The following is a 57,671-nucleotide window of genomic DNA, read 5'->3' on the forward strand; positions in this document are numbered from 1 at the left end:
GTGGGAGGTGGCTTTCTCCCGATCACGGTGTGTCAGCTAATAGTTGATTGGCTGATCCACCGCTATCGGGGGCGAGCCCCCTCGCACAGGTTGATCGGACCCACGCAGGGCTATTGTTGTGTCAACTGGGTCCACAGCGCCGGCGCGCCCGCCGACTTGGCAATCGCTTCCAGGCGTTGCGCATGCTCGACCATGTCCTGCTCGCTGGCGCGGAGAATGGTGGTCGGCTTGCGATCTGCCGGCAGGCGCCGGATTTCCGAAGGACGATTGCCCGAACCTTCCGCAGAGCCGCTGCCATCGGAAGCATTGCCGGCCAGGGACAGGCTGGTCTGCCCGCCGGTCATGGTCAGGTAGACGTCGGCGAGAATCTCGGAGTCGAGCAAGGCGCCGTGGAGTTCTCGGCCGGAGTTGTCGACGCCGTACCGCTTGCACAACGCATCCAGGCTGTTGCGCTGGCCAGGGTGACGCTCCCTGGCCATCATCAAGGTGTCGAGGATCGAGCAGTGCTGGGAAATATCCGCGCGATCCGTCTGCCCCATGAGGGCAAATTCGTTGTTGATGAAGCCGACGTCGAACGCCGCGTTATGGATGATCAACTGGGCGCCGTTGATGAATTCGAAGAACTCATCGGCCACCTCGGCAAAACGCGGTTTGCCCTTGAGGAACTCGTCGGTGATGCCGTGGACGCCGATGGCGCCTTCGTCACTGTCGCGATCCGGTTGCAGGTAGACGTGGAAGTGACGCCCGGTGAGGCGCCGACCCATGAGTTCGACACAGCCGATTTCAATGATCCGGTGGCCGTCAGTCACCGGCATGCCGGTGGTTTCGGTATCGAGTACAACAGATCGGATGGCCATCAGGGTTCAGCTCTCAACGGGGTGGTGGTGTGCGTCAAAGGGCGGGATGTTAACACGTCAGACGGCATCAGCTTTGCTTGTAGCCCCGCACTTCATCCACGCCACGGTTGGCCAACTGGTCGGCACGCTCGTTGCCGGGGTGGCCGATGTGACCACGTACCCACTTCCAAGTGATGTCATGGCGATTGCATTGCTCATCGAGCAGTTGCCATAGGTCGGCATTCTTGACCGGTTCTTTGGCGGCGGTCTTCCAACCGCGCTTTTTCCAGTTGACCATCCACTCGTTGATGCCCTTCATCACGTACTGCGAGTCGGTCACCAGCAGTACGTTGCAACGGCGCTTGAGTTCTTCAAGGCCGCGAATCGCGCCCATCAATTCCATGCGGTTGTTGGTGGTGTTGGCTTCGCCGCCCCACAGTTCCTTCTCGACGCCCTTGCACACCAGCAACGCGCCCCAGCCGCCGGGGCCTGGGTTGCCCTTGCAGGCGCCATCGGTGAAGAGTTCTACGGTATCGGTCATCGGTTACATCCATCAAAACAGGCGGGATCTGAAATCAAAAAGGTTTTACGGTTCGCTTTGCTTGCGATTGACCTTGGCCATGGGCATCGGCACCAGCTTGCCCATGGGCTGGCGGGGCACCTGGCGCACTGGCCGCAGCCCGACCACAATCTTGCGCGCTACTAATAAATAGAAGCCGCCGCCCGACAGTTGCCAGGCACCCGCGCGGCGTTCCCAGCCGGCCAGGCGCGCCTGCCACTTGGTCGAGGCAAGCGGCGGACGATAGCACCCGAAGCGGCGTTTCTCCAGCGCGAAGCCCAGCAGGTTCAACCAGTCCGCCACCCGCGACGGCGAGATGCAGCGCGCCTGGCGAAGGCCATCATGAGCGAACACATGGCGCAGCCCCCAACTGCTCCAGGGGTTGATACCAACAATCAGCAAATGGCCACCAGGGCGCACGCTGCTCGCCGCCTCGCGCAGCAACCCGTGAGGCGACAGGCAGAAATCCAGGCCATGCTGCAACACCACCACATCGGCAGCGTGCTCGCTCAACGGCCAGGCCTGTTCCTCACAAACGATCTCCACGCCCGGCAACGGCGCACCCAGGCGCACATTGCGCTGCACCTGCGGCGCAGACGGCGGCGTCTGTGCCGAGGGACCGTAATGCACGAGGTAGCCACCAAAGAAACGACCCAACTCGTCTTCGAGCATGCGCCGTTCTTCATCCAGCAAAAATTGCCCGATGGGCCCGGACAGCCATTCGCGGGCCGCGCCGATCAGGGCCAGCCACTCAGGATCGGCCTGGGCGAACGCTTTATCAGTCATTGCATTCTCCAACTCGCCTAGACGTTCTAAGATGCACCAATGTGTTCAGCTTGGCGAATCGAAGAATGATACAGATCAGTGCTCTGCCCGCCTTCACCGATAACTACATATGGTTGCTACAGGACCCGCATACCCAACGTTGCGCGGTGGTCGATCCCGGCGATGCCGCGCCGGTACTGGCCTGGCTTACGCAACATCCGGAGTGGACCCTGAGCGACATCCTGATCACCCACCATCACCATGATCACGTGGGTGGCGTCGAGCAACTCAAGCGAGTGACCGATGCCAAGGTCTACGGACCGGCCAACGAGCAGATCCCGGCGCGGGACGTCGCCCTGCAGGATAACGATCGCATCAACGTGCTCGGCTGGGACTTTGACATCTATACCGTGCCAGGCCACACCCTCGGCCACATCGCCTTCTATCACCAGGGCGCGCTGTTCTGTGGCGACACCCTGTTCGCCGCTGGCTGCGGCCGCCTGTTCGAAGGCACGCCGGAGCAGATGCACACTTCCCTTGAGCGCCTGGCCGCACTGCCCGCCGACACGCTGGTGTACTGCACCCACGAATACACACAAAGTAACCTCAAGTTCGCCCAGGCAGTGGAACCGGACAACGCCGATATCGCCGAACGGGTGGAAATCGTCCGCCAACTCCGGGCCCGTGGTGAGATAACACTGCCCTCCAACCTGGCATTGGAAAAACGCACCAACCCTTTTCTGCGTACTTCTGAAACATCCGTTAAACAAAAAGCGGACGAACGGAATGGCCGCGACAACCGCTCTGGGGCCGAGGTGTTTGCTAGCTTGAGGGCTTGGAAAGATAAGTTCTAAGACGATGCAATCTGATACGTAATTTCTGAATGGTTGACCGGAACCAAAGTGCTTTCTAGAATCGCCCGACATTTTTGCCCGGAACTTACTTCCAGCCAATGTCGTCATCTATTCGTAAATCCAACCATTCAGACGCATTGACCCGCCTGGCTCAAGCTGTGGCGGTGGCTGTGTCCGCAACGCTGGCGGGCTGCCAATCGACCAATTTCACTGCACAATCCACCGTGCAACCCAAGCCCAACCTTACCGCCAAAATCAAACAGAAACCCGTCATCTGGCTTTCAGAAAAGCCTGCTCCCGAAGTACCGCAGGATGTCTGGGAACGCATGCGACGGGGCTTTCAATTGCAGGACAACGTTGGCGTCAACCCGCGCATCGAGCAACAGCGCCTGTGGTTCGCCAGCAACCCGTCCTTCCTGGAGAACGCCGGCGAACGCGGCAGTCTCTACATTCATTACATCGTCGAACGCCTTGAAGAACGCAACATGCCCCTGGAGCTGGCGCTGCTGCCAGTGATCGAAAGTGCCTACAACCCAATGGCCTATTCGCGCAGCGATGCCGTCGGCTTGTGGCAGTTCATCCCCTCCACCGGGCGCTACTTCAACCTGCGCCAGACCCGCGCCTATGATGGCCGCCGCGACATTACCGCCTCCACCACTGCCGCCCTGGACTACCTGACCCGTCTGCACGACATGTTCAACGGCGACTGGCTGCTGGCGCTGGCAGCCTATAACGCCGGCGAAGGCACGGTGAGCCGGGCGATCGAGCGCAACGAGAAGCTCGGTCTGCCCACCGACTACTGGAACCTGCCCCTGCCCCAGGAAACCAAGGATTACGTGCCCAAGTTCCTGGCGCTGTCCCAGGTGGTGCTGGCCCCTGAGGCCTACGGCGTAAACCTGAACCCGATTGCCAACACGCCTTACTTCGAAGTGGTAGAAGTCAAACAGAGCATGGACCTGTCACGGGTCGCTGCGCTGGCTGAAATCGATGAAGACGAGCTGTTCCAGCTCAACCCGGCCCTCAAACAACGCACCACCCTGGATGGCCCACAGCATCTGTTGGTACCGAGTTCCAAGGCGCAGTTGCTGACCAGCACCCTTTCGACGATGAAGCCTGAAGAATTACTGGCGATGCGCCCGAAGAAACAGGTCTTCGACGAAGTTGAGACCGCACGGGTTGCCGGCCGCAGCCGAAGCTACAAGGTGCGCAGCGGCGACAACCTCACGCTGATCGCCAAGGCCAACAAGGTCGATGTGCATGACCTGCAACGCTGGAACAAGCTTAACGGCCAGGCCCTCAAGGTTGGTCAGACCCTGGTGATGCAGGACACCCGCCGCGCAGTAGCCAGCAGCAAGAAGCCGGTGCAGTACAAGGTCAAGAAAGGCGACTCGCTGTACATCGTCGCCAAGCGTTTCAACGTCGAGATGCAACATCTCAAGCGTTGGAACCCGCGTACTGGCCAGGCGTTGAAGCCGGGGCAGATGCTGGTAGTTTCCGGGCCGCGCTAAGGCTTTCAGAACACTGTAGAACCAATGTAGGAGGGGGCTTGCCCCCGATATCGGTGGATCAGCCAATGAATCTGGTGGCTGACAAACTGCTATCGGGGGCAAGCCCCCTCCTACACTGAATCTCCAGTGTTCCCAACCGGCTTTTTCCAACCGGAACAAGCTGTTACTGTACCGACCATAAAGCCCAAGCCGCCTGGATCGGATCTCTGACTTGAAGCGTCCCCTCCTTCTACTAATAAGTCTGGCCTTGAGCTTTGGTGCGAACGCGACGATTACCGAGAGCCACGGGTATACGCAGTTCGGCAGGCTCAAATACCCAGCCAAATTCACCCACTTCGATTGGGTAAATCCTGCAGCGCCGAAAGGCGGGACCTTGCGGGTCATGGCGTTTGGCACCTTCGATACGCTCAACCCCTACACGTTCAAAGGCTCAAGCCCGGTTTCAACCCCCAACTTCCTGCAATACGGCGTCAATGAGCTCAACGAACCATTGATGGTCGGCACCGGCCAGTACGCGCCATCTGGCGATGAGCCCACCTCAAGTTACGGATTGATTGCCCAATCGTTGGAGTACAGCGAGGACCGCAGTTGGGTAGTGTTCAACCTGCGCCCGGAAGCACGTTTTCACGATGGCAAGCCGATCACCGCGTATGACGTGGCGTTTTCCTATCGCACTCTGCTGACCGAAGGCCACCCGCAGTACCGCACCAACCTGCAGGAAGTGGCTCGGGTGGACATCCTCAACCGTCACCGCATTCGCTTTGTGTTCAAGCGCGCCGGCAACCCACTGCTGATCCTGCGCTTGGGCGAGTTACCGGTGCTGCCCCAACACTATTGGAAAAACCGCGATTTCAAGGCGACCACCTTCGAAGCGCCGCTGGGCAGTGGGCCTTACCGTATCAGCAAGGTCACGCCTGGGCGCCAATTGGTGTTCGAACGGGTCAAGGATTACTGGGGCAAGGACCTGCCGGTCAACCAGGGTTTCTATAACTACGACAAGGTCGAGGTGGAGTTCTACCGCGACAGCGACGTGGCCTTCGAAGCCTTCAAGGCCGGCGAGTTCGACATCTATATCGAGCACCAGGCCAAGAATTGGGCGAATGGTTACAACTTCCCGGCGGTGAACCGGGGTGACGTGATCAAGGCGCAGATCGCTCACCAGATCCCCACCCAGAGCCAGGGCCTGTTCATGAACACCCGCCGGCCGACCTTCAGCCAGACCAAGGTGCGCGAAGCCCTGGGGCTGATGTTCGACTTCGAATGGACCAACCGCACGCTGTTCAGCAACGCCTACAAACGCACTTTGAGCTACTACCCCAACAGCGAGTTCGCGGCGACCGGCGTACCCGTGGGCCACGAATGGCTGATGCTCTCGCCGTACCGCGAGCAATTGCCGGCGAACCTGTTTACCCAAGCCTTCAGCCTGCCGCAGACCGACGGGCGCGGCATCCCCCGTGAAAACATGCGCCGCGCCCTGTCGCTGCTGGGCGAAGCCGGGTGGAAGCTGTCGGGCCAACGCCTGCTCAACAAGGACGGGCAACCGCTGCGCTTCGAGATTCTGCTGGTCAATCCGAACCTGGAGCGCATCCTGCAGCCCTATGTCGAGAACCTGATCAGCATCGGCATCGACGCGCGGCTGCGCACCGTTGACCGCGCGCAGTACAAGCAGCGCCTGGATCAGTTCGACTTCGACATGATCCTGATCACCCTCAATCAGACCCTGAGCCCCGGCCTTGAGCAGTGGCAGTACTTCCACTCCAGCCAGGCCGCAATCAAGGGCAGCAAGAACTACGCGGGCATCGCCAACCCCATTGTCGATCACCTGCTGGAACAACTGCTGGCCGCCCAGACCCGCGAAGAACAACTGGCCGCCGGCCGCGCCCTGGACCGAGTGCTCCTGTGGCAGCACTACAGCATTCCCAACTGGTACCTCAACTATCATCGCCTGGCGTACCGTAACCGGTTCGCCTTTGTCACCACGCCGCCCTACAGCCTGGGCCTGAGCGCGTGGTGGCTGAAAGCGTCGGAGAAAGCCCAATGATGTCTTTGCGTACTTCACTGTTTGCCGGCCTGTTGCTGTGCTCCGCAGCCCACGCGGCGCCGCAACATGCGCTGACGCTCTACAACGAGCCGCCGAAATACCCCGCCGACTTCAAGCACTTCGACTATGTGAACCCGGATGCCCCCAAGGGCGGCACCTTCCGCGAATCGAGCATGGGCGGCTTCGACAGCCTCAACCCGTTTATCAGCAAGGGCGTGCCGGCCGACAACATCAGTCTGATCTACGACACCCTGGCCATGCAGAGCCTGGACGAACCCATCACCGAATACGGCCTGGTCGCCGGCAAGATCGAAAAAGCCCCGGACAACAGCTGGGTGCGTTTCTACCTGCGCCCCGAAGCGCGGTTCCACGACGGCCACCCGATCCGCGCCGAAGACGTGGTGTTCACGTTCCAGGAACTGATGAAGGAAGGCTCGCCGATCTACCGCACCTACTACGCCGATGTCGATGAAGTGGTCGCCGAAGACCCGCTGCGGGTGTTGTTCAAATTCAAGCGCACCAACAACCGCGAGTTGCCACTGATCCTCGGCCAACTGCCGGTACTGCCCAAGCATTGGTGGGCCACGCGGGACTTCGCCAAGGGCAACCTGGAGGTGCCGCTGGGCAGCGGGCCGTACAAGGTGGCCGAGGTCAAGGCCGGGCGCATGATCCGCTACGAGCGGGTCAAAGACTACTGGGCCAAGGACCTGCCGATCACCAAGGGTTTCTACAATTTCGATAACCGCATCACGGACTACTACCGCGACAGCACCGTGTCCCTGGAAGCGTTGAAGGCCGGGCAGTTCGACTACTGGCTGGAATTCAGCGCCAAGAACTGGGCCAACGCCTACAACATTCCGGCAGTGACCCAGGGGCGGTTGATCAAGGAAGAGATCCCCAACGGCAACCCCACGGGCATGCAAGGTTTTGTGTTCAATACGCGCAAGGCGATGTTCCAGGACGTGCGCGTGCGCAAGGCCATCAGCCTGTTGCTGGACTTCGAGTGGAGCAACAAACAGCTGTTCAACGGCGCCTACACCCGCACCCGCAGTTACTTCGAAAATTCTGAAATGGCCGCCACCGGCCTCCCCGGCCCGGATGAGCTGAAAATCCTCGAGCCCCTGCGCGACAAAATCCCTGCCGAAGTCTTCACCCAGGCCTTCGAGCCGGCCAGAACCGACGGCAGCGGCATGATCCGCGCCCAGCAACGCGAGGCCTACCAACTGCTGCAGGAGGCCGGCTGGCGCATCGTTGATGACAAGATGGTCGACACCACGGGTAAACCTGTGACCATCGAGTTCCTGCTGGCACAGACCGAGTTCGAACGCATCCTGCTGCCCTTCAAGCGCAACCTGGCGGACCTGGGCATCGACCTGGTAATCCGTCGGGTGGACGTCTCGCAGTTCGTCAACCGTGTCCGCTCTCGGGACTTCGACATGATGGTGGGCAGCTTCCCGCAGTCCACTTCGCCAGGTAACGAACAACGGGAGTTCTGGAAGTCTTCCAGCGCCGACAAGCCTGGCAGCCGCAACTACATGGGCCTCAAGGACCCAGCGGTGGACCAGTTGGTGGAAGAACTGATCGACGCCGATTCGCGCAAAAGCCTGGTAGCCCATGCCAAAGCACTGGATCGCGTGCTGCAGTTTGGCTACTACGTGATCCCCAACTGGCACATCAAGACGTTCCGCGTGGCGTATTGGGACCACCTGGGGCACCCCAAAGTCCCGCCGCGCTACGACGTGGGCACAGCCACCTGGTGGAGCAAACCCAATGTCAAACCTGCCGTCACTTTGGACACCGACACGAACGCCGATTCGGCGAGCGGAGGCGATTAAATGCTGGCCTATATTGTTCGCCGCCTGTTGCTGATCATCCCCACGCTGTTCGGGATCCTGCTGATCAACTTCATCATTATCCAGGCCGCCCCCGGTGGTCCGGTGGAACAGATGATCGCCAAGCTTGAGGGATTTGAAGGCGCCACCAGCCGCATTGCCGGCGGCGGCGCCGAAGTCTCGGTGGCCGGTTCCAGCAGCTATCGCGGCGCCCAAGGGCTGGACCCGGCGCTGATCAAGGAAATCGAAAAGATGTACGGCTTCGACAAGTCGGCGCCGGAACGCTTGTGGATCATGGTCAAGAACTACGCCCAGCTGGATTTTGGCGACAGCTTCTTCCGTGACGCCAAGGTCATCGACCTGATCAAGGAAAAGATGCCGGTGTCCATCTCCCTTGGGTTATGGAGCACGCTGATCATGTACCTGGTGTCGATCCCCCTGGGGATCGCCAAGGCCACGCGGCATGGCAGCCATTTCGACGTGTGGACCAGTTCGGCGATCATCGTCGGCTACGCGATCCCGGCGTTTTTGTTCGCCATCCTGCTGATCGTGGTATTTGCCGGCGGCAGTTACTTCGACTGGTTCCCGTTGCGCGGGCTCACCTCCAACAACTTCGACGAGTTGAGCTGGGGCGGCAAGATCCTTGACTACTTCTGGCACCTGGCATTGCCCATCACTGCGCTGGTCATCGGCAACTTCGCAACCATGACGCTGCTCACCAAAAACAGCTTTCTCGACGAGATCAACAAGCAGTACGTGGTCACCGCCAAGGCCAAGGGCCTGACCAACCACCGCGTGCTCTACGGCCATGTGTTCCGTAACGCGATGCTGCTGGTGATCGCCGGGTTTCCGTCGGCGTTCATCGGGATTTTCTTCACCGGCTCGTTGCTGGTTGAAGTGATCTTCTCCCTCGACGGCCTGGGCCTGATGAGCTTTGAAGCGGCGATCAACCGCGACTACCCGGTGGTGTTTGGCACGCTGTTTATCTTCACCCTGCTGGGGCTGATCGTGAAACTGATCGGCGACCTCACCTACACCCTGGTCGATCCGCGTATCGACTTCGCCAGCCGGGAGCATTGAGATGAATCTATCCCCCCTCAATCGCCGCCGGTTCGAGCGTTTCAAGGCCAACAAACGTGGCTGGTGGTCGCTGTGGCTGTTCCTGATCCTATTCGGGCTGAGCCTGGGCGCGGAGCTGATCGCCAACGACAAGCCGCTGGCCGTGCACTACGACGGCGACTGGTATTTCCCGGCGCTCAAGCGCTACCCGGAAACCACCTTCGGCGGCGAATTCCCACTGGAAGCCAACTACAAGAGCCCGTATATCCAGGAGCTGCTCAAGGCCAAGGACGCCTGGACTCTGTGGGCACCGATCCCGTTCAGCTATCAGAGCATCAACTACGACCTGAAAGTGCCGGCCCCCGCGCCGCCCTCTTCCGTGAACTTGCTGGGCACCGATGACCAGGGCCGCGATGTACTGGCGCGGGTGATCTACGGGTTCCGGGTTTCGGTGCTGTTTGCCCTGACCCTGACCATCCTAAGCTCGATCATTGGCGTGATCGCCGGAGCCTTGCAGGGTTTCTATGGCGGCTGGGTCGACCTGGCCGGGCAGCGTTTCCTGGAAATCTGGTCCGGGCTGCCGGTGCTGTATTTGTTGATCATCCTCGCCAGCTTCGTGCAGCCCAATTTCTGGTGGCTGCTGGGCATCATGCTGCTGTTTTCCTGGATGAGCCTGGTGGATGTGGTGCGCGCCGAGTTCCTGCGTGGGCGCAACCTTGAATACGTGCGTGCGGCCCGGGCACTGGGGATGCAGAACGGCGCGATCATGTTCCGCCACATCCTGCCCAACGCCATGGTCTCGACCATGACCTTTATGCCGTTCATCCTCACCGGCGCTATCGGCACCCTCACCGCACTGGACTTCCTTGGCTTTGGTCTGCCAGCCGGCTCGCCGTCGCTGGGCGAACTGGTAGCCCAGGGCAAATCCAACCTGCAAGCACCGTGGCTGGGCATGAGCGCGTTTGCCGTGCTGGCGATCATGTTGAGCTTGCTGGTGTTTATCGGCGAGTCCGCTCGCGATGCCTTCGACCCGAGGAAATGAGATGAATCAGGACAATCTGATCGAAATCCGCGACCTCAGCGTCGAGTTTGTCACCGGCGAGCATCACCACAGGGTGGTCAACAACGTCAGCTTCGACATCAAACGCGGCGAAACCATCGCGCTGGTTGGCGAAAGCGGCTCTGGCAAGTCGGTGACCGCCCACTCGATCCTGCGCCTGCTGCCCTACCCGTTGGCACGGCACCCGAGCGGCATCATCCAGTACGCCGGGCAAGACCTGCTGACCCTCAAGGAAAAGACCCTGCGGCACATTCGCGGTAATCGCATCGCAATGATCTTCCAGGAGCCGATGACCTCGTTGAACCCACTGCACTCCATCGAGAAGCAGATCAACGAAGTGCTCGGCCTGCACAAAGGGCTCACCGGCAAGGTTGCCACGCAGCGCACCCTGGAATTGCTCGAACTGGTGGGCATTCCCGAACCGCACAAGCGCCTAAAGGCCCTGCCTCACGAGTTGTCCGGCGGTCAGCGCCAGCGGGTAATGATTGCCATGGCATTGGCCAACGAGCCGGAACTGTTGATCGCCGACGAGCCGACCACGGCCCTCGACGTGACCGTGCAGTTAAAAATTCTGGAGCTGCTCAAGGAGTTGCAGGCACGCCTGGGCATGGCCTTGCTGCTGATCAGCCACGACCTGAACCTGGTGCGGCGCATTGCCCATCGCGTCTGTGTGATGCAGAAAGGTTGCATCGTAGAACAGGCCGAATGCGAGACGCTGTTCCAGTCGCCGCAACACCCTTACACCCAGGAATTGCTGGCGGCCGAACCCAGCGGTGGACCGGCCAATAATGTGGTCGGGCCGCCGCTGCTGGAGGTCGATGACCTGAAGGTGTGGTTCCCGATCAAGAAGGGCTTTTTGCGCAACACCGTCGATTACGTCAAGGCGGTCGATGGCATCAACTTCAGCCTGCCCCAAGGGCAAACCCTGGGCATCGTCGGCGAAAGTGGTTCGGGCAAATCAACCCTCGGCCTGGCGATTTTGCGCTTGATCGGAAGCAAAGGTGGGATTCGCTTCGAAGGCCAGCAGCTTGACCGCCTGACGCAACAGCAGGTGCGCCCGCTGCGCCGAGAAATGCAGGTGGTGTTCCAGGACCCGTTCGGCAGCCTGAGCCCGCGCATGAGCGTCAGTGAGATCGTTGGCGAAGGTCTGCGCATTCACAAAATGGGCACGCCGGCCGAGCAGGAAGCGGCGATTATCGCGGCGCTCAAGGAAGTGGGCCTGGACCCGGAGTCCCGCCATCGCTACCCCCACGAATTTTCCGGCGGGCAACGCCAACGCATCGCCATCGCCCGCGCGTTGGTGCTCAAGCCGCGCCTGATCCTGCTGGACGAACCTACCTCGGCGCTGGACCGCACGGTGCAACGCCAGGTCGTGGAATTGCTGCGCAGCCTGCAGGCCAAGTACAACCTGACCTACCTGTTCATCAGCCATGACCTGGCGGTCGTGAAGGCATTGAGTCACCAATTGATGGTGGTCAAGCATGGCCAGGTGGTGGAACAAGGCGATGCGCGGGCGATTTTTGCTGATCCGCAGCACGCGTATACCCGGCAGTTGCTGGAAGCGGCGTTCCTCGTTCCTGCCTGAATGCACGCAGACCTAATGTGGGAGGGGGCTTGCCCCCGATGAGGGATTGTCAGCTGATGCAGCTGTGGCTGACCCACAACAATCGAGAGCCCCCCCTCCCACCTTCAGCCCTACTCCTTTAAGCCTGCCTAGTAGCGAACCAATATCATTTGCGCTCACCCCGTCCTTTTGCTTTAATCGCGACCAATTCTTATTTACACCGTTTCTCTCGCGCTGGATGGCTAGTGTGTCGACCTCCTTCACCCACCTCTACGGCACCCACCACGGCTGGCTGCTCGGTCTGTTGCGCAGACGCCTGAACGACCGCTGGGATGCCGCCGACCTGGCCCACGACACCTTTATCCGCCTACTCAGCCGCCCACCGACCGAGACCGATCACGCGCGCCAGCGCTCCTACCTGGCCACCATCGCCCGTGGTTTGTGCATCGACCATTGGCGACGTCGCCAACTGGAAAAAGCCTGGCTCGATAGCCTCGCCCTGCGTCCCGAAAGTACCCAGCCGTCGCCGGAACAGCGGACAATCATCGTCGAAACCCTCTACGAAGTGGACGCCATGCTCGCCCGCCTGCCGAGCAAGGTTCGCGAAGCATTCCTGCTGGCCCAACTGCATGGCCTGCCCTACAAAGCCATTGGCGAGCAACTGGGCGTGGGCGAACGCATGGTCAAGAAATACATGGCCCAGGCCTTGCTGCATTGCGCGATCCTCGAAGCCGAGCTGGATGGGATGCTGGTGCAATGAATACCCCCGGCAAGCTCAGCCATGCCAGCCTGGAACAGGCTGCGCACTGGTACGTGCGCCTGCAGGACCAAGGCAGCGCCCAGGAGCAGCAACGCTGGCAGGCCTGGATGGCGCAGAACCCGGAGCATCTGGCGGCCTGGCAATATGTGGAGCGCGTCAGCCAGCGTTTCGCGCCGCTGATGGACCAAGCCCCGAGCGCCAGCCGCGCCTTGCGCAGTTCGCGGCGCCAGACACTCAAAACATTACTGGTGTTGTGTGCCGGTTCAACCCTGGCGTGGGGCACTTGGCGCAACACCGCCCTGCCCCGGCTGGTGGGCGGCTGGAGCGCCGACTACGCCACCGGCAGCGGCGAGACCCGCGATGCTGTGCTGGCCGATGGCAGTCATGTATGGCTCAACGCCCTGAGCGCACTGGATGTACGCTTCGATCCCCTGCAACGCCTGTTGCACCTGCGCTTTGGCGAAGTGCTGATTGATACGGCCAAGGACGCCGGCCGACCCTTCCTGGTAGACACCGAACACGGCCGCCTGCAGGCCCTGGGCACTCACTTCAGTGTGTTGCAAGGCGAAGACCACACTGAGCTCAACGTCTTTGAGGGCCGGGTGCAAGTGCGCACCGCCAGCCAGCAGGTGCGCATCATCGACGCCGGCCAGCAAATCGCGTTCAACCGCGATGGCTTCAACCCAACCACCGCGGTATCCCCCGCGCGTGAAGCCTGGAGCCGTGGCGTGCTGCTGGCCGACAATTTGCCCCTGGGCCAGTTGGTGGCCGAGCTCAACCGCTATCGCCCCGGCCACCTGGGCTGTGACCCGGCGGTGGCGCACTTGCCGGTGATGGGTTCATTCCCGCTGATGGACAGTGACCACGCCCTGCATCTGCTGCAAGCCGCGCTGCCGGTTCGGGTCGATCGGCTGATGCCATGGTGGGTCACCGTCGGCCCACGGTAAGTTTTCCCCGCCGCCAGTTCCCTTTTTCAAAACTCGTTCGGTTAACCCTGTAGACGCTTTCAATTCGCCGATCGACTTGATCCAAAGGGAAACATTCATGTCGCAACCTGCTCGCTTCGCGCTGCGCCCATTGGCGCTGGCCACTTCGCTGTTTTGCCTCGGTGTGCCGGTGGTGCATGCCGCCGAATCGCCTTCGACCCAGGAGACCACGCGCAGCTACCGCATCGCTGCTGGTTCGCTGATCAGTGTGCTGAACCGCTTTGCCGAGCAGTCGGGCATTTTCATTGCCGGCCACAACAGCCTCGCCGCCGGCAAGACCAGCCCTGGCCTGACGGGCAACTACACCGCCGCCAGTGGCTTGCAACACGTCCTGCAAGGCAGCGGCTTGCAGGCCCTGCCCCAGGGCAACAATGGCTACGTACTGGAACTGGTCCCGGCCAGCACCGGGGCCCTGGAGCTGGGCGCTACCACCATTTCTGGCCAGGACTTGGGCGCTACCACTGAAGACACCCACTCCTACACCACAGGCTCGATGGCCTCGGCCACCGGTCTACCGTTATCGATGCGTGAAACCCCGCAATCGGTCACCGTGATCACCCGCCAGCAGATGGACGATCAGGGTTCCAATAGCATTGCCGATACCCTGCGCCGCGCCCCTGGCGTGAGCGTGCAGAACTACGACAGCGAGCGCTGGGAGTTCTCCAGCCGTGGCCTGCCGATCACCAATTTCCAGTACGACGGCGTCAACTCCACCTACGACGGCGTGTACGACTACGGCACCACCAGCACCGACATGGCGGTGTACGACCACCTGGAAATCATCAAAGGTTCGGCTGGCCTGTTAAGCGGCTCCGGCGACCCGTCCGCCACCGTCAACCTGATCCGCAAAAAGCCCACCAAGGACTTCAAGGCCTCGGTCACCCAGACGTTCGGCTCTTGGGACAACTACCGCACCGAAGGCGATATCTCCGGCTCTTTGACCGAGTCTGGCAATGTACGCGGGCGCTTTGTCGGCGTGTATCAGGACCGCCAGTCCTACCTGGACCATTACCAGAACACCAAGGACATCGCCTACGGCATCCTGGAAGCGGACCTGACGCCCGACACCCTGCTGACCTTTGGCATCGACCAGCAGAACACTCGCTCGCGCGGCGCCAGTTGGACCGGTTTCCCGATGTACTTCAGCGACGGCTCGCGCACGAATTTCTCGCGCTCGTTCAACCCGGCTGCCGACTGGAGCCGCCGTGACTTCCAAAACCAGACGCTCTTCGCCTCGGTACAGCACAACTTGGCCAATGACTGGTCGCTCAAAGTCAGTCTCGACCGCAAACGCAGCCAGCACGACACCCTGCTGGCCTCCGCCAGCGGCGGCAACCCGGACCCGGTCACCGGCGACGGCATGTACATGTTCATGGGCAAGTACAAGGGCGACCAGGTGCAGAACACCCTGGACGTCAATTTCAGTGGACCGTTCAGCCTGTTCGGCCGCGAGCATGAGTTGATCATGGGCTTCATGGCCACCCGCTCGAAACAGGACGTGCCGGTGTACGGCTCGATCTACCCCGGCGTGGGCGGCAGCATCTTCGACTGGCAAGGTGAATACGCCAAACCGAACATCCCACGCAGTGGCCAGAACGATATCGTGCAACGCCAGACGGGTGCCTACCTGGCCACTCGCCTGAAGCCCACCGATGACCTGTCGGTGATTCTCGGCACCCGCGTGAGCAATTTCAGCGGCACCGACAGCACCGACTTCTACGACCCGACCCAGACCGACAACCGCACCACCTACCACCAGAGTGGCGTGGTCACGCCGTACGCCGGGATCGTCTATGACCTCAACGACACCTGGTCGGTGTACACCAGCTACACCCAAATCTACCGACCACAAACCAGCAAAGACGCTGACCGCAAATTGCTCGACCCAGTGGAAGGCCAAACCTACGAAGCCGGGCTCAAGGCCGCGTTCTACGACGGTCGCTTGAACGCCAGCTTCGCCGCGTTCCGCATCGAACAGGACAACGTGGCCGAGCCTGTCTCAGGCTTCGATACCGACTCGATTTACCGCCCCATCGCCGGCGCGACCACCAAGGGCTTTGAAGCCGAACTGTCGGGCGAGGTGCTGGACGGCTGGAATATCGCCGCCGGCTACACCTACCAGCACACCCGCGATGCCGATGACGGCTACGTGTACAGCTCGGTGCTGCAGACCACCACGCCACAGCAAGTGGTGCGCCTGTTCAGTTCCTATCGCCTGCCCGGCGCACTGGAAAATGTCACCGTGGGCGGTGGCGTGAACTGGCAGAGCGCGTTCTTCGGCAACGTGTTCCAGCCCGATCCGAGCGATACCGTCAACTTCGGCCACAACTCGCGCATCACCCAGGACAGCTACTACCTGGTAGACCTGATGGCGCGCTACCGCTTCAACGAGCACCTGAGCACCACGTTGAACGTGAAGAACCTGTTCGACAAAAAGTACTACACGGGCCTCGGCAACTTCGGCACTGGTTTCTACGGCGAACCGCGCAGCCTGCAGCTGGCGACCAAGTGGGACTTCTAAGCTGACGCCATTGGCGGCGTGTGTAATGATCATCCCTCGTTCTTCCAAGGGATGGAGCCACCGCTATGTCACCGGACACTTGCGCGACACACTCGCCCCGCTTCTGGCGTGACGAGCGCTTGCCGTTCATAGAAGCGCGGACCATCGCCGACGGGCGCAAGGTCACTTACACCCGTCACGCCCATGAGCATTTTTCTATCGGCGCGATCACCACCGGACGCAGCTATTACCACTACGGCGCCGAGACCTTCCAGATCAGCGTCGGCACGGTGGTATTGATGAACCCTGGCGACGTGCATGCCTGCAACCCTATTGAGAACGAGCATTGGTCCTACCATATGCTCTATCTCGATACCCCGTGGCTCACGAACCTGCAATACCAACTGGGCTTCAGTACCGAACAGGGTTACCGGCCATTCAATACGCCCCATACCCGTGACCCGGTGTTGTTCAGCGGCCTGTTGGCGCTGTACAGCACATTGGTGGACGAACAGGCCGAACTTCTGCAAAAGCAAAGTGCACTGATCAGTTATTTCAGTGAAGTTCAGCAGCGCCTGAACCCATCGCTTACGCCAGTGCGGGAGGTGAACCACAAGCTGGAACGCGCCGCCGAATTCATCCGCGCGCACTGCACCCTTGCGTTGAAACTGGAAGATATTTGCCAGGCGGCCGAGCTGTCGCCGTCGTACCTGATCCGCGCGTTCAAGCAGTATTACGGGCTGACGCCCCATGCGTTTGTGGTCAATGAGCGTATCCAGTTTGCCCGCAGCCAACTACGCCAGGGCGAACTGATCGCCGATGTGGCCCTGGCCGCAGGCTTTGCCGACCAAGCGCATTTCCAGCGTGCCTTCAAACAGCACTTCGCCGCCACGCCCGGCCAGTACCGCGACCGGCTCAAGCCATCAGCAAATAACCCACACTGGCCACCAGCAACGCGGCCATTGAGCGGTTGAAAACGCGCACGCCCTGAGGGTTACTCAAGTAGCGGCGCAGGAAGGTGCCCGCATAGGCCCAGCACGCCACCGACAGGTAACAGATCACCAGGTAGAGGCTTGCAAACAGCCACACCTGACCGGCGTCGCCATCAGCCACGAACAGACCCATTCCCGCCACGCAAGCCAGCCAAGCCTTGGGGTTGAGCCATTGCATAATCGCGCCGTAAAGCATTGATGGCGCAGTGGCGGTGCCCTCGGCGTCCAGGCGGCCATCATCGACGGCCAGTTTCCAGGCCATGTACAGCAAAAAGGCCACGCCGCCCCATTGAATCAATTGGGTCAGGATTGGCCAGCGCACCAACACTTCATGCAGGCCCAGGCCGATCAGCACCAACAGCAGGGTGAAGCCGACGGCAGCGCCGAACACGTGTTTCTGGCTGGCGGCAAAACCGAACCGAGCGCCGGAACTCAGGGCCACGACATTGACCGGTCCAGGTGTGATGGACGTGGCCAGGGCGAAGGCGGCCATGGAAATAATCAAGCTCATTGCGGATCCCTTTTTATGGTGATGCATGAAGAGGGATCCACGGTATAAGGCCGAGCCGAAACGGTATTGAACAAAATCACCCTGGCCCCCAGTCCCGCGGCGAGGCTGCCTCAGCGCTGCGCAGGAATGCGGATATCGCCCTCCCGGCATTGGGTTTTCACACTGCGCGGGCAGCCGGCGAACGCCAGCTCCTTGGTCAGGCAGACGCGCACTTCCGACAGCACCTTGCCTTTGCAGATCACGGCCAACCCATGATTGCCCATGCGCGGGTTGCTCTCGCGAAACAACGCCTCGATCTCACGGGCAGGTAACGAAGGCGGTGTATTGAACGGTTGCAGTTGCGGCGGAATGGCGACAACGCCCAGTGCCACATCGGTCTTTTCCAGATACGCCATTGGATCCAGCCCACTGCAAGTACCGTGCTTGGCCCATTCGTGCTTGAGCAGGGAACGCGTGGGAAACAGCGCCGCGCCCTTGTCCATCTCTTCGCGAGACAAGCGTGACTGGGAATCACAGGACGCCGGCCACCCGCCCTTCGCGTATTGCGGCCACAGACCGTGAAGCACAAAACCGTAGCCTTTACCTGAACACTGTTCGTTATCCGGGTGCGTCAGGCAAAACGTCGGCGACCATGACAGCGACAACACGTAGAAATCAAACTCTCCAGGCGTGCCCTGACTTCTTGGGGCCGCCATTGCGCCTGTAGCGAACACAAGGCACGACACCATCCAGTATCTCATCCGTCTATTCCTTGAGAAAAAACACGTATATCGCATCTAGCCGGGATGATGGGGGTTGCGCTGTAGCACCTTGTCCAGAATCCGGTCGGTTTTCAATGCCTCGATGGCCAGCGAAGGATGCTCGGCTTCACCACGGATATGCGCGTTCATGGCCAACACGTGGTGCCACTGGATATGCGCGTGGCACGGCACGTCCAGCACTTCGTTGGTCTCGCCTTCAAGGCGCAGCGGTTGGTCTTCGAAAACGGCAAACGTAATGCGCCCCTTACTGCCGATCAGCTCGACGTTGTCTTCCCGTCGGTCGGCAACAAAGTTCCAGCAACCCATGCCCAGCGCGCCCGAGCTGAAGGTCCAGCAAGCTGTAACCGCGTCCTCGGCCACATAGCGACCTGCCTGGCGTGCGGTAAAACCGGACACCTCGACGATATCCCCGGCCAGGTACTGGAACAGGTCAAAACCGTGGCTGGCCAGGTCGGCAAAGTAGCCGCCACCCGCGATCAGCGGGTCGGTGCGCCAGTTGGCGGCGCTGGCGTCCTCGGCAGCCGGTGGTTTGCACAGGGTCCAGGTAAGCTGACGCAGCTCGCCGATGCGCCCATCCCGCAGCCAATCGCGAACTTGCTGAAAGCGCGGCAGCGAACGGCGGTAGTAGGAGACAAACAAATGCAGCCCGGCACGCTCGAAGGTACGTTGCATCAATGCGCTTTGCTCGGCATTCAGCGCCATGGGTTTCTCGACGCAGCAATGCTTGCCGGCCGCGGCCACCATCAGGCTGTATTCCAAGTGGCTGTCGGGCGGTGTGGCGATGTAGACCGCGTCCACCTCAGGGTCGTTGATCAGCGCCTGGGCGTCGGTATAGGAACGGGCAATGCCATGGCGTGTTGCATAATCGCGCACGGCGGCCTCGCGACGCCCCATCACGGCTACCAGGGCCGAACCTGGCGCTTTGTAGAAAGCGGGCCCACTCTTCAATTCAGCGACACTGCCACAGCCGATCATGCCCCAACGTACGGTGCTCATCTGTTTTCCTCGTGCGTTTTGTTCAGTCGGGCAGTATCCACATACCCATCCCTGCGCGCCATAACCACTTAGCATGACAATTGCATTACACTTTTATGACATTCATGCCGCTGCGGGACACAGACGATGAAAATCAGGGCAACGGTCATATGCGAACACGAGGGGCATATCCTCTTCGTGCGCAAGGCCAGATCAAAATGGGCGTTGCCGGGTGGCAAGGTCGAACGCGACGAACGCCCGGTGGGCGCCGCCGAACGCGAGCTGGAAGAAGAAACCGGATTGAACGTGGACGGCCTGCTCTATCTGCAGGAACTCAAAGCCCGCGACACGCTGCATCATGTGTTCGAAGCGTCAGTGGTGAACATCGCGGACGCGCGACCCTGTAACGAGATTGTCGACTGCCAGTGGCACGCTTATGGCGCGCTCGACCAGTTGGACACCACCGACGCCACCAAACACATCGTCAAATCCTTTCTACGCCGCCTGTAAATCGGCGCTCTTGTCGCTGGTCAACACCCCTCGTATCACCAAGCCATTTGCTCTCTGCCGTTCGACAAAGGATTTGACGAACGCGGCAGCGGCTGCCTGCACCAACGGTACTGTCAGTGTTCAAAAATCCAGCGTCTATTTGTAGCGAAAACGCCGAAACACCCGCGCCAAAAAGCCTCCTTCACGACCTCTCGTCTGCTGCCTCGGCTTACGCTTGACTCCAAGCGACGATCAAAAGAGGCTCTTGGCTATTCGCCATCATCCCCGAGCACTCCCATGAGCATCGATCACCCAAGCCAGCCCGACAGTGACGTGTACCGAACGCTGTTGGAGTCGACCAAAGCCATCCCCTGGCGTATCGATTGGCAAACCATGACGTTCAGCTACATCGGCCCGCAGATCGAAACATTGCTGGGCTGGACCCCGCAGAGCTGGGTCAGCGTGGACGACTGGGTCGAGCGCATGCACCCGGATGACCGTGAATACGTGGTGAATTTCTGTGTGTCGCAGTCCCGCGCCGGCGTGGACCATGAGGCGGATTACCGGGCACTGACGGTCAACGGCGACTACGTGTGGATTCGTGACGTGGTGCACGTGGTGCGCAAGGACGGCGAGGTCGAAGCCCTGATCGGATTTATGTTCGATATCAGCGAACGCAAGAAAACCGAAGAGCACTTGGTACGCCTGCAAAAGCAACTTGAGGAATATTCCTACCAGGACGGCCTGACCGGGATCGCCAACCGACGCATGTTCGACACCGTGCTTGAGCGCGAATGGGCCAGCGCCCAGCGCAGCCAGTTGCCGCTGTCGTTGATCATCCTGGATATCGATTTTTTCAAGCAGTACAACGATCACTACGGCCATATCAAGGGCGACGAATGCTTGCGCCAGGTCGCACGTACCCTGTCGCTGGCAGCCAACCGGCCACGGGATTTCATCGCGCGGATCGGCGGTGAAGAGTTTGTATGGCTACTACCGGAAACCGACGCGGCGTCGGCCAAACAGGTAGCACGACGTTGCCTGCACCTGATCTGCCAGCAGCAGATCGAGCATGGTTTTTCGGCGGTGTCGAACCTGCTGACCATGAGCCTGGGCGTCGGTACACGTATCGTCACACCAGATAGTCCGATGCTGGAATTTGTCGAGGGTGTCGACAAATTGCTCTACCAGGCCAAACGCAATGGACGGATGCGCGCGGAGTTTGCCGAGGGTGAAGTTTGACGCGGAGGTCAAATCGCGGGCAAAAAAAATCCCAAGTAGCTGATGGAAACTTGGGATTTAAAAATGCATAAACCGTGGGAGGTGAACGCCCGGCTATAGTAACGACTGTAAAAACGTGTAACAAGACTATTTCAATCCTTTCGTCGGATTGGAACTGTTGTAAGTCCTTCAATAACCACATGTTTTTTAGGGTAGTGACGGATACAAGTGCCACTTTTTGGTGCAACTACCGGGTATATTTCCACTTATAAAAAAGGGTTATTAATAAAAATAACGACGCATCCTTAGATGGGTCCACGCGTGATTACACCCTGTTTTTTTCGTAGCGCACGTCGTCACACTCAACCTGCCCTACTTTCGACCAGCCCAGGCGTTGGTAAAAACCGTTTGCACGAATGTGGTCACGCCCGTCGGTGATCAGAAACAGTGTGGTGTGGTGTTCAAACAACACGGCTTCGGCAACAGCCATCAGTTTCCGACCGAGGCCGAGACGCTCGTGAGTCGGCAGTACGAACATCGCAAACACTTCGCCTTCGGCCAGGTCGACCATCGCAAAGGCTGCAGGTTGACCGTCTACCTCAGCGATCCATGCACAGGGCGCGTCACGAATGCTCTCGGCCAGAACTTGGGGCGTAATGCCCAGGTCGGCCATCTGCGCAACGCTCAAATGGTTTTGCACCACAGACGTACGGATGGCGAAGAGCGTGGCGACATCGTCCTGCGTCGCTACCCGGATAGTGGTTTGCATACTGGCTCCCTGTCCTTGGATAAAGGCGCAATTGTAGACAAATGAGAAGCCAGGGGTTGGGATGGTTTTGTAAGCCGAGTGGTGGTGGCCGAGGCCTATTTACGCGCCACTTTGTAGCGTACGCAATCCTGGTAGAAGCTTTGGCGGATCGCCTCCGGCTTGAGGCGTGAACGGTTGTCGTAGGTCTGTTCGGTGATGCCCATGGCCATCATGCGCATCCAGGATTTGTTGAACTTGAGGGTCTGGATCTTCTGCCGAGCGGCGTACAACGACACCCCCGACAGCTTGAGTTCCTGGGCCCTGGCAGCGGTGCCAGCGCCCCAACTGCACATGTACTTGTCACCCTCGCGCAGCTCCCGTGCCTGCACGACAGCCGCGCCCCCTGCCAGGGAGCAGGCGATCAGCATGATTCCAACATTGCGCATTTGCATCCCCGCCTAACCACCTGAAAATAAAAGCGATTCTGGCGAGAATTTTGTTACAAAGGGGCCATTAAATTGCCTTATCGAGTGAACGGGTTGTTGGCGAGTACGCTCGCCACACAGCGTTCACCCATTACAACGTTGCAGGCAGTCACCACTGATAAGTCGCACTCGCTTGCACCGTGCGCTGCGAGCCATACCAGCACCACGAGTAGGAATAGCACGACGCGACATACTCTTTATTCGCCAGGTTGGTAGCGTTCAGCGCCAGGCGCAGGTTGTCCTTGAGGTTGACGATGTTCTTGATGTCGTAGTGCACCGCCGCATCGAACAAGGTGTAGCCCGGTACTTTCAGGGTGTTAGCCGTATCGCCCCACGAAGAGCCGACATAACGCGCACCGGCGCCGGCACCAAAACCCTTGAGGTTGCCGTCATGGAAGGTGTAGTCCGCCCACGCCGAGGCGGTGTGACGCGGAACCGCGTAAGTGGTGGTGCCCTCTGCGTTGATGGCCGGGCCTACGCCGATGTCGCTGATGGGTGCATAGCGCACGGTATTGTTGGACTTGCTGATGCGGTTATCCAGGTACGCGTACGCCGCAGTGATGTCCAAGTTGTCATTGAGGCTGGCCTTACCTTCCAACTCAAAACCACGGGATTGCACTTCGCCGTCCTGGCTCTGGCAACGACCGGTACCGCACAGGTGCGTAGGGTCCGGATCGGTCGTCAGTACGTTGCTCTGGCGCAGGTCAAAGATCGCCGCCGTGATAAAGCTGTTACTGCCCGGCGGCTGGTATTTGATGCCGATTTCATACTGTTTACCTTCGGTCGGCTTGAACACCGAGCCGCCATACCCGGTGCCCGACTGCGGGTTGAAGGATTCCGAATAGCTGGCATACGGCGCCAAGCCATTATCGAAGAGATAGACCAGGCCGACACGACCGGTGAAGGCCTTGCTGTCCAGCGAGGATTGACTCTTGACGCCCGTGCGAAGAGTTTTGGTGCTGCTCTCGGTGCTGGCCCAGTCATAACGACCACCCAGCAGCAACACCCACTTATCCCACTTCATCTGCTCTTGCAGGTAGACGCCGGTCTGTTCGCTACGCGACGTGCCGTCGGTGGTGTACGCCGGTACCGCAACGGCTGCGCCGTAGACCGGGTTGAAAATATCCAGGGTTGGCCCGGCAGTGTAGGTGCCTGAGCCGGACAGGGTGTCAGTGCTGGTGTTCTGATAATCGAGCCCCATCAGCAAGGTGTGCTGCAACGGGCCCGTGTCGAATTTGGCCTGGACCTGGTTGTCGAGGGTATGAGCGTCCATGTCCACATCAGTGGCGATAGTCGAACGGCGGATAGTCCGATAATCCGTCAGCAGGTAGTTGCTGTAGAGGCTACGGTATTGGCCTTCACTGCGCAGGTAACGCGCGTTTTGGCGTACGGTCCACACGTCATCGAAGTGATGTTCGAAGGCGTAACCGATGGAGTAATACTCGCGGTCGCTCTTCTCAAAGCTCTTTTCACCGTCGTAGAAATCCACATCAATGCTGCGCCCGGTTGGACTGTGCAATACCGAGCCCCAGGCGGGCACTGATCCGTAGGACGCGCCCTTGGGGTCCTTTTGAAAATGCCCGAGCAGCGTCAGCGACGTGGCATCGTCCGGGCGCCAGGTGAACGCGGTCGACAGCGACTGGCGGCGGGTCTCGGTGTGTTCAACCTGACCATCGGCATCGTCGAAAAGTCCGGCAACACGGTACGAGTACACGCCCTGATCGTCTATCGGCCCGCTCAAATCGAAGGTGGTGCGCTTCTTGTTGAAGGTGCCGTATTCGACGCCCACTTCATGAAACGGCGTGTCCAGCGGGCGCTTGGTGACCATGTTAATTACCCCGCTCGGTGTCCCTTGACCGTAGAGCACCGACGCCGGACCACGCAGCACTTCAACACGCTCCAGGTCGAAGGCGTCTTTTTGCGGCAAGGCATCACGACTCGATGGCATCCGCAGGCCATCAAGGTAGGTGGCCGGAGCGAACCCGCGGATGGTCAATTGGTCCAGACGCGAGGCGGTAGCGCCACGGGTTTCCGGGACCACGGCGGCGCTGTAGCGCAGGATCTGGTTGAGGCTCTCGGCGTTCTGCGCACGCATCTGGTCTCGGGTCACGATGGAGATCGACTGCGGGGTTTCAATCAGCGCGGTGTCGGTCTTGGTTCCCGACAGGCTGCGCGTGGCCACATAGCCGGACACCGGCCCAGTGGGGCTTTCAGCCTGGTAGGCAGCGCTGATGGTGGTGGGCTGCAACTCCATGGCGCCGCCGTTATCCGGGATAGCTTCCAGGCGGTAGCGGTCGGCGGAAATCTTCAAGGCTTGCAGGCCGTTGCCGGCCAGCAGTTGGTTCAGGGCCACATCGGTGTCGTATTGCCCACTCAAGCCATTGCTACGCTTGCCCCGAGTCAAGCTTGCATCAAAGGCCAACACCAGCCCCGCCTGCTCGGCCAGGCTATTGAGGGCCTGGCTCAAGTCACCGGCCGGGATCTGGAAGCTACGCACAGCGCGGCTGCTTTCTTCGGCAAAGGCGGATTGGACATTCAGCAACGGCACTGCGGCAAAAGCCATCGCCACTGACAGAGCCAGTGGATGCACGGGACGAGCGAGGCGCGACATGGGAAATCCTGCGTAATAGAGGTTCTATTAACCATGACGGCCATGTCCGCAAATCGGGCAGGAATGAGATCGTTTTTTATTTGAGAAAGTTTTCCCCGTGTACTGATGCAATCAGTTGGACCGCTTTTTTGTGTAGCCCTCTGCCAGGACATGGGTGGGCTCCCACGAATTCCCCTGGTTCAAAACTGGTACTTCATCCAGTCATGATCCAGGGATCTGAAAAAAGCGATCCGTCCATCACCCCCACGCCACCACCAACAACCCTACCCCCAACGCCAGGCACAAAGGCGAATAAAACCAGGTGTCCATACTCGCAAACCGCGACCCACTGACTTTCTTGAAAAACCCGACCAACTCCGAGTCCCCAATCGCCCTGGCAAACATCACCAAGGCAATCGCGCTGATCCCCCACTGCAATGCCCCATGGGACACTGGCGAGAAATAAAGCCCAGCCCGAAGACACACGAGCAGCGCAATCGCCACCAACCCCATCGCCACCAGAAAAGTGCCCAATGCCGACGGTTTAAACGCCGGGCGTGGCCCGCTGGCGAATTCGCCGGGGAGTTGGGGGATGGCGGCGAGGCTGCCGAGTTTGCCTCCCGCCGCCCAGTACAGGTGGACCATGCTGATGCAGGTAAAAATGCCGACAATCCACCGCGCGATGACAAAGCTCATGGCTGGCTCTCCTTAAAGGTGCGAAACAGGATAGTCGCCCAGAGATTTTTTGCAGGCATTTCGTCGGCAGCTGATGCTAAAGTGCCGCCCCATGAAATTCGCCCGTGCCGACCGCTCGCTCATTGCCTGGATGCTGTATTGCTGCGTCCTGTTCAATGTGTTCGTCTGCAGTATTGGTCATGGGCAGATGGTGGGGATGCAGCTCAATGGCATCGGCGGTCAGTTCTGTACCGTGGACCCGCGTACCCAGGCGCCCCAGCCGTCCAACTCCACCGATGAGAACCTGCCCACGCTGTCCAAGGCGTTTGGTTGTCCGCTGTGCTCCTCCGGCGGGATGGGACCGGCGCTCAGTTCCAGCCTGAATGTGGCGGTGTTGCCGCAACCCCATGCGCCACCGCCGGCCATTGTGCTGGCCGCCGACATCCCTGCTCGCTTCACCTGGCCCGCGGCTAACCCGCGCGCGCCTCCTGCCTTCGCCTGATCCCTTCGCTTTCCGATCTGCACCGGCCACCGTTTTTCCAAGGAGATACGGACGGCTGTGCATTGCTTTCAAGCCAAGTTTTTCAGGATTCAACTATGAAACATTTACCCCTGTTGGCGGGCCTGTTCGGCTGCCTGCCTGTCTGCGCCTGGGCCATTGAGCTGGCCCCGACCACCATTGATGGAGAATCAACTGCCGAGCCTGGCCTGTCCCTGGATCAGTCCAGCGGCGTGGCTTCGCGCTTGGGATTGAGCGTGCGGGAAACCCCGGCGTCGGTGGCCATAGCCAATCGCAACGATATCGAGCGTCATGGCGCCAAGACCTTCCGCGATGCAGCCAACACCCTGCCCGGCGTCAACGCCAGCGCACCGCCGGGTTTCGGTGGGTTTGTGTCTTATCGTGGATTTACCAGCAGCCAGATCACCCAAATGTTCAATGGGATCAACGTCGCCACCGGCCTGGCGCGTCCCGTGGATGCGTGGATCTATGACCGGGTGGAACTGGTCGGCGGCCCCTCCTCCTTGATCAACGGCGCTGGCTCCGTGGGCGGCTCACTGAACTACGTCACCAAGTTGGCGACCCGTGAGGATCAAGCCGCCGAAGGCCAACTGACCTATGGCAGCTACGACACGGCCGGCATGGCTTTTGGCGTGAACCAAGCGTTGACCGAACCGGGTGCCGAGGTGCAGCACTATGCGCGCCTGGATGTCAGCCGCAATACCAATCACAGCTACATTGACCGCGCTCAGCGCGATGCCTGGAGCCTGGCGTTTTCCCTGCTCAGTGACCTCACTCCCGACCTGTCACACACCCTGGCCCTGGAGTATCAGGATGAACACGAAGACAGCCCGTATTGGGGTACACCGGTGCTCAACCCCAAGGCCGGCGAGCTGAAGATCGACACACACAACCGCTTCAACAACTACAACGTGGCAGACGGTCGTTATGAACAGCGCACGCTGTGGGCACGCTCGATTATCGACTACCGGATCAACGACAGCACCACGCTGAAAAACACCCTCTACCACCTCGACAGCCAGCGCGACTACCGCAACCTGGAGACCTACCAGTACACCACCAATAACAGCGCTGTGAACCGGTCCACAGCCTACCAAGTGCGCCATCAAGGCGAACAGAACGGCAACCAGTTCGAGCTGCGCCATGACGACAGCTTGTTCGGCCTGTCGACCACTTGGTCCGGCGGCTTTGAGTACAAGGTCAACAGCACCACCAGCACGCCCTGGAATATGCCGGGTAACAGCACGGTGGATCCAAACGACTTCAATCCCGGGCACTTCTACGACATCCCGCGAACCCAGGAAAAGTTCGGTAAGGACAAGACTAATGAAGTCACCACCAAAGCACTGTTCGTGGAAAACCGACTGGGCCTAACCGATAAACTCTCGCTGCTCAGCGGCCTGCGTTACGACGCCATCGATCTGGATGTGACCAACCACCGCGTTGTCACGGCTATTAACCCACGGCACTTCAAGCGCCGTTGGGAGCCGGTGACAGGCCGCGTGGGCCTGACGTACCAGTTCATCCCCTCAGCCAATGTCTACGTGCAATACAGCACCGCCGCCGAGCAGCCCACTACCACCACTCAGGTGTTCGACGTCTCGACCGGCAAGCAGTGGGAAGTGGGCAGCAAGTTTGACTACTTGGATGGGCGTGGCTCGGCGACCGTGGCCGCCTACAGGATTGAGCGCAAGGATTTTGCCGTCACCGACCCACAGGACCCGACCACCAGCATCCCGGTCGGCGCGCAGTCGTCCAAGGGCATCGAGCTGGCGAGTTCGCTGCGCATCACACCAAAGCTTCTGGCAGAGGGCAACTTCGCCTGGGTGGATGCGGAGTACGACGAGTTCAACGAGAAAATCGCCAGCGGCGCAGTGGTTTCGCGTAAAGGCAATACGCCGACCAACGTGCCCAAGCGCGTGGGGAATGTGTGGATGACTTATGATTTCGCCGAGGACTGGCAAGGCGGCGTGGATGCGCGGTATGTCGCCGAAGTGTACGCAGATAATGCCAACACGATGACCGTCCCTGCCTACACCCTGTTCGGGACGTTCCTGCGCTACAACGTGGATGCGCACACGTCGGTGACTGGGCGGGTGCGCAACTTGACCAATGAGGTGTATGCCGAGTTTGCGCATGTATCGCCGGCTTACTACCTCGGTTCGCCGAGGACCTTTGAAGTGGCGGTGCAAACCAAGTTCTAAACAGCAACGTGTTCACAATGTGGGAGGTGCGGTGCGACGATTCGGCTTGCTCCCTCCCACATTACGGATCATTTCAGGCTGGCTTCAACTTTCCCCGCTACATCCTCCGTCAACCAAGCCTTCCACACTTCAGGGTGTTCTTTCATAAACGCCTGAGCCACGTCACGTGGCGGTGTGTGGTTCTCGCTCATGGTCGCCAAGGCTTTGTTCAGCGGCTGAATCGGAAACTCGACCTTCTCGAAAAACGCCGCAATCTGCGGGTGTTCCTTCTGGAACGGAGTAGACACACCGATGCTCAACTTGGACGCCAAAGACCGCGTAGGCTTCGGATCAGGATTATCCGCATCCGTCAGCGTTTTCCAGGCCTCGGCATCGAACGGTGGTTCTTCCAGCTGGATCAACTTATAGCGGCCCATCAAGGGCGTCGGCGACCAGTAGTAGAACAGCACCGGCTTGCCACGGCGGATCGACGAGGCAATTTCGGCATCCAGTGCCGCCCCCGAACCACTGCGAAAGTTCACATAACTGTCGTCAAGGCCATAGGCCTTGAGCTTCTGCTTGTTGACCACTTCCGAGGTCCAGCCGATGGGGCTGTTAAGGAAGCGTCCTTTGCCTGGGGATTCCGGGTCTTTGAACACGTCCTTGTAACGAGCCAGGTCTTTTACGCTTTTAAGGTCCGGTGCCAGAGGCTTGATGCCTTTGGCGGGATCGCCCTTGACCACGTATTCCGGCACCCACCAACCCTCGGTGGCACCTTTGACCGTATCGCCCAGGCCGACAACCTTGCCTTCGGCCTCGGCCTTGACCCACACCGGGCTGCGCCCTGCCCACTCTTCGCCGATAACCTGAATGTCGTTCTTGGCCAGGGCGGTTTCCAGCGTAATAGTGGTACCGGGCAAGGTGTCGGTGGGCAGGTCATAACCCTTCTCGACAATCACCCGCAGTATTTCGGTGATCAGGCTGCCGCTTTCCCAGTTCAGGTCGGCAAAGTGTACCGGCGCCTGCGCGGCCGAGACAGACAGACTCAGGGCCGTAAACGACGCAGCCAACAGCGTTCTCAATCCTTTCATGCCCTTGCACCTCGCGATATCGCAGCAAACAGCGGACGGCTTTGCTGCTATGCGCGAAGCCTCTGAATAGTTAAGTCAACTCAACTGTAGTAGAGGTTCCGGGAGATAGGAGATGTTCGCAGTATTAGTTGGCTATTCGCTGGCCTTGAACGTTACCAGCTCACCCTTGCGCCATTTGGCGGCCTTGCCGGTCACGGCTTTGAGGGTTTTGGTCAGGCCTTCCTGCAGTTGTTCATTGGCCGCAAACACCAGCATCACGCTATGGCCTTCCTTGAAGACGATGCCGTGACCTTCGGCCGTCGACACAAAGGCATAGTCGCCCAGGCCATACACCGTCAACTTGATATCGCGGAACTTGAGTTCGAACTTGCCACCTTCGCGACTGGGCAATACCGCGGCACGAAAATGGTCACCCACCTTGAGTTCCAAGCGCGGCTTGTCATCTACGACCATCGCCGCTTCCGTGTCTATTTCGGCGATGTAGATGCCTTCCGGCGTCTGCTCAGTGATGTAAACGAAACGGGATTGAAACTGTTTGACCAACTTTGCGCGCAAATCACCCAGCACGAACAACGCGTGCATATCCAGATTACTGACTGCCAAGGAAACGCCCCCACATCGAAAAGAGCGCTGTCCGCCAGAGCGGGCAGCACAAAAAAACGGCCATCTCGGCTCGATCACACAACACAATCATAGAAAAAACTGAAGAAGATCTCGCGGCTGCGCTCCAGGAGACTAGTGCAGACGCACACGATGGGCCTCATGCAAGGTCATCGCGAATCGCAGGAGATCACAGGTTCAATAACCAGAGAATACTGGTCGACCCGCTTCAGAAAATAACACTATTAAAAACGCAGTTTCCGACAGCGTATACAAACAAAAAACGCCTCGGCGTGGAACCAGACGCCAACTGCCGACGACAATACTAAAACAGCAACACAGGTTAAAACCACCTGTAACGCTGCTGCTGGGTCAACAAAGATCGATCGACAGGAGCTGACCATGCAACGACGCCAATACAACGCTATGCCTTCCAGCACTCGTTCATCATGGCAGGACGAACATCCATACTACTGCTTGCACAGTCCCAACGGGTACCCTCAATCAGTTCTTTACCAAGTAGTACCCGCCGGAAGAAACTTCTTTCATATCCGCGAAGTGACCAGCGGCAGGATCAAAGGCTTTCGCAGCGACCACATCGAGGCCTGTGAACTGGCCAAGCGGCTGGAGGCCTCCCTGCTCGGGGGGATCGTTTCGTCACCCGGATGACTTTACTGCGCCGCCACCCCTCAACAACTGCCATACTGGCCTGTCCATTGAAATTGGCCCCGTTCGGGTCAGGTTTCATCAGTGCAGTTGGTTACCTCGAAGGGAAGGCTATACGTGACGGAATTTGATATTGGCGAATTTTTCATCCACGGCGACGCAAGGGAAGTAGACGGTGAGTTTCAAGCAGTGATCGTGATGCGCGCCAAGCCACCGTTGACCACTGTCACCACGCATCAGGTGGAAAAGGACCGTTGGTTCAAGACGCTGGATTCCGCCGCCATCGCTGGAAAAGAATCCGCCCAGGCGCTCAAGACTGCGGTGGATTCAGGCGCGCTGACCTCCTGACAATCCGATCGAACTCTACCGCGCCACAAGCCTCCCATGCATAACCATCTAGAAACCTGCAGGGAGACCGATATGGACGCGCCAATACCTACACTCGAAACGTTATTCGAACAACTGGGCCTGGACTCGTCGCCGCAAGCCATCGACGCCTTCATTGTCGCGCACCCGCTGAGTGACGACGTGAAGTTGATCGACGCACCGTTCTGGACGCCGCAACAGGCTCAGTTTCTGAAGGAAGAACTGCGTGAAGACGCTGACTGGGCCATCCCCGTAGATGAGCTCAACCAGCGCCTGCATCAACCGCAGTAACCCACTCGACGCAGGCGGCCTGCGGCTCGCAGGCGCTTGCCCTACCTGTAACTGTGCCTAACGCACAGCCTTCGCCGCCTCCGGCTTATAGCCCAGACGCAAGCCACCCCAATGCCGCCCACGGACCATGATAGGTACCGACAAATCGTGCATCAACTCGCCGGTATCGCGGGTGTAGGTCTGCAACAACACCGCTTGTTGATGGCTGCCGCAACGAATCCCGGTGCGGTCGTCGAACTTGCGCTTGGTCCGATTCTGCACCGCGTCTACTTGGGTATCACCGGTCAGCGCCTGGGAAAACGCGTTGTTGTGGGTCGGCACATAGCCTTGGGGCGTGCAGGCAATCGCAAACACTAACCCTTCGTGACGTGGCAGCAGCGCTTCCTGAATCGCCGGCAACACCTGGTCGGTATAACCGTCGAACCGCGTGTGGTACTTGCTCGGGCTGGTTTTGGGGATCAGCGTGTAGCTGCGGTCGAACAGGTCGTCCAGGCTGATGCGGTTTTGCTGCACATCCGCCTCGAACTGCTCGGCAATGCGGCCAGCCCCCTCCCGCGCCAGGTCGTAGACACGCTGGTGATAGTCATCGAGCCCGACCTCGGCGAGGCGTTCGCTGATGGTTTCCGCCTGCCCTTCCATTTGCACAGCGGCGTCGGCCAATTGGCGGGTTTGCTGGTCGCTTATATCCAGGTCGCTGCGCATCTGTTCAACGGCGTGGAACAAACTGTCGAGCTGGGCGCGGTTGGTGTCGGCGCCCTGGGCGATCTCATTGACCTGCCCTTCCACATCCGCCGCCAGGCTGGCGATGCTGTGCAGTTGTTCGCCAGCCTGCTCCACCTGCTCGACACCGGTGTGTAAGTCCGCGGACAACTGGCGAATCTGCTCCACCACCTGAGCCGTGCGCTGCTGGATGTCCGCCACCATCAACCCAACTTCATCGGTGGCGGTGGCCGTACGACCGGCCAGGCCACGCACTTCGTCCGCCACCACGGCAAACCCGCGCCCATGCTCGCCCGCCCGCGCCGCTTCAATGGCGGCGTTAAGCGCCAGCAGGTTGGTCTGGCTGGCGATGGACTGGATCACCAGAGTGACGCGCTGGATTTCTTCGCTGCGCTGGCTCAACGCCTCGATCAACTCGCGGCTGGCATTGGCACGTTGGCTGAGCTGGTGCATGCGGATGATCGACTGGGCCAGAACTTCACGACCTTCAGTGCTGCGCTGATGGGCTTGGCTGGCAGCATCCAAAGCCTCGCGGCTCAGTTGGGAAGTGACTTTTTCGGTGCCGATCATCACTTCGGCACTGCTGACAATCTGCTTGGCGGCGCTCAATTGCGATTGCACGCGCGCAGCCAGCTGCTTGACCGAATAGGCCACTCCGGCGGCGGACAGTGCGTTATGGCTGGTGGTATAGGACAGGTCGCGGGTCAGCTCGCCTATCGCATCGATGGCGGCAGACTGCTCGATCACAGGCTTGGGACTTTTCAAGCGGGGCAACCAGATGACCAGCAAGGCCAGTGGCAGGCAGAGGTACAACGGCAGGCTGGCATAAGCAAGGCCCAGCAGTCCCAGCACCAGGGCAGTGCTCTGCAAGAGCGGCATCAACCAGCCGGGCAACCCGCGCACCACCGCTTGGGGTGGCACTGCTGCGCCCATCAGAGTTCCGTCTCCAGCCATCTTCATTACCCCACTGCTTGTCGTTATTGTGTCTGCATTTAACGCCACTATCGGGCCATTATCCATGGGCCTTTAGTGGGGTGGGCTGCAGCAGATCAATAGACGGGCGTAACGGGGGTCTTTCTCTGGGGAACCGCGCGGGCGGCCCCCAGCTTCACCGCATCAGGCTTGGCGCTGATGCTTGTCGATCTGCTCGTGGCGCTCTTGCGCTTCGATGCAGTACTTGGTGGTCGGGCTGATCAACAGACGCTTGAGGCCGATAGGCTCACCGCTGTCATCGCACCAGCCAAAGGAATCTTCCTTGATGCGTTCCAGTGCACGCTCAAGCTGCGGCAGCATGCGCTGGTCGCGGTCGATGGCGTTTACCAGCCAGGTGCGCTCTTCTTCAACGGAAGCGGCGTCGGCCGGGTCAGCCGGAGTGTCCAGGCTTTCAATGGCGATACGGTTCTGTTCAATGCGCTCGTGGTGCTCCACTTTCATGTCTTGCAGCAATTGCTCAAAAAAAGCGTGCTGTTCGGCATTCATGTAGTCATCCGCCGGCATGGCCAGCAACTTTTCCTTTGTCATTGATTTCTCTATAAAAAATACGTGCATTAAGGCGAATAAGGGAGCGTTCCGGCCGACCTCTGCAGGTCTCGGAAGGGCGCCATCCATTCCAAGCGCCACCCGGCACTCAATTTACGAGGGGCGGCAGTCTAAGGCCGACTTGAGGGCGCAGCAACTGAAAAGACAGGCATTTTTACCGATACAACCCCAAAAGGCACCAGGACGGGCTTGGCGAATGGTTATCGGAGTGCGTTTATAGCAAGAAATTCAGTGTTGTGGAGCTATATAGAAGACAAACGGTTGAAACAGACTGTTGATGATTAAATGTGGGAGGTGCGGTGCGACGATTCGACTTGCCCTCAGTCGAATCGTCGCACCGCACCTCCCACAGTTTGTACCGCGTCAGCGTTTGAGTTTGCGTTTGTTGCGGTACTGGTCGATCACCACCGCCACCACGATGATCAAGCCTTTGATGATGTCCTGGATATACGCATCCACCCCCACAAAGGTAAACCCGCTGGCCATCACCCCAAGGATAAGCGCGCCGATCACCGTACCGGTAATACGCCCTACCCCGCCCGCCAGGCTGGTGCCGCCGATGACCGCTGCCGCAATCGCGTCCAGCTCATAAGACATGCCCATGCCCGCCTGACCCGTGGCGGCGCGTGCCGAAGCCACCACACCTGCCAGGCCTGCCAGGAGGCCGGCGATGCTGTAGACGATGATCAGGTGACGCTTGACGTTGATCCCCGAGGTCCGCGCCGCCTGCATGTTGCCGCCGATGGCGTAGGTGTACTTGCCGTACTTGGTGTAGCGCAGGGCAATATGGAAGATCACCGCCACCACCAGGAAAATGATCACCGGCATCGCGCCATGACCAATAGCCGTGTACGAGTCCGAGAGCATGCTCACCGGCTGGCCTTCCGTGTAATAACGCGCCAGACCACGGGCCGAAACCATCATGCCCAGGGTCGCGATAAACGGCGGGATACCGGTGACAGCAATGATGCTGCCGTTGATCGCCCCTGCCAGCAGCCCCACACCCAACCCCATCGCCACCGGAATCCACACGGGCAGATCGGTCAGCGACGGGAACACCGCCCGGGAAAAGTCAGAAGTCTGAGCCAAACTGGCGGCAATCATCGCCGACAGCGCCAGCACCGAGCCCGAAGACAGGTCGATCCCCGTGGTGATGATTACCTGCGTCACCCCGATGGCCAGCAGGCCGATGATCGATACTTGCAGGATCATCAGCACCAGCCGCTGGGAGTTCATCAAAAAGCTCTGGTCACGCACGATCCAGCCGAACAACTCAAACACCAGCCCGATGCCGATCAGCACGAGGAAGATACTCAGCTCGGTGGGCAGTCGCCGCCGGTTCTTGACCGGTGCCGTGGCAGGCTTGTTGTCTGTTATCGCGTTCATAGCCAATCACCTTCTTATTCTATGGTGCGGACCAACCGCAGGCCCGCACGGCTGTTCGTCAGTGGACTACGGTCATACCGGAGGCCAACTGCATGACTTTTTCCTGGGTCGCATCCGCACGGTCCAGGGTGCCCATCAGTTCACCCTCGTGCATCACCATCACCCGGTCGCTCATGCCCAGCACTTCAGGCAGCTCCGAGGAAATCATGATCACCGCCATGCCTTCGCTGGCGAGGAAGGAGATCAGGCGATAAATCTCGGCCTTGGCACCGACGTCGATGCCTCGGGTCGGCTCATCCAGGATCAGCAACCGCGGATTGGTCATCAACCACCGGGCGAGCAAGGCTTTCTGCTGATTGCCGCCGGATAAGGTGTCGATGCACTGCTCAAGAGACGGGGTTTTCACCCGCAGCTTCTTGCACATGTCTTCGCACAGCGCACGCAGGGCTTTCTGCTGGATAAAACCGTTACCCGAATAGTGCGGCAGTACCGCCATCTCCATGTTTTCCAGCACCGACAGGCACGGGAACAGGCCGCTGAGCTTGCGGTCCTCAGTCAGCAGCGCAAAGCCTTTCTCGATGGCCATGTGCGGGTCGGTAATGCGTACCGGCGCGCCATCCAGGGTGATCTGCCCGCTGCTGCTTGGGGTGATGCCAAAGATGGTTTCCGCCACGTTGGTACGGCCCGAGCCCATCAACCCGGCAATACCGAGGATCTCGCCAGCATGCAGGTCGAAGGAGACGTCCTTGAACACGCCATCCAGGGTCAAGTCGCGCACCGACATCAGCAACTCGCCGATAGGCGTCTCGCGCACCGGGAACAGCTGGCTCAGCTCGCGACCCACCATCATCGAGATCAAGCTGTCGCTGTTCATGCTGTCAGCACGTTGCAGGCCGATGTAATGGCCGTCGCGGAACACCGCCACTTCATCGGCGATGGCAAACACTTCGTTCATTTTGTGCGTGATGTAGACGATGCCTTTGCCCTGCGACTTGAGGTCGGCAATGATCGAAAACAGGTGGGCCACTTCCTTTTCGGTAATGGCCGAAGTCGGTTCATCCATGATCAGGATGTCGGAGTCGTAGGACACGGCCTTGGCAATCTCGACCATCTGCCGTTCGGCGATGCTCAGGTTACCCACGTGTTCCTCGGGGTCCAGGTTGATGCGCAGGCGCGCCAGCAACTCGGCAGTGCAGCGGTGCATTTCGCGGTGGTTGACCATGTGCAGGCTGTTGAGCTGCTCGCGGCCGATCCAGATGTTTTCGGCGATGCTCATATGGGGCATCAGGTTGAGTTCCTGGTGGATCATCGCGATCCCGGCTTTCTGGGCCGCCAGGGGTGTTTCAAAGACGATGGGCTTGCCGCGCAGACGGATTTCGCCAGCATCCGGCTGATAGATACCGGCGATGATTTTCATCAAGGTCGATTTACCCGCACCGTTCTCGCCCATCAGCGCCAGCACCGTGCCGGGGCGCACACGCAGTTGTACGTCGGCCAAGGCGACGACGCCGGGAAAGCCTTTGCTGATGTTGACGATTTCCAGCAGGTAGGGTTCTTCCTGCGCCAGCGGCTGGATACCGGGAGGCTGCGAGACAACGGCTTGAGCGAGCATAGGGAGGTACTCCATCAGCAGGGCGGGCACGACCGCCCTGCCGGTTCATTGTTGTTATGTCTGGGCTACTTGAACTTGGCGACGTTTTCCGGAGTGATCAGTTGGAACGGGATGATCACGTTCTGCTCGACCGGCTCGTTCTTGGCCATCTTGCGCGCCGCTTCCACCGAGCCCACCGCCTGGCCCTTGGCGTCCTGGAACGCGGAGGCGGCCATGTCACCCTTGGTAATCGCATTCAAGCCGTCCGGCGTACCGTCGACCCCCGCGATCAGCACACTGCCTTTTTCCTTGCCAGCCGATTTCAAGGCCATGGATGCGCCGATCGCCATCTCATCGTTGTTGGCCAACACCGCATTGAACTCGCGGCCTTGGGTCAGCCAGTCGTTGACCAGGGTCATGCCTTTGTCCCGCAGCCAGATACCGGTCTGTTCCTGTTCGATCTTGATGTCCGGGTACTTGGCCAACACTTCCTTCACGCCCTTGGTGCGATTGGTGGTGGAGTTGTTCGCCAGGTCGCCCAGCAGGATCACGATCTTGCCCTTGCCGCCGAGTTTTTCAGCGATGTACTGCATTTGCAGCTTGCCGGCCTCGACGTCATCGGAGGTCACGGCCACTACGTCCTTGGGCAGGTCTTTCTGGTCCGGACGGCGGTTGACGAACACCAGCGGGATGCCCGCCTTGGTCGCGGCGTTGATGATGTTTTTGGTGGAAGCCGTGTCGACCGGGTTGACGATGATGGCGTCGACTTTCTGACTGATAAAGTTCTCGACCTGGCTCAGTTGCTTGACCACATCGGCGCGGGCGTCTTCGAACTGCAACTGCACGCCGTCGCCCTTGGGATAGGACTTGGCTTGCTTATCCATGTCTTCGCGCAGGTAAGTGAGGAAGGTGTCATCGAACGCGGACATGCTCACGCCGACCTTGATGTCGGCGGCGCTGGCAAAACCGCTGGCCAGCATCATGGATAAAGCCAGCGCGGTAAAACGGATCGGGGTCTTCATGAACGGTCTGTCTCCACTTTCTTGTTGGTTTTTTGGACGTTGCGTTTATCAGAGCTCGGCGGGCAGTCGAACGACCGGGGCGCCAGGAATGCAGCAGACCAGCGCGCCTTGGTTTTCGACGCACAGCACATTAAGGAAGGAGAAGTAGAACGGCCGGGCGCGGGGCAGACCGCGGGGCGTGTGGGCAGGGCGTAAAACTCGCAGTACAGCGTTGAAGATTTTCATCTGACGGTACCTGGTTGTTTTTGATCTTGTTTTTGTTGAGTCGCCGGGGTCGAGCCCAAGACGTACTTTATGCAACCTGGAAAAGACTTTATTGGAAAATAATTTCCATATCAACCTGTTTTAGAATTTTATTCTATTTTTGTTGAAACCACCTGCTGACGCTCGGCGCTCAGGCGTGCGGCGTCCAATATACGGGTGGTTTCCAGCGCGTCATAGGCGTCTACCGGCAAGGGTCCCTGCCCTTGCACGGCCGCTTGCAGTTGCCGGTAAAACTGCGTCCAGCAGCCCTTTTCTGAAGGCACCCGTTCACGCTCATCACCTTGCTCAAACCAGCCCCAGCGGCGGTGCTCCTCGGCGCCCCAGTGCTCGCCTTCGGTTTTCGGCGATTTGCCCGCCATCAACGCTTCTTCCTGGCCATCCAGCCCGTCCACCGTGTAACAACCCAAGGTGCCACTCACCCGAAAGCGCGGGGCCTGGCTGTTTTGCAGGGCGTTGCCCCACAGATGGGAAATAACTCCGTTGGCATGGGTCAGGGAGATGAAGAAACCGTGGTCGACGCTGGGGTGTTCGGCGGTGTAGTGCAATTGTGCGAACACCCGGTCCACCGGGCCAAACAATTGCAGCGCCTGGTCCACCAGATGACTGCCCAGATCACGCAGCCAACCCCCGCCACTGGCATTGCCCACCGCTTGAGGGCTGAAGCGTTCCACGCGGGATTCGAAACGAGTGATGGTGCCCAGCGCACCGGCGTCGATGAGCTTGCGCAAGGTCAGGTAATCCGAGTCCCAGCGCCGGTTCTGATAGACGCTGAGCAACACCTCATGGCGTTCGGCAGCGGTGATCAGCGCCTGGGCCTGTTCGGCGTTGGCGGCAAAGGGTTTGTCGCTGACCACCGCCACACCGTGTTCGATGGCTTCCAGCACCAGCGCCGGGCGGCCCTTGAGGGTGGTGGAAATGACCAGCGCATCGACACCGGCTTCGACGATCTGGCCAATGCTGTCAAAGGCCTTCACACCTGGAAGATCAGTACTTAATTGCTGGCGCCGCTCTGGTGAGCGCGTCACCACGCCGACAAACGTCGCACCCGGCAAAGTCGCAATCAGCGGCGCATGAAAAAAGCGCCCTCCGTGGCCGTAGCCGACTAGTCCGATTCGCATGATCAACTCCTGAGTTGAATTGGAAACCCAATCAACTGTGGGAGGGGGCTTGCCCCCGATAGCGGTGGATCAGAAACAAATTTATTGCTGACCCACCGCTATCGGGGGGCAAGCCCCCTCCCACATTGACCGAGTGTTAGCCGTAGAAGTGCGGACGATCCGGCAAGCTCACCTTCACAATCTGCTCACTGCCCTGCGCCTCAATACACGCATCCGCTGCCACCGCCGCCGCAAACCCATCCCACGCCGACGGCCCACCCACCTGCCCGGCGCGCACGCTATCAATGAAGGCCTGCAACTCCACGTCATAGGCACCGATAAAACGGTCCTTCCAGTCCATCAAAATTGCGTTCGACAGTTTGGCACCGCTGCGCAATTGCACTTGTGAAGGCTCCGGCAATTTGGCGATGCCGGTCTCCCCTACCACTTCGCACTGGATGTCGTAGCCGTACTGGCAGTTCACAAACACTTCCACATCGATACGGGTGCCCTTGGCGGTTTCCAGCAGCACGATCTGCGGATCACGCAGGTGGGCCAAGGCCTTGCTGGTCTTGCGCGGGAACACCACTTGCACTGATACGTAGTCGTCGTTGAGCAACCAGCGCAGCACGTCCAACTCGTGGATCAGGGTGTCGGTGATCGCCATATCGGTCTTGTAGTTCTCGCCCACCGTCGGGTTGCGGTGCGCGCAATGCAGCATCAACGGCTCGCCGATCTGGCCGCTGTCGATCACGGCCTTGAGGGCGCGATAGCCTTCGTCATACGGGCGCATGAAGCCCACCTGCACCAGGCGCTTGCCGTAGGCCACTTCGGCCTCGACGATCTTGCGGCAGCCTTCGGCAGTCACCGCCAGCGGCTTTTCACAGAACACCGGCTTGCCGGCGGCGATGGCCGCGAGCACGAATTCTTCATGGCTCGGGCCCCACGAGGTCACCAGCACCGCTTCCACCTGCGGCGAGTTGATCAGCGCGTGGCCGTCCGGATACACCTCGGCGTCCAGCTTAAACTCCGCAACCACCTTGGCGGCCTGCTCAAGGTTGATATCGGTCACCGCCACCACCTGGCTGTTGAGCAAGGTCTGGCTGCAACGACGAATATGGTCGCGGCCAATGGCGCCGGTACCGATCACTCCAAGCTTCAAAGACATACAAACACTCCTCTTGTTATTAGTACTGCCGGGCCTTCGCCAGGTGTTCATTGAGTTTTTTCGCCGCTGCGTTGGTGCGCTCACTGGTGGAAACCTGCGCGACGCCTACCCGCCACCACGACAGGTAGCCGTGGATCATGGTCTTGGGCAGCACTTTGATGTCGATCAGGGTCGAGACGGTTTGCGTGCGCGCATCGGCCAGGGCCGCTTCAAGCTGCTCCACGGTGCTGACCTTGTAGGTCTTGCAGCCGTAGGCCGCCGCACTCATGGCGAAATCCACCGGCACCAGCGCGCCGTCGAGCTTGCCGCTCTCGGGGTTGCGGTAGCGGAATTCGGTACCGAAGCTGTCCATGCCATTGCCGATCTGCAGGTTGTTGATGCAGCCGAAGGCCATGTTGTCCAGCAGCACTACGTTGATCTTGCGTCGCTCCTGGATGGAGGTGGCCAGCTCCGAGTGCAGCATCATGTAGGAGCCATCGCCGACCAGCGCGTAGACCTCTTTGTTCGGCTCGGCCAGCTTCACGCCCAGGGCAGCATTGATCTCGTAGCCCATGCACGAGTAGCCGTATTCGACGTGGTAGGTGTTGACCCCCTTGCTGCGCCAGGCGCGCTGCAAGTCGCCAGGCAAGCTGCCGGCGGCGGCCACGATGATCGCGTCATCGGCCAGGGTTTGATTGAGCACGCCGAGTACGCGACTTTGGGTCAGGCACGAGCCAGTCAGCTCGATAAATTCGCGCAGTACAGCGCGGTCCAGGTGGTCGTCGACCTCAGGCACAAAGTCATCACCCTGGTATTCCACCTGGTGCACACGGTCCACTTCGGCGTCCAACTGCGCCTTCGCCTCACTGATCTGCGAGCCCCATCCGGAACGATAATCGCCGAGGGCATCGGCCAGCGCTTGCAGGGCCAATTTGGCATCGGCCAACACCTGCACGCCGTCCAGCTTCAAGGCGTCGGCGGGGCTAATATTCAAGTTGAGAAACGTCACCTCGCCATGTTTGAACAGTGACTTGGATGAGGTGGTGAAGTCGGTATAGCGGGTACCGATACCGATGATCAAGTCGGCCTCTGGCGCCAGCAGGTTGGCGGCCAGGCAGCCGGTTTCACCGATACCGCCCACGTTCAGCGGATGGCTTGAGACCACTGCACTTTTGCCCGCCTGGGTTTCAGCGAACGGAATATCAAAACGCTCGGCAAACGCCTGCAACGCAGCATTCGCGCCGGAGTACTTCACGCCGCCGCCACAGATAATCAGCGGCTTGCGCTTGCCTCGGAAAGCCGCCAACGCATCGCCAATCATCGCGGCGGTGGCCGGACGGCGGTCGATACGGTGCACACGTTTTTGCAAGAAATAATCAGGGTAGTCCCAGGCTTCGGCCTGCACATCCTGGGGCAGCGCCAGGGTTACCGCGCCGGTTTCGGCAGGGTCGGTGAGCACGCGCATCGCATGAATTGCGGCGGTCATCAGTTGCTCAGGACGGTTGATACGGTCCCAGTATTTGCTCACCGAGCGGAACGCGTCGTTGGTGCTGATGCTCAGGTCGTGGAACTGCTCGATCTGTTGCAACACCGGGTCGGGCTGGCGGCTGGCGTAGACATCACCGGGCAACAGCAGCAACGGGATACGGTTGGCGGTGGCGGTCGCCGCAGCGGTCAGCATATTCGCCGCGCCAGGGCCGACAGAGGCGGTGCACGCGTAGATCTTGCGGCGCAGGTGCTGCTTGGCAAAACCGATGGCGGCGTGGGCCATGCCCTGCTCGTTGCGGCCCTGGTGCACCACCAGATCGCCGCTGTCCTGCTCCAGCGCCTGGCCCAGGCCCAACACATTGCCGTGGCCGAAAATGGTAAACACGCCGGCGACAAACTTGCTCTGCACGCCATCGACTTCGATGTATTGGTTATCCAGGAACTTCACCAGGGCCTGGGCCATGGTCAGTCGTGTTGTGGTCATGTCGCGCCCCTTAACGATTTTGCAGGTGGGCGATGCTTGCCCCCAACGCCTGCTGTATATCCGCCAACTCATGCACGCTTGTGGCAAATGGCTCGAACGACAGGTAGCCGCTGTAACCGGTGCTGAGCAACGTGTCGATCTGTGCGGCATTACCGAGGATGTCGCCCTCGCCCACCAGCACACGGTGGCCGTCGCGGATCGAGTTGAGCGGCGCCTCGGCATCTTCCACGCCGGAGATATGCACCAGGCCGGTCAACTCCGGGAAGAACTCATGTTCATTGGCCAAGTGGTGGTGGAAGGTGTCGTGCACCACGCGGAACACATCCAGGCCGCCAATGGACTTGATTGCGTCCACCGCCACACGCTTGCGGCGCAGGGCAGACTCTTCGAAGCCCAGGGGTTCGACGAAACCGAGAATCCCGTACTCGCGCAAGATCGGCGCCAGCTCGCTCAATGCAGTGCGCAAACCGGCGGCGCGCTGGGCATCGTTGCGCGTGTCGCCCGGTTCATTGAGCGGGCACATCACCAGGCCTTGGGCACCACATTCACGGGCGTAGGTAGCGAGTTTGATCGCCTGGGCGCGGCGCTCGTCGTTCCACACATCAAAGGGGTACAGCGCGTTGATCGACAGCACCGTAATGCCCTGCACCGCGCATAACTCACGCACGCGACTGGCCGGGGTGCCGTATTCGATTTCACGGTTTTTGAGGTCATTGCGAATTTCGATGGCATCGCACTGGAGCGCGGCCGCCAATTGGATGAAATCCGGCAGGGACAGGTTGGGCGCGACCATGCGGTTCAGGGCAAAGCGTAGAGGCGACTTCATTGTTGTTCTCCGTCTAGAACCGTTTTAAAGGTCAAGCAGCCAACTGTGCTGCGGGTCGTTGTGGAAATGCCAGGCGCGCTTGGGGCCGGCCATGACGTTCAGGTAATAAGACTCGTAGCCGTACGGCACACTGACCGGGTGATAGCCCTTGGGCACCACCACCAAGTCACTGTTTTCCACGGCCATGGCTTGGTCGATGCTGCGGTCGTCGGTGTAGACCCGCTGGAACACAAAACCCTGGGGCGGGTTGATCTGGTGGTAGTAGGTCTCTTCCAGAAAGCTTTGGTGCGGCAGATCGTCGGTGTCGTGCTTGTGCGGCGGGTAGCTCGACGAATGACCCGACGGCGTGCGTACTTCCACCACCAGCAGCGAATGAGCCGGTGAGGTGTCGGGCAGGATGTCGCACACGTAACGGGTGTTGGCGCCTTTGCCACGTACGCTGCGCTTGCAGTCTTGCGGGCGGATCAGGCGCGGTTCGTAACCGCCGGCACCGGGAGCAGCGCAGACGGCAATTTGTACGTCGCTCAAGGCGGTGACCTGGGCATCGGTGCCCGGCGGCAGGTAGGCGGCGAACGGGGACTTTTCCTCGAACACTGACTGGCGATCACCAAGGTTCTGCCAGTTGAAGCCCTCGCCGTCGATATTCACCCGACCGCTGAGCAGCACCAGGCACAGCTCTTTATCGCCGGCGCTGACCGGCAGGGTTTCACCGAGGCTCAGGCGGTAGGCTTTGAACCCTACGTATTCCAGACGCCCCTCTTCCAAGGCAACGATGGTTTGTCCGCGTTTGTTGCTTTTGACCAACAGACTCATTGTCCAACCCTCTCAGTGAGAAGAGCACGCAAGGTGTCATAGCCCTTTTTCGCGTAGATATAGCTGGGCGCCACCGCTGGATCCTGCTCGGCTTCCACCACCAGCCAACCTTCGTATTTGGCGGCCAGCAGCACATCGAGCAACTCGGCAAAATCGATATCGCCATCGCCGGGCACGGTGAAAGTGCCGTTGACGATGCAGTCGGGGAAGCTCCACATCTGGTTGCGCGCCAGTTGCACCACCGGTTTGCGCACGTCCTTGAAATGCACGTGGCACACGCGGTCAATGTGTTTGCGCAGCGCGTCGAGGGGTTCGCCGCCGCCCATGTAGCAGTGGCCCGAATCGAACAGCAGGCCGACTTCCGGCCCGGTGCGGCGCATCAACTCGTCGATGTCTTGCGGGGATTCGACGTACGCGCCCATGTGGTGGTGGTACGCCAGTCGCACGCCTTGGGACAAGGTAAAACGCGCTAACTCAGTGAGCTTGTCGGCGTATTCCTGCCAGGCCTGCTCGCTATGAAAGCGCGGGCGTTCGATCAGGCGAATGCGCGAGCCCTGGATCGAATCGGCCACCTCGCCGTACACCAGCACCTTGGCGCCGTTTTGTTTCAGCAGTTCGACGTGGCCGGCAATGGCTTCGATTTCTTCAGCCACCGAGCGGCGCGCCAGACGGCTGGAATACCAGCCGGAGACCAGCGCCAAGTCATAGGGGCGCAATACGTCGCCGACGCCCTTGGCATCCTTGGGGAATTTGCCGTTAAGTTCGAAACCTTCGTAGCCGATTTCCTTACCTTCGCTCAGGGCAGTGCTCAGCGGAGTTTCACCGCCGAGGGCCGGAAGGTCGTCGTTACTCCAGGAGATCGGGTTGATGCCAATTCGGATTGCGGGCATGGCTGCACCTTTATTATTTTCAGGTATCACTGAGATCTGCTTTCTGCTTTATGTGGGAGGGGCTTGCCCCCGATAGCGGTAGTTCAGTTACAGAAGTGCTGTCTGACACTCAGCCATCGGGGGCAAGTCGAATCGTCGCACCGCCCCTCCCACATTGGATTGCATTTCAAATTAGGAACTGGGTTTAGCCTCGCGCACTGCGCCAGGCGTTGATCAATTGCTCAAAGGTCGCCTGTACCTGCTGAATCAACGTCTCATCATCAATCTCCCCCGCCATCCACAAACGGCTCGGTTCCTGGAAGATCGTACGGCCCACGGCAAACCCACGGCAGGTGGTGCTTTGGCTGGCTTGCTGGAAGCCGTCAGCGAGAAACTCAGCCGAGGCATTCAAGCCCAACAACACCACGCCACGGCAGTACGGGTCACGTTCCTGGATCAGTTCGTCGAGCTTTTTCCAGTCCTCGGCCGACTGCGCCTCGATTTTCCACCACGCCGGGTAGATGCCCAGGTTGTACAGGCGCTTGAGGCTGCGGTAGAGCGCGTCCGGGTAGGTGGACGGGTGATCCTTGGGCGGGATGACTTCCAGCAGCAATTCATGGCCGCTGACCAGGGACGCCTCGTACACCGCCTTGAGCTGGGCTTCCTGTTCCAGGCGCAGCAAGGGTTCGTCATCGGGGTGGAATTGCACCAGGCACTTGATGATCTGTTCCTGAGGCCAGGCGATCAGGTTGCTGCCAATCGAACGGCCATGCTCGAAGGCCAAGGGCCGCGAGTTCTGCACTTCCACCGGGCGGGCGATCCACCAGCCACGACCGCTGGCGGCGTTGAGCGCGTCCTGACCAAAACGCTGGTCGGCCAACAAACCCACATCGGCGGCAACGCCCTGCTCGGCGAGCTTTTTTTCCACGCGTTCGATGGCCTGGATAAACAGCTGCTTGATATCGCTGATGCGTGCCGGATCCTGGCCGCCTTTTTGCGCCAGGTCGACCAATTGCCAGCGGTGGTCGAAGGCGAAAATAAACAGTTGTTTCCATTGCTTGCGCGGCACGCTGACACGGTGCAGACGTTGCAGGGTCACGTCCTGGTCCGGCCGGGTGATCGGCTCCGGGCTGTTGAACAGGTAATCGAGCTCGGCCGGCGTCGGCATGGCCGGAGCGCAAGCGTGGCGCGAGACCACCAGGCCGCCACAGGCATTGGCCAGTTGGCTGCAACGTTCGTCGCTGGCGTCATTGATCCAGCCGCTGAGAAAGCCCGACATAAATGCATCGCCGGCGCCCAGCACATTGAGCACTTCCACACGCACGCCAGGGTAGATCGCGCCGTCTTCCAAGCGCGCAGGAATCGCACCGTGGATGACCGTGCACCCCTGCGGCCCGAGCTTGACCACCAGCGTGGCAGGCGTAAGTTCGCGCACGGTGCGCAGCGCGGCGAGCAGGTCTTCGCTGCCGCCGGCGATCAGGAACTCTTCTTCGGTGCCGACGATCAGGTCGAAACGCGGCAGGATTTTCTGCACATGCTGGCTGACATTCTGGTCCGCGACAAAACGCGTCTCGCCATCTGCCTTGCCTGCCAGGCCCCACAGCACAGGGCGGTAGTCGATATCCAACACGCGCTTGACGTTGTGCTTGGCCGCATAGTCCAGCGCTTGGATGCTGGCCTTGTACACACCGTCGGTGGAGAAATGCGTGCCGGTAATCAACAGCGCTTTGCTGGAGGCAATAAAGGCTTCGCTGATGTCTTCGGCGCGCAGGGCCATGTCGGCGCAGTTTTCGCGGTAGAACACCAACGGGAAGGTTTCGCGGTCCTTGAGGCCCAGCAGCACCAGGGCAGTGAGCCGTTCCGGGTCGACCTTGATGCCGCTGACATCACAGCCTTCGCGGGCCAGGGATTCCACCAGGAAGCGACCCATATGATCGTCACCCACGCGGCTCAGCATCGCCGACTTAAGGCCCAACCGCGCAGTGCCGAAGGCGATGTTGGCGGAGGAACCGCCGAGGTATTTGGCGAAGCTGGACACGTCCTCAAGCCGCGCACCTACTTGCTGTGCGTAGAGGTCGACGCCCAGGCGCCCGAGGCAAATCAGATCCAATTGACGCCCACTGGCAAAACGAGTCTGGCCCATGCTGGCTCCTGTTATTTTTATCAGCCTGCGTGGTGCCGCCGTGGTGACGGCTCACGCTCTTGGTGAGAGCAGACTAGAACGTTCAGCGGGCTCAATCAATATTTATTCCAGAATTATTTTTAGTGGAATATTTTTTCCAATAAGCCAGCATAATGGCACCCTAGCCCGCGTGCATCGTTTCAGCAGCCCACCGGGGCCGTGATGCCGGGGTATTTTTTTGCGCCTACCCTGTAGACTTGCGCCACCCATCAGCGCATCAGACGAACACGCCAGAAGGATTGCCCATGTCCCGCACCGATCCCGAGACCACCCTGGAAGCCCCTCTCGCCAGCCCTCCGGTCAATGCCGAACGCCTGTTGCAGCTGATCACCGACGAATATGAAAGCCTGCCTCGGCAACTCAAGCGCATTGCCAGCTACATGAGCCAACAGAGCGACCGCATCATGGTCGACCGCATCAGCGACATCGCCCGCGAATGCGAAGTGCATCCCTCGGCGATCGTGCGGTTTTCCCAGCGTTTCGGCTTCAGTGGGTTCAGTGAAATGCAGGCACTGTTTCGCGAGGCCTACACCCACAAGACCACGCCGGTACAGAACTACCAGCAGCGCATTCGCAGCATGATTGCCAACAAATCCCAGAAGGCCAGCGGCGGCGACCTGGCGCGCGAATGCGTCAACGCCACGCTGTCGGGTATTGAGCGTCTGGGGCTGGAGTTGGATGACGTCGCGTTCGACAAAGCCGTGGACCTGGTGGTCAATGCCGACAATATCTACGTGGTGGGTGTTCGCCGTTCGTTCGCGGTGGCCGATTACTTGGTCTACAACCTGCAGCACACCAACAAGCGCATCCATCTGATCTCGGGTTTGGGCGGCAGCTACCGCGAGCAGATGCGCAGCGTGCGCGCCAATGATCTGGTGATCGCCATCAGCTTCACGCCCTACGGCAAAGAGACCCAGCACTGCCTGCGGATTGCGCAACACCACCAGGCAAAGACCCTGATCATCACCGACAGCAACCTGTCGCCCCTGGCCAAGCGGGCGAACGCAGTGTTGTTGGTGAATGAAGGTTCGTCGTTTGCCTTCCGCTCATTGAGCGCGACCCTCTGCCTGTGCCAGGCGCTGTTTATTGCGGTGGCGTATCGGTTGGAGTTGAAGGTGGACGAAATTCACGAGCAAGTCGGGTTCGACGACTGACTATCAAACACCGCAAAGCAAATGTGGGAGGGGGCTTGCCCCCGATGGCGTTGGAACAGTCGATGTTGCTGTCGACTGACACTTCGCTATCGGGAGCAAGCCCCCTCCCACAATGGACCGAGCTGGGTCCGGATCAGTGCATGAAAATCGCGATCAGGATGATCACCGGGATCGGCACGCCGAGGAACCAAAGCAGTAATGAGCGCATGTTGTTCTCCTTGAATTAACGAACGTAGTTTTCGGTTTCGACGTACACCACGGCATCGCGACGACGACCACCAAAGGTCGCAGCGAAGCTGGCAAAGAACGCACCGATCAACAGGGCAACAAAGGTCCAAAGCGAGGTGTAAGCGGCGACCTTGGCGGCGGTATCAGCAGCCTGTTTGGCTTTGAGCTTGGCGTCTTCGACGGCTTTACGGGCATCGCCGTAAACCTTGTCGATACGCGCTTCGGCGTCGGCCTGGCTGAGGTTGGTGCGCTGGCTGATCAACTGGGCCAGGTAGGCGCGGTCTTCAGCGGCCAGTTGGCCGTCGTTGCTCAGGGTGCGAGTGAAGATGCGGGCGACTACGCCGTGGGCCGCGTCATCGCTGACGGCAACCGGGCGGTCATCGCGAAATAGGCTGTCGACGTAATAGTCGAAGTCGCCGCCGTTCACGCCTTTAGCCGCACTGCCCGCCGCTTGAGTGATTCCGCTGGCAGCACCCGCCGCCACGCTGGCACCGGCTTTGACGCCACCGCTGACAACACTGCTGACCGAACCGACCACCAGCACTGCGGTAACCAACGTGGCTACCGCCCAGGCCAGGAAGCCATGGGCTGTGTCGCGAAAGTACACCTCGTCGCCATGCATCCCGGCCCACTTCACACGTAACCGGCCGGCGATATAGCCACCCAAGCCGGACGCAACGATCTGGGTAAACGCCAGCCAGACAATGGTGGAAATGCCAAGCCCCTTGGCACTGATACCGCTATCGGCCCACGGCGACACCGCCGAAAAGCCCAGGCCGAAACCCAGCAGTACCAAAATCAGCGACAGCGCAGCTGCCGCCGCGGCCCCTGCAAAAATAGCCCCCCAGGAAACCCCGGAGAGCGTGCTCGACTCTTGCAGCGTGGATGAGGATGTGATCATTGTTGTTTTGCTCCCGGCAGGAAAAATAGTGTTACAAGTCTCAAAAGGGACAGTGCAGGCACCATGCCAGCCGGCAATAAAATTAAAATCCTTAAAATTCAACACGTTAACTCGATTGAACTTAACCGAACCATGCAAGTTGCAAGATAGGGCTTTCACCAGCGGGCGTTATGCAAGCCCTGCCCAACTTTATGAGCGCCAACAGTGGAAACAGGGTGAGCTTCAGAAACATGAAGTTTTATTTAGGAAGCGTTCAGCCATTTCTTGGCAAAATGCCCCCACTTCTAGTGTGAATCGCTCACCAGGTAATCCTATGACCCGCATTTTGACCATCGAGGATGACGCCGTAACGGCCCGCGAGATCGTCGCCGAGCTGAGTAGCCATGGACTGGACGTAGATTGGGTGGACAACGGCCGCGAAGGCCTGGTCCGCGCCGTGAGTGGTGATTACGATCTGATCACCCTCGACCGCATGCTGCCCGAACTCGATGGCCTGGCCATCGTCACCACCCTGCGCACCATTGGGGTGTCGACGCCGATCCTGATGATCAGCGCCCTCTCCGATGTCGACGAACGCGTACGCGGCCTGCGCGCCGGGGGTGATGACTACCTGACCAAGCCGTTCGCCTCCGATGAAATGGCCGCCCGCGTCGAAGTGCTGCTGCGCCGCAAAAGCACGGTCAAGGAGTTCGAAACCGCCCTGCGCGTGGCCGACCTGGAACTCAACCTGATCAGCCGCGAAGCCAGTCGCGCCGATCAGCCCCTGAGCCTGTTGCCCACCGAATACAAACTGCTGGAATTTTTGATGCGCAACACCGGGCAGATCCTGTCGCGGATGATGATCTTCGAGGAAGTCTGGGGCTATCACTTTGACCCAGGCACCAACCTGATCGACGTGCACATCGGCCGCCTGCGCAAGAAAATCGATCCACCGGGCCTCACGCCGCTGATCCGCACGGTACGAGGTTCCGGTTATGTCATTGCTGAACCCCTCTAAGGGCTGGCGTTCTTCCAGTAGCCGTCTGCTGGCGCTGTACAGTTCGCTGTTCGTGGCCTGGAGCTGCATCCTCATGGGGGTGCTGTATTACGAAGTCTCCGGTTACCTGAGCGACCTCTCGCGCCACTCGCTGATGCAGCGCCAGCACCTGTTCCAGCGTTTCGACGGTGAAGAACTGGTGGAAGCGCTGACCACCAGCATGACCTTCGACATGAAGGGCGTGGACGCCTACGGCCTGTTCGACGAACAATTTCGACCCTTGAGCGGGCCGATCCGCGCGATACCACCCGACTTGCCCCTGGACGGCAAGATCCACACCCTGACCAATTGCGTCGACTCCGACGATCCCAAACTGCCCAAGGACAGCTGCGACGCCGTCGCCACCCACACCGACGAAGGCCGCTGGCTGGTGCTGGTGCGCGCCAACGGTTCGCTGTTTGGTGTGACGCGGATCATCTGGCATGCATTGCTGTGGGCATTGTCCCTGACGATCATCCCCGGCGCTGCCGGCTGGCATTTGCTGCGCCGCCGTCCGTTACGGCGGATTCGCGGGATCCAGGCGAGCGCCGAAGCCATCGTCGCCGGCGACCTCACCCACCGTTTGCCATTGTCCAACCGCCGTGACGAACTGGACATGCTCGCGGCCATCGTCAACGCCATGCTCGACCGCATCGAGAAGCTGATGAACGAGGTCAAGGGTGTGTGCGACAACATTGCCCACGACCTGCGCACCCCGCTCACTCGCCTGCGCGCGCAGTTGTACCGCATCAAGCAGCAGGCCGAAGCCGAGTCGGCGCATGCGTTGCAACTGGACGACGCCATCGCTGAAACCGACACCCTGATGGCGCGCTTTCGCGGGCTATTGCGTATCTCGGAGCTTGAAGACCACCAGCGCCGCTCAGGCTTTCTGGTAATGGACCCACTGCCGCTGCTGCGCGAGTTACACGACTTCTACCTGCCCCTGGCCGAAGAAGGCGAACTGCATCTGGTGCTCGACACCCCGGAATCCTTACCGTGGATCACCGGCGACCGCGCACTGCTGTTCGAAGCCCTGGCCAACCTGCTGAGCAACTCAATCAAATTCTCCCCTGCGGGAGGCGAAGTGATTTTGCGCGCGGTCAACGATGGCGGCAGCACCCGCATCGAAGTGCACGACTCCGGGCCGGGCATACCGGCGGCGGAACGCAAAGCAGTGTTCCAACGGTTTTATCGCGTGGATGAGAGCGACCAACAAGGTGGGTTCGGGTTGGGCTTGTCGATTGTGGCGGCGATCATCAACTTGCACGGGTTCAAGTTGGAAGTAGGCAGCAGTGCAAGCGGGGGCGCGCGGTTGGTATTGGAGTGCCGCCAACAGCTTATGCCCGAATAGCCTTAACCGAGTGAATGTGCGTGTTGTGGTGCGCCATTCATTATTCTGCTGTACCCGTTATTTTGCTGTACCAGCTATCCCGTGGTGCCAGTTGTCTGCGGTGACAGCTATCTGTAGTAACAGCTATCTGTGGTGACAGTTGCTGTAGTACCAGTTGCCTGTAGTGACAGTTATCTGTGGTGACAGTTGTCTGTAGTGCCAGTTATCCGTGGTGAGCGGGCTTGCCCCGCGCTGGGTGGCGAAGCCGCCCCAAACCAGGCGACCCGTTGCTGCTTGACACTGCGCGGTGCGCTTATTGGGGGCCGCTTCGCAGCCCAGCGCGGGGCAAGCCCGCTCACTACAGAAGCGCGCTCATGAGGTCAGAAATTCGCCCGCAGCGCCTCAACCCCGCCCTTGTAAACCCCGGCAAATTGGAGTGCCAGTTGTCTGTGGTGACAGTTGTCTGTAGTGACAGTTATCTGTGGTGAGCGGGCTTGCCCCGCGCTGGGTGGCGAAGCCGCCCCAAACCAGGCGACCCGGACGCTGCCTGATACTGCGCGGTGCGTTTATTGGGGCCGCTTCGCAGCCCGGCGCGGGGCAAGCCCGCTCACTACAGAAGCGCGCTCATGAGGTCAGAAATTCGCCCGCAGTTCCTCAACCCCAACCTTGTAAACCCCGGTAAATTGGAATGCCCGTTGTCTGTGGTGAAAGTTATCTGTAGTGAAAGTTATCTGTAGTGACAGCTATCTGTGGTGAGCGGGCTTGCCCCGCGCTGGGTGGCGAAGCCGCCCCAAACCAGGCGACCCGGACGCTGCCTGATACTGCGCGGTGCGCTTATTGGGGCCGCTTCGCAGCCCGGCGCGGGGCAAGCCCGCTCACTACAGAAGCGCGCTCATGAGGTCAGAAATTCGCCCGCAGCGCCTCAACCCCGCCCTTGTAAACCCCGGCAAATAACTCTTCGACCGCAGCATCCGTGGTGCCCGCCGCCGGTGTGAATACGCCCGACCAGGTTACCTTCGCCGACGATTCGCTCAGCGCTTCAACCTGCAACGTCGCCAGGTACGCAGTCACAGGAAATGACGATTCCTCGATGGTGTAGCTGTAGGTGCGCGCCACGTTATCAAAGGTCTGCAAACGTTCTACGATCACACCACCGTCGCCAGTGGTCAGGTGACGCAAGCGGCCGCCTTCGCCTGGCTCGCTCTTGGCGATCAGCGGCAACCAGTCCGGCAGGCTGTTGAAGCCGCCAACCAATTGCCAGACCGTGTCGGCCGATACCGGGATTTCAATCACTGCAGATGCTGTTGCCACGGTAAATCTCCAAGTCGTAGGAAAACGTCGTCCAGACTGCCACGCCACGCGCCTCAATGCATCAACTCCCTCAAGCAGCGGCGAACACAACACCTTTAGGCGTTCTTGCTGAAATCTAATCCCTAAGCCGGCTTCCACCGTTACGGGTGAGGTGAAAGAACCATTCTCGATAACTTGTAAAACCGCGCCGTAATGCCTAGCTTATGCGCCCCCCGCCCTGCGCTTTAAGGCCCTGCCCCCATGGTTTTGCGTTTTCGTCCCGTCGTTAGTTCACGTTTCGCCCTCGGCCTGTTGCTCAGCGGCGGTATTGGCAACAGCCTCGCGGCAGAGATCGAACTGCCGGCCGTGAAGGTTCAGGGCCAGGATGAGTCCGGTTATCGCGCCGATACCGCCTCGGTCGGCGGCTTCACTGAAGCACCGCTGCTGGAAACCCCGGCCTCGATCAGCGTGTTCAACGCCGACCTGATCAAGGACCAGCAAGCGCGACTGCTCAGTGAGGTGCTGCGCAACGACGCCTCGGTAGGCGACAGCTATGCGCCCATCGGCTACTACGAAAACTTCGTGGTGCGCGGCTTCTCGCTGAATGCGGCAAGCAGTTACAAGATCAACGGGCGCACCATCACCGGCGAACAGAACGTGGCCCTGGAAAACAAGCAACAGGTCGAAGTGCTCAAGGGCCTGGCCGGCCTGCAAAGCGGGATTTCCGAGCCCAGCGGCGTGATCAACTACGTGACCAAGCGCCCTGAGGATGTGCGCTCGGTCACGGTGTCCACCGATGACCGCGGCAGCGGCTATATCGCCACCGACGTCGGCGGCTGGTTTGGCAGCGAGCAGCAATTCGGGCTGCGCGCCAACGTCGCCCATGAAGACCTCAATTCCTACGTGGAGCATGCCAATGGCCAGCGCGACTTCGTGTCCCTGGCCTTCGACTGGAACATCAGCCCCGACGCGGTGCTGCAACTGGACGCGGAATACCAGAACAAGCAACAACGCTCGGTACCGGGCTACCAGTTACTGGGCGGCACTGAGGTGCCCCACGACGCCTCGCCGAAAAAACTGCTGGGCCACCAGAGCGGCTCCAAGCAAGTCGGCATCGACTCGTTGAACCTCAACGGCAGGTTTGAATACCGCTTCAGCGACCAGTGGAAAGGCAGCGTCAGCGCCGCGCGCAGCAAGGTGGTGATCGATGATTACAGCTCGTTCGCCTGGGGTTGCTATGGCTCGACCAGTTGCACCTCAAGCGTGCGGAACACCTTCAGCCCCGAGGGAAACTACGACGTCTACGACTACCGCAGCCCCGACGACACCCGCCGCGACGACGAAGTGCAGGCGGCCATGACCGGGTTGTTCGACACCGCAGGCATCGGCCATGAGCTGACCTTTGGCACCAGCGCGTTCCGTCGGGTGATCGACAAGCGCAACCCGGTCAACGAGTACATCGGCACCAGCAACATCGACGAAGACACGCCGACGTTCACCCCCACCGACAAACCGCTGAATCCAAGCCACCGCAACCTCGACAGCCGCCAATACGGCGTGTTCGTCACCGACCGCATCCGTTTCAATGAGCAATGGCAAACCATCCTCGGTGGCCGCGAAGTGCGCCTGGATGAAAAAGCCTTCGACGCTGCCAGCGGCGACCAGACACGCCATACCCAGCAATACGTGTTCCTGCCCCAGGCTTCGCTGATCTACACACCCATTGAAAACCTCTCGCTGTACACCAGCTACAGCAAAGGCCTGTCCCTGGGCGGCACCGCGCCGTGGTTCGCCACCAACGCTGCTGAAACCCTGGCACCCACCACCTCACGCCAGATCGAAGCCGGGGTGAAATACGACTGGCGCCGCATCAGCTTCGCCGCTGCCGTGTTCCAGACCCGCCAGGCCTACCAGTACGCCAAGCCCGGTGCAGCCAGCGACTTCACCTATGTGCAGCAGGGCGAGCAGAAAAACACCGGATTAGAACTCTCGGCCAACGGCTGGGCCACTGAACGCCTGCAAATCTCCACCAGCGTGGCGGCGATTCGCGCACGGGTGACCGGCAGCGGCACGCCGCAATACGAAGCGCATCAGGCGATCAACGTGCCGAAGCTGCGCGCCAGTGTCTACGCCGACTATGCGTTGCCGTGGGTGAATGGCTTGGCGGTGCTCGGCGGCGTGCAATACAGCGCCAAGAAGTACGCCAACCGCAGCGGCAATGTGGAGGTGGGAGATTATGCGGTGGTCAACGTCGGCAGCCGCTACACCACCAAGGTCGACGGCTACGAGACGGTGTTCCGCCTGAGCGTCGACAACCTGTTCGACAAGCGCTACTGGCGCGACGCGGGTGAGTACATGGGCGATGACTATCTGTTCCAAGGCGCGCCACTGACGGCGCGCCTGAGTGCCTCAGTCAACTTCTGACGCTTACTTGGGCATCTTGCGAAAACCCACCGCCAGACGGTTCCAGCTGTTGATGGTCGCGATCGCCACGCTCAGGTCGATCTGCTCTTGGGCGCTGAATTCAGCGGCCAGCGCGTTGAAGTCTTCGTCCGGGGCGTGGGTCTGGCTGATCAGCGTCAGGCTTTCAGCCCAGGCCAGCGCCGCACGTTCACGGGGGGTGAAGAACGGCGTTTCACGCCAGGCTGACAGGGTGTACAGGCGACGCTCGGTTTCGCCGCCCTTGCGGGCATCGGCGGTGTGCATGTCCAGGCAGAAGGCGCAGCCGTTGATCTGCGACACACGCAGGCGGATCAATTCCAGCAACGGCAACTCGATGGAGAGTTTGCCGACTGCCGCTTCAAGGGCAAGCATGGCTTTCATGGCGTCCGGGGAAGCGGTGTAGAAGTCGGTACGGGATTGCATGGTGGAACTCCAGAACGGTGGGATTGGTGGCTAGGTTAGTCACCGTCGCGGCCGTCAGGAATATCCAATTCCGGGGAAGATCAGGTAGCCAATGCATCAGCCCGGCAACGGAATCACCCGCAACGGCCGCACCGACTTATAAGAAAAACTCGAATAGATCTCTTTGACGCACGGCAGCGTCTGCAACACCTCCCGCGCAAACTCGCCAAACGACTCCAAATCCTTGGCGACCACTTCGAGCAAAAAGTCATAGCGCCCCGATACGTTATGACAGGCCACGATTTCCGGAATCTCCAACAACCGCTGCTCAAACGCCCGGGCGATATCCTGGGTGTGGCTTTCCATCATGATGCTGACAAACGCCGTCACCCCATACCCCAGCGCCTTGGGCGAAAGAATCGCCTGGTAACCGCTGATCACCCCGCTCTCCTCCAGGTGACGGACCCGACGCCAGCACGGTGACGTGGTCAGGGACACGCGTTCGGCGAGTTCGGCCACGGTTAAACGGGCATTGCCTTGCAGGGCGTTCAATAACGCTTTGTCGGTGCGGTCCAAGGTGACGGGCATGATTTGCCTCTGTTCATTATTTTTAGGGTTTTTTCATCCCTTAACGCGGGATTTGTCGGCAAAGTTTGGAAAATTCAGCCTTGGTTATGAGCATAGCATTGTAGGAAATAAGGAGCGCCCGACATGAACAATAAACATAATGCATTCGGCTTTTCTACCCGCGCCATCCACCACGGCTACGACCCCAAGGACCACCACGGCGCGCTCGTGCCGCCGACCTACCTGTCGGCCACGTTTGCGTTTCCCACTGCCGAATACGGCGCCGCCTGTTTTGCCGGCGAAGCCGACGGCCACTTCTATACACGCATTTCCAACCCGACTCTGGCGCTGCTGGAATCGCGCATGGCCACCCTGGAAAACGGCGAGGCGGCAGTGGCGTTCAGCTCCGGCATGGGCGCAATTGCCGCGACGTTCTGGACCCTGCTGCGGCCAGGCGATGAGGTTATTGTCAGCCAGACCCTCTACGGCTGCACCTTCGCCCTGCTGCATCACGGTATCGGCGAGTTCGGCATCAAGGTGCGCCACGTGGACCTCACCGACCTGGCCGCCCTGCGAGCGGCGCTCAGCCCTGCCACTCGTATGATCTACTGTGAAACCCCGGCCAACCCCACCCTGCAATTGGTGGATATCGCGGCCGTTGCCGCCCTCGCCCATCAACAGCCAAATGTGACGGTGGTGATCGACAACACCTACTGCACGCCGTACCTGCAACGCCCGCTGGAACTGGGTGCCGATGTGGTGGTGCATTCGGCCACCAAGTACCTCAGCGGCCACGGCGACATCACCGCCGGCATCGCCGTCAGCAACCTGGCCACGGCCCAGCGCATTCGCCTGCAAGGCCTCAAGGACCTGACCGGCGCGGTGATGTCGCCCCAGGACGCGTCGCTGCTGATGCGCGGGCTCAAGACCCTGGCCCTGCGCATGGACCGCCACTGCAGCAACGCCCAGGCCGTGGCCGAAGCGTTGCAGGCGCACCCGGCGGTGGAGTGGGTCACGTATCCGGGGCTGCCCTCTTTCCCGCAATACGAACTGGCGGCGCGGCAAATGAGCCAGTCGGGCGGCATGATTGCTTTCGAGCTCAAGGGCGGGATCGATAGCGGTCGGCGCTTCATGAATGCCCTCAAGCTGTTCACCCGCGCGGTCAGCCTCGGCGACGCTGAATCCCTGGCCCAGCATCCGGCGAGCATGACTCATTCCACCTACACCCCGGAACAGCGCGCGCACCACGGCATCAGCGAAGGCCTGGTGCGTTTATCGGTCGGGCTTGAGGACGTTGCCGACCTGCTGGCGGATGTGCAGCAAGCACTGGCCACATGCACGCGCGCCTTGCCGCGCCGAACGCTGATGGCGGCGCATGCGGTGAGATGAGTTTGTTTTGCCCTGGCGGCGGTCGGACAGGCCCGGC

At 60.0% G+C, this 57,671-nt stretch carries 53 protein-coding genes; 24 read left to right on the plus strand and 29 right to left on the minus strand.

All coding sequences use genetic code 11. The annotated features are described in order from the left end of the window. Positions 1–110 precede the first annotated feature (110 nt). The 3 genes from dnaQ to CKW32_RS21485 all read right to left on the minus strand — a co-directional run bounded on the left by dnaQ (position 111) and on the right by CKW32_RS21485 (position 2,181). Positions 111–851 (minus strand): DNA polymerase III subunit epsilon, encoded by a 741-nt coding sequence (dnaQ, locus tag CKW32_RS21475; protein WP_163033241.1) that lies wholly within the window; start codon positions 849–851, stop codon positions 111–113. 73 nt (positions 852–924) lie between these two features. Continuing rightward, positions 925–1,377: a ribonuclease HI gene (gene rnhA / locus CKW32_RS21480; protein ID WP_017738572.1), complete on the minus strand. Its 453-nt coding sequence runs from the start codon at positions 1,375–1,377 to the stop codon at positions 925–927. A 45-nt stretch (positions 1,378–1,422) separates the two neighbouring features. Further along, the gene (locus CKW32_RS21485; RefSeq protein ID WP_032885822.1) at positions 1,423–2,181 is read right to left on the minus strand and encodes a class I SAM-dependent methyltransferase; all 759 of its coding nucleotides are present in this window, start codon (positions 2,179–2,181) and stop codon (positions 1,423–1,425) included. Between the two features lie 65 nt (positions 2,182–2,246). Between CKW32_RS21485 and gloB the strand changes: the two genes are divergently transcribed. The 11 genes from gloB (at position 2,247) to CKW32_RS21540 (ending at position 17,298) form a co-directional block, all read left to right on the plus strand. Next, positions 2,247–3,014: a hydroxyacylglutathione hydrolase gene (gene gloB / locus CKW32_RS21490; protein ID WP_095185932.1), complete on the plus strand. Its 768-nt coding sequence runs from the start codon at positions 2,247–2,249 to the stop codon at positions 3,012–3,014. A 98-nt stretch (positions 3,015–3,112) separates the two neighbouring features. Next, on the plus strand, positions 3,113–4,522 hold the full coding sequence (locus tag CKW32_RS21495) for a lytic transglycosylase domain-containing protein (protein WP_032885820.1): 1,410 nt from the start codon (positions 3,113–3,115) through the stop codon (positions 4,520–4,522). Positions 4,523–4,733: 211 nt separating this feature from the next. Further along, positions 4,734–6,563 carry an extracellular solute-binding protein gene (locus tag CKW32_RS21500; RefSeq protein WP_095185933.1) on the plus strand — a complete coding sequence of 610 codons (1,830 nt, stop codon included), beginning with the start codon at positions 4,734–4,736 and terminating at the stop codon, positions 6,561–6,563. Further along, entirely contained in the window at positions 6,560–8,398 is a 1,839-nt protein-coding gene (locus tag CKW32_RS21505) for an extracellular solute-binding protein (protein WP_095185934.1), read from the plus strand. Before CKW32_RS21500 ends, CKW32_RS21505 begins: the two co-directional genes overlap by 4 nt. Then, a complete protein-coding gene (locus CKW32_RS21510) occupies positions 8,399–9,475 on the plus strand; it encodes a microcin C ABC transporter permease YejB (protein ID WP_032885816.1) in 1,077 nt (358 codons plus the stop codon). Between the two features lies 1 nt (position 9,476). Continuing rightward, positions 9,477–10,496: an ABC transporter permease gene (locus CKW32_RS21515; RefSeq protein WP_032885814.1), complete on the plus strand. Its 1,020-nt coding sequence runs from the start codon at positions 9,477–9,479 to the stop codon at positions 10,494–10,496. A gap of 1 nt (position 10,497) precedes the next feature. Next, on the plus strand, positions 10,498–12,099 hold the full coding sequence (locus tag CKW32_RS21520) for an ABC transporter ATP-binding protein (protein ID WP_032885813.1): 1,602 nt from the start codon (positions 10,498–10,500) through the stop codon (positions 12,097–12,099). A gap of 217 nt (positions 12,100–12,316) precedes the next feature. Beyond that, a complete protein-coding gene (locus CKW32_RS21525) occupies positions 12,317–12,838 on the plus strand; it encodes a sigma-70 family RNA polymerase sigma factor (RefSeq protein ID WP_095185935.1) in 522 nt (173 codons plus the stop codon). Then, a complete protein-coding gene (locus CKW32_RS21530) occupies positions 12,835–13,785 on the plus strand; it encodes a FecR domain-containing protein (protein WP_095185936.1) in 951 nt (316 codons plus the stop codon). The genes CKW32_RS21525 and CKW32_RS21530 overlap by 4 nt, the downstream gene beginning before the upstream one ends. A 97-nt stretch (positions 13,786–13,882) precedes the next feature. Then, positions 13,883–16,345: a TonB-dependent receptor gene (locus tag CKW32_RS21535; protein WP_095185937.1), complete on the plus strand. Its 2,463-nt coding sequence runs from the start codon at positions 13,883–13,885 to the stop codon at positions 16,343–16,345. 65 nt (positions 16,346–16,410) lie between these two features. After that, a complete protein-coding gene (locus tag CKW32_RS21540) occupies positions 16,411–17,298 on the plus strand; it encodes an AraC family transcriptional regulator (RefSeq protein ID WP_095185938.1) in 888 nt (295 codons plus the stop codon). Here CKW32_RS21540 and CKW32_RS21545 read toward each other — a convergent pair. The 3 genes from CKW32_RS21545 to CKW32_RS21555 form a co-directional block, all read right to left on the minus strand. Then, positions 17,240–17,827: a LysE family translocator gene (locus CKW32_RS21545; RefSeq protein ID WP_032885806.1), complete on the minus strand. Its 588-nt coding sequence runs from the start codon at positions 17,825–17,827 to the stop codon at positions 17,240–17,242. The genes CKW32_RS21540 and CKW32_RS21545 overlap by 59 nt on opposite strands. Before the next feature lie 110 nt (positions 17,828–17,937). Continuing rightward, positions 17,938–18,567: a ribonuclease T2 gene (locus CKW32_RS21550; protein ID WP_095185939.1), complete on the minus strand. Its 630-nt coding sequence runs from the start codon at positions 18,565–18,567 to the stop codon at positions 17,938–17,940. Between the two features lie 36 nt (positions 18,568–18,603). Continuing rightward, a complete protein-coding gene (locus CKW32_RS21555) occupies positions 18,604–19,584 on the minus strand; it encodes a Gfo/Idh/MocA family protein (RefSeq protein ID WP_095185940.1) in 981 nt (326 codons plus the stop codon). Positions 19,585–19,710: 126 nt separating this feature from the next. On the opposite strand from CKW32_RS21555, the gene CKW32_RS21560 reads away from it, so the two are divergent. Beyond that, entirely contained in the window at positions 19,711–20,073 is a 363-nt protein-coding gene (locus tag CKW32_RS21560; RefSeq protein WP_032885802.1) for an NUDIX hydrolase, read from the plus strand. 276 nt (positions 20,074–20,349) lie between these two features. Next, positions 20,350–21,294, plus strand: a complete 945-nt coding sequence (locus CKW32_RS21565; protein WP_095185941.1) for a diguanylate cyclase — start codon at positions 20,350–20,352, stop codon at positions 21,292–21,294. 304 nt (positions 21,295–21,598) lie between these two features. Here the strand turns inward: CKW32_RS21565 and CKW32_RS21570 are convergent, their stop codons facing one another. The 4 genes from CKW32_RS21570 to CKW32_RS21585 form a co-directional block, all read right to left on the minus strand. Further along, on the minus strand, positions 21,599–22,042 hold the full coding sequence (locus CKW32_RS21570) for a GNAT family N-acetyltransferase (RefSeq protein ID WP_032885800.1): 444 nt from the start codon (positions 22,040–22,042) through the stop codon (positions 21,599–21,601). A 95-nt stretch (positions 22,043–22,137) separates the two neighbouring features. Beyond that, positions 22,138–22,467 carry a hypothetical protein gene (locus CKW32_RS21575; protein ID WP_095186029.1) on the minus strand — a complete coding sequence of 110 codons (330 nt, stop codon included), beginning with the start codon at positions 22,465–22,467 and terminating at the stop codon, positions 22,138–22,140. Between the two features lie 148 nt (positions 22,468–22,615). Further along, positions 22,616–25,117 (minus strand): TonB-dependent siderophore receptor, encoded by a 2,502-nt coding sequence (locus CKW32_RS21580; protein WP_095185942.1) that lies wholly within the window; start codon positions 25,115–25,117, stop codon positions 22,616–22,618. 237 nt (positions 25,118–25,354) lie between these two features. Continuing rightward, positions 25,355–25,792 carry a DUF3995 domain-containing protein gene (locus tag CKW32_RS21585; RefSeq protein ID WP_032885797.1) on the minus strand — a complete coding sequence of 146 codons (438 nt, stop codon included), beginning with the start codon at positions 25,790–25,792 and terminating at the stop codon, positions 25,355–25,357. A 91-nt stretch (positions 25,793–25,883) separates the two neighbouring features. Between CKW32_RS21585 and CKW32_RS21590 the strand changes: the two genes are divergently transcribed. Both CKW32_RS21590 and CKW32_RS21595 read left to right on the plus strand, forming a co-directional pair. Then, positions 25,884–26,273: a DUF2946 domain-containing protein gene (locus CKW32_RS21590; RefSeq protein WP_095185943.1), complete on the plus strand. Its 390-nt coding sequence runs from the start codon at positions 25,884–25,886 to the stop codon at positions 26,271–26,273. A gap of 95 nt (positions 26,274–26,368) precedes the next feature. After that, on the plus strand, positions 26,369–28,495 hold the full coding sequence (locus CKW32_RS21595; RefSeq protein ID WP_095185944.1) for a TonB-dependent siderophore receptor: 2,127 nt from the start codon (positions 26,369–26,371) through the stop codon (positions 28,493–28,495). Between the two features lie 68 nt (positions 28,496–28,563). Here the strand turns inward: CKW32_RS21595 and CKW32_RS21600 are convergent, their stop codons facing one another. After that, positions 28,564–29,565, minus strand: coding sequence for an ABC transporter substrate-binding protein (locus CKW32_RS21600; RefSeq protein ID WP_032885793.1), 1,002 nt, complete (start codon positions 29,563–29,565; stop codon positions 28,564–28,566). Positions 29,566–29,697: 132 nt separating this feature from the next. Beyond that, positions 29,698–30,147 carry a hypothetical protein gene (locus tag CKW32_RS21605; protein WP_032885792.1) on the minus strand — a complete coding sequence of 150 codons (450 nt, stop codon included), beginning with the start codon at positions 30,145–30,147 and terminating at the stop codon, positions 29,698–29,700. A gap of 420 nt (positions 30,148–30,567) precedes the next feature. On the opposite strand from CKW32_RS21605, the gene CKW32_RS21610 reads away from it, so the two are divergent. The 3 genes from CKW32_RS21610 to CKW32_RS21620 all read left to right on the plus strand — a co-directional run bounded on the left by CKW32_RS21610 (position 30,568) and on the right by CKW32_RS21620 (position 31,488). After that, positions 30,568–30,834 (plus strand): hypothetical protein, encoded by a 267-nt coding sequence (locus CKW32_RS21610; RefSeq protein WP_163033237.1) that lies wholly within the window; start codon positions 30,568–30,570, stop codon positions 30,832–30,834. A 114-nt stretch (positions 30,835–30,948) separates the two neighbouring features. Then, on the plus strand, positions 30,949–31,179 hold the full coding sequence (locus CKW32_RS21615; RefSeq protein WP_032885791.1) for a hypothetical protein: 231 nt from the start codon (positions 30,949–30,951) through the stop codon (positions 31,177–31,179). Between the two features lie 72 nt (positions 31,180–31,251). Further along, positions 31,252–31,488 carry a DUF2789 domain-containing protein gene (locus tag CKW32_RS21620; RefSeq protein WP_032885790.1) on the plus strand — a complete coding sequence of 79 codons (237 nt, stop codon included), beginning with the start codon at positions 31,252–31,254 and terminating at the stop codon, positions 31,486–31,488. A 57-nt stretch (positions 31,489–31,545) separates the two neighbouring features. Here the strand turns inward: CKW32_RS21620 and CKW32_RS21625 are convergent, their stop codons facing one another. The 13 genes from CKW32_RS21625 to iolC form a co-directional block, all read right to left on the minus strand. Beyond that, positions 31,546–33,228, minus strand: a complete 1,683-nt coding sequence (locus CKW32_RS21625; RefSeq protein ID WP_371854019.1) for a methyl-accepting chemotaxis protein — start codon at positions 33,226–33,228, stop codon at positions 31,546–31,548. 96 nt (positions 33,229–33,324) lie between these two features. Continuing rightward, on the minus strand, positions 33,325–33,729 hold the full coding sequence (locus tag CKW32_RS21630) for a TraR/DksA C4-type zinc finger protein (protein ID WP_010564800.1): 405 nt from the start codon (positions 33,727–33,729) through the stop codon (positions 33,325–33,327). Positions 33,730–34,110: 381 nt separating this feature from the next. Further along, complete coding sequence (locus tag CKW32_RS21635) at positions 34,111–35,133, minus strand: ABC transporter permease (RefSeq protein ID WP_032885788.1); 1,023 nt, start codon at positions 35,131–35,133, stop codon at positions 34,111–34,113. 58 nt (positions 35,134–35,191) lie between these two features. Next, a complete protein-coding gene (locus CKW32_RS21640; RefSeq protein ID WP_032885787.1) occupies positions 35,192–36,745 on the minus strand; it encodes a sugar ABC transporter ATP-binding protein in 1,554 nt (517 codons plus the stop codon). Between the two features lie 65 nt (positions 36,746–36,810). Then, positions 36,811–37,746: a sugar ABC transporter substrate-binding protein gene (locus CKW32_RS21645; RefSeq protein WP_095185946.1), complete on the minus strand. Its 936-nt coding sequence runs from the start codon at positions 37,744–37,746 to the stop codon at positions 36,811–36,813. 48 nt (positions 37,747–37,794) lie between these two features. Further along, positions 37,795–37,971, minus strand: a complete 177-nt coding sequence (locus tag CKW32_RS28350; RefSeq protein WP_163033238.1) for a hypothetical protein — start codon at positions 37,969–37,971, stop codon at positions 37,795–37,797. Positions 37,972–38,099: 128 nt separating this feature from the next. Beyond that, positions 38,100–39,128: a Gfo/Idh/MocA family oxidoreductase gene (locus tag CKW32_RS21650; protein WP_095185947.1), complete on the minus strand. Its 1,029-nt coding sequence runs from the start codon at positions 39,126–39,128 to the stop codon at positions 38,100–38,102. 136 nt (positions 39,129–39,264) lie between these two features. Further along, a complete protein-coding gene (locus CKW32_RS21655) occupies positions 39,265–40,275 on the minus strand; it encodes a Gfo/Idh/MocA family protein (RefSeq protein WP_095185948.1) in 1,011 nt (336 codons plus the stop codon). A 19-nt stretch (positions 40,276–40,294) separates the two neighbouring features. Next, positions 40,295–42,226 carry a 3D-(3,5/4)-trihydroxycyclohexane-1,2-dione acylhydrolase (decyclizing) gene (gene iolD, locus CKW32_RS21660; RefSeq protein WP_095185949.1) on the minus strand — a complete coding sequence of 644 codons (1,932 nt, stop codon included), beginning with the start codon at positions 42,224–42,226 and terminating at the stop codon, positions 40,295–40,297. A gap of 10 nt (positions 42,227–42,236) precedes the next feature. Further along, positions 42,237–43,052, minus strand: a complete 816-nt coding sequence (locus CKW32_RS21665; protein ID WP_095185950.1) for a TIM barrel protein — start codon at positions 43,050–43,052, stop codon at positions 42,237–42,239. A gap of 24 nt (positions 43,053–43,076) precedes the next feature. Then, positions 43,077–43,865: a 5-deoxy-glucuronate isomerase gene (iolB, locus tag CKW32_RS21670; protein ID WP_095185951.1), complete on the minus strand. Its 789-nt coding sequence runs from the start codon at positions 43,863–43,865 to the stop codon at positions 43,077–43,079. After that, positions 43,862–44,755: a myo-inosose-2 dehydratase gene (gene iolE, locus CKW32_RS21675; RefSeq protein ID WP_095185952.1), complete on the minus strand. Its 894-nt coding sequence runs from the start codon at positions 44,753–44,755 to the stop codon at positions 43,862–43,864. The genes iolB and iolE overlap by 4 nt, the downstream gene beginning before the upstream one ends. 184 nt (positions 44,756–44,939) lie before the next feature. Beyond that, the gene (gene iolC / locus CKW32_RS21680) at positions 44,940–46,877 is read right to left on the minus strand and encodes a 5-dehydro-2-deoxygluconokinase (protein WP_095185953.1); all 1,938 of its coding nucleotides are present in this window, start codon (positions 46,875–46,877) and stop codon (positions 44,940–44,942) included. Here iolC and CKW32_RS28150 point away from each other — a divergent pair. Both CKW32_RS28150 and CKW32_RS21685 read left to right on the plus strand, forming a co-directional pair. Further along, a complete protein-coding gene (locus CKW32_RS28150; protein ID WP_143499427.1) occupies positions 46,876–47,079 on the plus strand; it encodes a hypothetical protein in 204 nt (67 codons plus the stop codon). The two genes, iolC and CKW32_RS28150, sit on opposite strands and share 2 nt — an antisense overlap. 82 nt (positions 47,080–47,161) lie before the next feature. Continuing rightward, positions 47,162–48,070 (plus strand): MurR/RpiR family transcriptional regulator, encoded by a 909-nt coding sequence (locus CKW32_RS21685; protein WP_032885775.1) that lies wholly within the window; start codon positions 47,162–47,164, stop codon positions 48,068–48,070. Positions 48,071–48,293: 223 nt separating this feature from the next. Here CKW32_RS21685 and CKW32_RS21690 read toward each other — a convergent pair whose 3' ends face one another. Further along, complete coding sequence (locus CKW32_RS21690; RefSeq protein ID WP_032885773.1) at positions 48,294–49,199, minus strand: hypothetical protein; 906 nt, start codon at positions 49,197–49,199, stop codon at positions 48,294–48,296. 313 nt (positions 49,200–49,512) lie between these two features. Between CKW32_RS21690 and CKW32_RS21695 the strand changes: the two genes are divergently transcribed. Together CKW32_RS21695 and CKW32_RS21700 are read left to right on the plus strand one after the other, a co-directional pair. After that, positions 49,513–50,196 (plus strand): response regulator transcription factor, encoded by a 684-nt coding sequence (locus tag CKW32_RS21695; RefSeq protein WP_010564812.1) that lies wholly within the window; start codon positions 49,513–49,515, stop codon positions 50,194–50,196. Further along, the gene (locus tag CKW32_RS21700; RefSeq protein WP_032885772.1) at positions 50,174–51,565 is read left to right on the plus strand and encodes a HAMP domain-containing sensor histidine kinase; all 1,392 of its coding nucleotides are present in this window, start codon (positions 50,174–50,176) and stop codon (positions 51,563–51,565) included. The genes CKW32_RS21695 and CKW32_RS21700 overlap by 23 nt, the downstream gene beginning before the upstream one ends. A gap of 879 nt (positions 51,566–52,444) precedes the next feature. Here CKW32_RS21700 and CKW32_RS21705 read toward each other — a convergent pair. Continuing rightward, the gene (locus CKW32_RS21705) at positions 52,445–52,855 is read right to left on the minus strand and encodes an SRPBCC family protein (protein ID WP_032885770.1); all 411 of its coding nucleotides are present in this window, start codon (positions 52,853–52,855) and stop codon (positions 52,445–52,447) included. Positions 52,856–53,095: 240 nt separating this feature from the next. On the opposite strand from CKW32_RS21705, the gene CKW32_RS21710 reads away from it, so the two are divergent. Continuing rightward, positions 53,096–55,258 carry a TonB-dependent siderophore receptor gene (locus CKW32_RS21710; RefSeq protein WP_095185954.1) on the plus strand — a complete coding sequence of 721 codons (2,163 nt, stop codon included), beginning with the start codon at positions 53,096–53,098 and terminating at the stop codon, positions 55,256–55,258. A gap of 3 nt (positions 55,259–55,261) precedes the next feature. On the opposite strand, the gene CKW32_RS21715 is transcribed toward CKW32_RS21710, so the two are convergent. Further along, complete coding sequence (locus CKW32_RS21715) at positions 55,262–55,699, minus strand: carboxymuconolactone decarboxylase family protein (protein ID WP_095185955.1); 438 nt, start codon at positions 55,697–55,699, stop codon at positions 55,262–55,264. A 96-nt stretch (positions 55,700–55,795) separates the two neighbouring features. Continuing rightward, positions 55,796–56,266, minus strand: coding sequence for an Lrp/AsnC family transcriptional regulator (locus CKW32_RS21720; RefSeq protein WP_032885766.1), 471 nt, complete (start codon positions 56,264–56,266; stop codon positions 55,796–55,798). Positions 56,267–56,389: 123 nt separating this feature from the next. Here CKW32_RS21720 and CKW32_RS21725 point away from each other — a divergent pair, with 123 nt between their 5' ends. Further along, entirely contained in the window at positions 56,390–57,634 is a 1,245-nt protein-coding gene (locus tag CKW32_RS21725) for a methionine gamma-lyase (protein ID WP_095185956.1), read from the plus strand. Positions 57,635–57,671 lie beyond the last annotated feature (37 nt).

Origin of the sequence: Pseudomonas sp. Irchel 3H9, from assembly GCF_900187495.1 — a bacterium.
In the GTDB taxonomy this organism is placed as follows: Bacteria; Pseudomonadota; Gammaproteobacteria; order Pseudomonadales; family Pseudomonadaceae; genus Aquipseudomonas; species Aquipseudomonas sivasensis.

Bases quoted from the DNA above. Each gene is read 5' to 3' on its own strand.
- CKW32_RS28350 (WP_163033238.1), bottom strand. From the start codon at position 37,971: ATGAAAATCTTCAACGCTGTACTGCGAGTTTTACGCCCTGCCCACACG.
- iolD (WP_095185949.1), bottom strand. From the start codon at position 42,226: ATGACCACAACACGACTGACCATGGCCCAGGCCCTGGTGAAGTTCCTG.
- CKW32_RS21600 (WP_032885793.1), bottom strand. From the start codon at position 29,565: ATGAAAGGATTGAGAACGCTGTTGGCTGCGTCGTTTACGGCCCTGAGT.
- CKW32_RS21540 (WP_095185938.1), top strand. From the start codon at position 16,411: ATGTCACCGGACACTTGCGCGACACACTCGCCCCGCTTCTGGCGTGAC.
- CKW32_RS21545 (WP_032885806.1), bottom strand. From the start codon at position 17,827: ATGAGCTTGATTATTTCCATGGCCGCCTTCGCCCTGGCCACGTCCATC.
- CKW32_RS21605 (WP_032885792.1), bottom strand. From the start codon at position 30,147: ATGCACGCGTTGTTCGTGCTGGGTGATTTGCGCGCAAAGTTGGTCAAA.
- CKW32_RS21495 (WP_032885820.1), top strand. From the start codon at position 3,113: ATGTCGTCATCTATTCGTAAATCCAACCATTCAGACGCATTGACCCGC.
- CKW32_RS21520 (WP_032885813.1), top strand. From the start codon at position 10,498: ATGAATCAGGACAATCTGATCGAAATCCGCGACCTCAGCGTCGAGTTT.
- CKW32_RS21650 (WP_095185947.1), bottom strand. From the start codon at position 39,128: ATGCGAATCGGACTAGTCGGCTACGGCCACGGAGGGCGCTTTTTTCAT.
- CKW32_RS21690 (WP_032885773.1), bottom strand. From the start codon at position 49,199: ATGATCACATCCTCATCCACGCTGCAAGAGTCGAGCACGCTCTCCGGG.
- CKW32_RS21570 (WP_032885800.1), bottom strand. From the start codon at position 22,042: ATGCAAACCACTATCCGGGTAGCGACGCAGGACGATGTCGCCACGCTC.
- CKW32_RS21585 (WP_032885797.1), bottom strand. From the start codon at position 25,792: ATGAGCTTTGTCATCGCGCGGTGGATTGTCGGCATTTTTACCTGCATC.
- CKW32_RS21610 (WP_163033237.1), top strand. From the start codon at position 30,568: ATGCAACGACGCCAATACAACGCTATGCCTTCCAGCACTCGTTCATCA.
- CKW32_RS21625 (WP_371854019.1), bottom strand. From the start codon at position 33,228: ATGGATAATGGCCCGATAGTGGCGTTAAATGCAGACACAATAACGACA.
- CKW32_RS21590 (WP_095185943.1), top strand. From the start codon at position 25,884: ATGAAATTCGCCCGTGCCGACCGCTCGCTCATTGCCTGGATGCTGTAT.
- CKW32_RS21580 (WP_095185942.1), bottom strand. From the start codon at position 25,117: ATGTCGCGCCTCGCTCGTCCCGTGCATCCACTGGCTCTGTCAGTGGCG.
- CKW32_RS21635 (WP_032885788.1), bottom strand. From the start codon at position 35,133: ATGAACGCGATAACAGACAACAAGCCTGCCACGGCACCGGTCAAGAAC.
- CKW32_RS21560 (WP_032885802.1), top strand. From the start codon at position 19,711: ATGAAAATCAGGGCAACGGTCATATGCGAACACGAGGGGCATATCCTC.
- CKW32_RS21525 (WP_095185935.1), top strand. From the start codon at position 12,317: ATGGCTAGTGTGTCGACCTCCTTCACCCACCTCTACGGCACCCACCAC.
- CKW32_RS21595 (WP_095185944.1), top strand. From the start codon at position 26,369: ATGAAACATTTACCCCTGTTGGCGGGCCTGTTCGGCTGCCTGCCTGTC.
- CKW32_RS21710 (WP_095185954.1), top strand. From the start codon at position 53,096: ATGGTTTTGCGTTTTCGTCCCGTCGTTAGTTCACGTTTCGCCCTCGGC.
- CKW32_RS21505 (WP_095185934.1), top strand. From the start codon at position 6,560: ATGATGTCTTTGCGTACTTCACTGTTTGCCGGCCTGTTGCTGTGCTCC.
- CKW32_RS21535 (WP_095185937.1), top strand. From the start codon at position 13,883: ATGTCGCAACCTGCTCGCTTCGCGCTGCGCCCATTGGCGCTGGCCACT.
- rnhA (WP_017738572.1), bottom strand. From the start codon at position 1,377: ATGACCGATACCGTAGAACTCTTCACCGATGGCGCCTGCAAGGGCAAC.
- iolE (WP_095185952.1), bottom strand. From the start codon at position 44,755: ATGCCCGCAATCCGAATTGGCATCAACCCGATCTCCTGGAGTAACGAC.
- CKW32_RS21630 (WP_010564800.1), bottom strand. From the start codon at position 33,729: ATGACAAAGGAAAAGTTGCTGGCCATGCCGGCGGATGACTACATGAAT.
- CKW32_RS21485 (WP_032885822.1), bottom strand. From the start codon at position 2,181: ATGACTGATAAAGCGTTCGCCCAGGCCGATCCTGAGTGGCTGGCCCTG.
- iolC (WP_095185953.1), bottom strand. From the start codon at position 46,877: ATGGGCCAGACTCGTTTTGCCAGTGGGCGTCAATTGGATCTGATTTGC.
- CKW32_RS21620 (WP_032885790.1), top strand. From the start codon at position 31,252: ATGGACGCGCCAATACCTACACTCGAAACGTTATTCGAACAACTGGGC.
- CKW32_RS21515 (WP_032885814.1), top strand. From the start codon at position 9,477: ATGAATCTATCCCCCCTCAATCGCCGCCGGTTCGAGCGTTTCAAGGCC.
- CKW32_RS21665 (WP_095185950.1), bottom strand. From the start codon at position 43,052: ATGAAGTCGCCTCTACGCTTTGCCCTGAACCGCATGGTCGCGCCCAAC.
- CKW32_RS21645 (WP_095185946.1), bottom strand. From the start codon at position 37,746: ATGAAGACCCCGATCCGTTTTACCGCGCTGGCTTTATCCATGATGCTG.
- CKW32_RS21655 (WP_095185948.1), bottom strand. From the start codon at position 40,275: ATGTCTTTGAAGCTTGGAGTGATCGGTACCGGCGCCATTGGCCGCGAC.
- CKW32_RS21720 (WP_032885766.1), bottom strand. From the start codon at position 56,266: ATGCCCGTCACCTTGGACCGCACCGACAAAGCGTTATTGAACGCCCTG.
- gloB (WP_095185932.1), top strand. From the start codon at position 2,247: ATGATACAGATCAGTGCTCTGCCCGCCTTCACCGATAACTACATATGG.
- CKW32_RS21575 (WP_095186029.1), bottom strand. From the start codon at position 22,467: ATGCGCAATGTTGGAATCATGCTGATCGCCTGCTCCCTGGCAGGGGGC.
- CKW32_RS21530 (WP_095185936.1), top strand. From the start codon at position 12,835: ATGAATACCCCCGGCAAGCTCAGCCATGCCAGCCTGGAACAGGCTGCG.
- CKW32_RS21565 (WP_095185941.1), top strand. From the start codon at position 20,350: ATGAGCATCGATCACCCAAGCCAGCCCGACAGTGACGTGTACCGAACG.
- CKW32_RS21715 (WP_095185955.1), bottom strand. From the start codon at position 55,699: ATGCAATCCCGTACCGACTTCTACACCGCTTCCCCGGACGCCATGAAA.
- iolB (WP_095185951.1), bottom strand. From the start codon at position 43,865: ATGAGTCTGTTGGTCAAAAGCAACAAACGCGGACAAACCATCGTTGCC.
- CKW32_RS21550 (WP_095185939.1), bottom strand. From the start codon at position 18,567: ATGAGATACTGGATGGTGTCGTGCCTTGTGTTCGCTACAGGCGCAATG.
- CKW32_RS28150 (WP_143499427.1), top strand. From the start codon at position 46,876: ATGCTGGCTCCTGTTATTTTTATCAGCCTGCGTGGTGCCGCCGTGGTG.
- CKW32_RS21510 (WP_032885816.1), top strand. From the start codon at position 8,399: ATGCTGGCCTATATTGTTCGCCGCCTGTTGCTGATCATCCCCACGCTG.
- CKW32_RS21685 (WP_032885775.1), top strand. From the start codon at position 47,162: ATGTCCCGCACCGATCCCGAGACCACCCTGGAAGCCCCTCTCGCCAGC.
- CKW32_RS21640 (WP_032885787.1), bottom strand. From the start codon at position 36,745: ATGCTCGCTCAAGCCGTTGTCTCGCAGCCTCCCGGTATCCAGCCGCTG.
- CKW32_RS21700 (WP_032885772.1), top strand. From the start codon at position 50,174: ATGTCATTGCTGAACCCCTCTAAGGGCTGGCGTTCTTCCAGTAGCCGT.
- CKW32_RS21555 (WP_095185940.1), bottom strand. From the start codon at position 19,584: ATGAGCACCGTACGTTGGGGCATGATCGGCTGTGGCAGTGTCGCTGAA.
- CKW32_RS21725 (WP_095185956.1), top strand. From the start codon at position 56,390: ATGAACAATAAACATAATGCATTCGGCTTTTCTACCCGCGCCATCCAC.
- CKW32_RS21695 (WP_010564812.1), top strand. From the start codon at position 49,513: ATGACCCGCATTTTGACCATCGAGGATGACGCCGTAACGGCCCGCGAG.